Below are 57,671 nucleotides of genomic sequence, written 5' to 3' on the forward strand. Positions count from 1 at the left end.
GGTTTTCCGGGGCGCCCCGCGTGCACGGTGTCGACGATCAGGGGCGGGAGATTCTCGACTTTGTGGCGGGGGCAGTGGCCACCGATCCGGTGCCCGCGTATGCGCGCCGGGATGCGGCCCTGGCCGCCTCCGGGGGGGGGGCGGGCTGGGCGGGGGGGTGGGGGCCGGTGCCGGGACGGGCGGCTGCGCGGGCGGTCCGCTGGCATGCCGCGGGGTGAGCAGCGCGAGCACGGTGACGGCGGCTAGGAAGGCCAAGGTGAGGAGGAAAGCCCTGCGCGCTGGGGCAGAGTGGGCGGGTGCCGCTGAATGCTCTCGCATGCCGACCGCCTTCGCCGAGAAGACCGGACTCCGCGATCGCGGACTCGTGCCCCCAACCTTGCCACAATCTGCCCGAATTCATCACCTTTGCTCCCCATAGTCGGGGGCGAGGAGGACCCAAGGCGAGGGCTGCTAGTCGAGCCCTCGGGCGCTCAACGCCAATCCGAGCGCTTCAGCAGAGCGGATCAGGTTCACGATGACCGGGACCACCATGCGGTGCGCCCCGCCGCGCAGCCCACGCGCCACATACGCTTCGCGGGAGGCCCGCCACGCCTCCGCCACCATGGGGATGCAGCGGATGGTCAGTGCGAGGACCAGTCCCACCCGTTCCGGCCGCACCCCCACGTGCTGCAGCGGACGGGCCAGCCTGGTGAACAGGTCGAGCATTGCGCTGACCGGGGTCGTGCGGGTGACCAGTCCGGCCAGCAGGATGACCGCGGTGAGCTGGGAGCACACCCGCACCGCGGTGTGCACGTCGGTGAAGACAGCGTGGAAGACCGCGATGGCGACCAGGAACAGCAGCACCGGCCGGAACGCGTGCCACAGGTGGGCGGCCAGTCCCCACAGGATGTAGAGCAGGACCACTGCGAGCACGGCGCCTAGCGACACCCACGGGTCGGCGAGGACCACCAGCACGGTGACCGTGCCCAGCAGGGCGAGGAGTTTCACGCCTGCCGGGATCCGGTAGGGCAGCGAGGTGCCCGGCACGTAGAGCCCGACAGTGTTCACGGCCGCTGCTCCATCAACGCGACGTAGTAGGCGACGGCGTCCTCGGGTGCCCCGTCGAACACGATCTTCCCGGCGTCCATGACCAGCACCCGGTCGAAGCCGCTGAGCGTGTCGAGGTGGTGGGTGAGCAGGATGACCTGCTGGGGCAGGGTGCGCAAGGTCTCCGTGATGATCCGCACGTTGCGCAGGTCCAGCAGGGTGGTGGGTTCGTCGCAGACGAGGATCTGCGGCTCGGTGACCAGGACCGAGGCCAGGGCCAGCATCTGCTTCTGCCCGCTGGACAGCAGGTGGGCGGGGTGGTCGCGATGTTCGAGCAGTCCGTGCCGGGCGAGGACCTCATCGACCCGGGCCTCGATCTCGTCGCGGCTGAGCCCGCTGTCCCGCAGTCCGATCCGCACGTCCTCGGCGACCGTCGGCATGATGATCTGGGTGTCTGCGTCGGGGAAGACGAAGCCGACCCGGCGCCGGATCTCCTTGACGTGGTCGCGCGTGTCCAGGCCGTCGACCAGGACCCGACCCGTATCGGGCACGATCAGGCCGTTGACCATGCGGGCCAGAGTTGATTTACCTGAGCCGTTGGCGCCGATCAGCCCGATACGGTGCTCCCGCAGGTCAAGGGAGACGTCGTCGACGACGACGCGGTCGCCGTAGGCGTGGGTCACATGCTCTATCCGGATCATGAGCGCGGTCCTGCAGCGGAGACCCGGTGCCCGGCGGGAGGAACCGGGTAGGCGCGGTGCACGCTGGCCGCGATCAGCGTGGCGACGACCGCTTTGATGACGTCGCCGGGAACGAAAGCGGCGAGCGCGATCAGCGCGGCCGTGGCGTCCAGCCCGGCGACGACAGCCATCCACGGGCCGCCGATCAGGTAGCACACGCCGATCCCGCCGACCAGGTTGATGAGCAGGCCCGGCCAGAACCGGTATGCGGGCAGCATGCGGTCGGTCAACAGCCCGATGACCAGGGCCACGAAGATCCAGCTGATGAGGAATCCGCCGGACGGTCCGGCGAAGGAGGCCAGTCCTCCCCCGCCTCCAGACAGGATGGGGAGTCCGGCGAGGGCCAGCGCGAGGAAGGTGGCGATCGCCAGCACCCCGCGTTTGGCGCCGAGAATGGCGGGGGCGAGCATGACGATCAAGGTCTGGAGAGTGATCGGCACACTGCCCACCGGGATTCCGGGTACCAGGCTCATCGCGGCGAGCAGTGCGGCGAACAACGCGATCAGTGCGAGGTCGCGCGCTGTCAGCCCGCGGTAACGGGGGGACGACGATGGGGAGACAGTCATAGTCCAAGTCCTTGGTCCGTATACGGTTTTGGAGGAAATCTCCAAGCCCATTGTGGCCACCCGATCTTGAGCAGCAGAGATGCGGCCTAGAACAGCTTTCTACAATCGGGCCTTATGGGGTTCCTCCAAAAAATTCCGCTTTTCCGTTCCTCGCCGTGTGGTGGGCCACACGGAGGTATGGCGCACCGCACGGCGCGAAGACGGACCGTGGACGGGTCATTCGACCGCGGCAGGCAGGACGCACACCGGCGTCGGCAGGTCCAGGGTGGAACACGCCGGTCCAGGAATCCCGCTCTCCGCGTCGATGGGGAGGACGGTCAACGTCTCAGAGTTCTGGTTGGCGACGACAAGGTAGCCGTCGACCAGGGCGAAGTGGCGGGGCCACGCGCCCCCGGTGGGGGTGTCAGCTAGGCGGCGGATCCGCGTACCGTCCGCGGACACTTCGAAGGTGGCGATCGTGTCCGCTCCCCGGTTGGCGACGTAGAGGCGACGCTCGTCCGCAGAAAGCGCGATCTCAGCTGGATAGTTGTCGTCGGCGGCCCCGGTGGCGGGCACCGCGTCGAGGATCTCGGCCTGGGCCGTGGCAGGGTCGAACCGCAGCACGTAGACCCGCGAATCCAGTTCTCCGGCCACATACAGGTGCCCGGAGGAGTGGATCGCTAGATGGCGCGGTCCGCTGCCCGGTTCCAGGCGGGCCGCGATGTGCTGAGGGCCGGCAGGCTGGTCCGCCTCCGGGGCGAAGGGGAAGCACCGCAGTTCGTCGGTGCCGAGGTCGACGACCAGCAGGTGGGTGCCACCCGGGGCCACGTAGACGCTGTGGGCGTGCGGACCTTCCTGCCGGTCGGTGCGGGGGCCCGCCCCGGTGTGGGTCAACCGCTGCACTGGTGCAGTGGGGACGCCGGCCGGGTCGAGGGCATGCACGCTCACGCTGCCGTCCCCGTAGTTGGCGACGATCAGGTGTCGCCCCGCGGGGTGGTACAGCAGGTGGCAGGGGTAGGAGCCGCCGGTGATGGCGCTGCCTGCCTCGGTGAGCTGCTGGGTGTCGTGGACTGCGAAGGCGGTGACCCGTCCCGCGGCGAGCTCGTTGACGGCGTAGACCATCGTCTGGTCCGTGGCGGGGACGACAAAGGAAGGCCCGCTGGCGGGCGCCGCCAGTTCCGCTTTGCTCAAGGCTGCGGTGTCCGTGTCGAACCAGACACGCTGCACCCCCGCCGCGTGACCCGCGATACCGGAGTCAGGGGTGTAGGAGCCGATCCACAGCAGTCGGCGTCGTGTCATCGAGGGGATCCTCCTGAGTGTCGTCAACCCCGGCTCTCGGGGCCAGCGCCACTCTAGTTCCCCGGTTCTTTGACTGACAGTGGCCGCCCGTAACCGTAGGAAACCTCCGGAGGGGGTTCACGGCAACAGCGCGTGGAGACGGCGGCGCTCCTCAGCGGTGAAGAAGTGCCCGCCGGGCAGCCGCTCCAACCGGAACGGGCCGGTGGTGTGCTGCTGCCAGGCACGCAGTCCAGCGTCGGTGACGACCGGGTCGTCGAGGCCGCCAACCACCGTGAGCCGCACGTCGAGCGGCGGACCGGGCTGCCAGACATAGGCGTCGGCCGCGGCGAACCCGGCCCGCATCTCGGTGCCGAACACGTAGGCCAGCTCGTCGTCGTGGAGGAGCTCTTCGGGAATCCCGCCGAAGCAGGCGGCGGCCGCGTGCACGAGGGCCACCGGGTCGTCCGGGAAGGTGATCTCCGGTTTCAGGTGTGGGGCGTCCCTCCCGCTGACCACCAGGTGGGTGATTTCGCGCCCTCTCCGCCGCAGCTCCCGTGCGGTCTCGTAGGCGGAGAGGGCGCCCAGGCTGTGCCCGTAGAGGGTCAGGGGTCCCCGCAGGCTGGCCACGGCGTCAGCCTGCCGCTGGGCGTAGACGTCCCACATCGGCGCGGTGCCGGCTGCACAGTCGCGGTGGTCCACGGTGGCGACCCACACGGTGAACCGGTCGCCGACTTCCGCGGCCCACGGCTGGTAGGCGGTGGGCAGGCCGCCCGCGTGCAGGAAGCAGACGAGGTGGGCGCCGGGGGAGGACCTCGAGAAACGGTGGAGGCCGGGGCGTCCCGTCGCAGCGGTCCGTGCGTGGTTCACCGGGCTTGCTGCCCTCTGGGACGGGGTTGCCCCGCCATCTCCGGTCCCTGGGGTAGAGGGGCTACCGGGCCCCGGGTGTGCCCTCACGACCGTGCCCCTTCGCGCATGCGGGCTTCGACCTCGCTGATCGCTTTGAGGACGCGTTTCTCGGAGACGCTGTAGGCGGTGCCGACCTCCTGGGCGAAATAGCTGATCCGCAGTTCTTCCAGCATCCAGCGGATGTTCTCGTGTGCTGGGCCGGGCGGCACTCCCGGGGGGAGCCGGTCGAGCAGTTGCTGGTAGGCCTGGCGCAGCTGCTCGATCTTGGCCATGTTCACCTGGTCGCGGCGGGGGTTGCGGGGCAGCCGCTCCAGGCGCACCTCGATCGCTTTGAGGTAGCGGGTCAGATCCCGGAGCCGCTGGTAGCCGGCGGCGGTGACGAACCCGGGGCCGATGAGCGCGCCGAGCTGGTTCTGGATGTCGGTGATGGACGGCAGGACTGCCAGGCTCGTGACGCTCTTGAGCTGTTTCTCCACCCGCTGTGCCGTGGCGAGGATCTTCTCCACGACCGGGAGGAGCTCCATGACCCGCTCCACCAGGTTCACCCGCACGTGCTCGCGGAGCTTCGCGAACGACTCCGGGTCCCACACCGGTCCGCCCGCCTCGGCGACCAGCGAGTCCACTGCGCAGCCGATGCAGTCGTCGAAGAGGGCGGCGACTGAGCCGTGCGGGCTGCGACTGAACACCAGTGTGGTCTGGTTGCTCAGATGCCCTCGGAGGAACTTGGCCGGGGAGGGCACGGTGAGCATGAGCAGCCGCCGGGTTCCTGCGACCATGGCCTGCTGCTGGGCTGCCGCATTGTCGAAGATGCGCACCCCAACGGTGGTCCCCTCGTCCACGAGGGCCGGATAGCCGCGGACTATGTGCCCGGCAGTGCGGCGTTCGAACGTCCGGGGCAGCGGACCGAAGTCCCAGGAGGTCAGCCCGGTGCGTTCGATGCTCGCGGCCTCCGCCGAGATCGCTTTGCGAAGCCGGGGCTGCAGCCGGCGTCGCAGCTCCTCCAAGTCTTTCGCTTCGGCGAGCGTGCGGCCTTTGTCGTCGACCGCGCGGAACGTCATCCGCAGATAGTCGGGGACCCGGTCGAGCTGCCAGTCGTCCACGGTGACCCGGGGGCCGCCCATCGCGGTGAGCTCCCGCGACAGCGCTTCCAGCAGCGGCTCAGAGTAGGGTTTCAGCCGTTTCAGCACGTCGGCGGCGTAGTTGGGCACGGGAACGAAGCTGCGCCGGATCGCTTTGGGCAGTGACCGCATCAAGGCCACCACCAGTTCTTCCCGCAGGCCGGGGATCTGCCAGTCGAACCCTTCCGGGCTGACCTGGTTGAGGACGTTCAACGGGATGTGGACGGTCACCCCGTCGGCCGCGTCCCCCGGTTCGAACTGGTAGGTGAGCCGGAAGCGGTGCTCGCCTTGCTGCCAGAAGTCCGGGTAGGCCTCTTCGATGCCTTCGCCGGCGTCCTCAGCGACGAGCATCGACTTGTCGAAGTCGAGCAGGCGCGGCTGCTGTTGGCGCACCCGCTTCCACCAGCTGTCGAAGTGCCGGACGGAGACCACTTCAGCGCCGACCCGCTGGTCGTAGAAGTCGAAGAGGACGTCGTCGTCGACGAGGATGTCACGGCGGCGCACCCGGTGCTCGAGTTCTTCGACCTCCTGCAGCAGCTTCTGGTTGCGGCGGAAGAACGCGTGGCGGGTATCCCATTCCCCTTGGACGAGGGCGTGCCGGATGAACAGCTCCCGCGCGGTCTTCGGGTCGATGCGGCCGTAGTCGACTTTGCGCTGAGTGACGATCGGCACGCCGTAGAGGGTCACCCGCTCGTACGCCATGACCGCGCCCCGCTTCTTCTCCCAGTGCGGTTCGCTGTATGTGCGTTTCACGAGGTGGCCGGCGAGCTCTTCCACCCATTCGGGTTCGATGCGGGCATTGACGCGCGCCCACAGCCGCGACGTCTCTACCAGCTCGGCTGACATCACCCAGCGCGGCTGTTTCTTGAACAGCGCCGAGCCGGGAAAGATCGCAAACCGGGCGCCCCGCGCCCCCAGGTACTCGTGTTTCTCCGGGTCTTTGAGCCCGATGTGGGAGAGGAGCCCGGCAAGCAGGGACAGGTGGATGCGCTTGGCGTCGGCAGGGGCGGTGTTGACCTTCATCCCCAAGGACTGCACGATCTGGCGGAGCTGCGCATAGATGTCCTGCCACTCCCGCACCCGCAGGTAGTTGAGGAACTCTTCGCGGCACATTTTGCGGAACTGGTTGCCGGACAGTTCCTGCTGCCGCTCGTTCAGGTAGTTCCACAGGTTCAGGTAGGCCAGGAAGTCCGAGTCGGGGACGGCGAAACGGGCGTGCTTCTGGGCTGCGGCCTGCTGCTGTTCCACCGGGCGTTCGCGGGGGTCTTGGATGGACAGCGCAGCAGCGATCACCATGACCTCGTGGAGGCAGCCGTTGCGGTCGGCTTCCACCACCATGCGGCCCAGGCGCGGGTCGATGGGCAACTGGGCCAGGGTGCGCCCCAGCGCGGTGAGGCGGTGCCGTCCGTCCTTCGCGGGCTGGAGGGCGCCGAGCTCGGTGAGGAGTGCGACACCGTCTTTGACCTGGCGCCGGTCGGGGCCGTCGACGAACGGGAATTCTTCGACATCCCCGAGGCCGAGCGCGGCCATTTGCAGGATGACGGAGGCCAGGTTGGTGCGCAGGATCTCCGGTTCGGTGAACTCCGGCCGGGAGAGGAAGTCTTCTTCCGAGTACAGCCGGATGCAGATGCCTTCGGCGACCCGGCCGCAGCGTCCCTTGCGCTGGTTGGCGGAGGCCTGCGAGATCCGTTCGATCGGCAGGCGCTGCACTTTGGTGCGGTGGCTGTACCGGGAGATTCGCGCGGTGCCCGGGTCGACCACGTACCGGATTCCGGGCACGGTCAGCGAGGTTTCTGCGACGTTGGTGGCCAGGACGATCCGCCGTTTGCCGCGCGGTTGGAACACGCGTTGCTGTTCGGCTGCGGACAGCCGCGCATACAGCGGCAGGATCTCCACGGCCTGCGGGCTGCCTTCGGGGTAGCGGCGGGCCAGGTGTTTCCCCAAGGCCTCCGCGGTGTCGCGGATCTCGCGTTCCCCGCTCAGGAAGACGAGGATGTCGCCGGGGCCTTCAGCGCAGAGTTCGTCCACGGCATCGCAGATGCCTTGGATCTGGTCGCGGTCGTCGGTGGCTGCGACGGTGTCCTCGTCGTCTACCACCTGTTCGGCGGTGAGCGGCCGGTACCGCACTTCGACCGGGTAGGTGCGACCGGACACTTCGACGATGGGCGCGTTGTCGAAGTGTCGGGAGAACCGTTCCGGGTCGATGGTGGCTGAGGTGATGATTACCTTCAGGTCGGGGCGGCGGGGCAGCAGCCGTTTGAGGTAGCCGAGGATGAAGTCGATGTTGAGGCTGCGCTCGTGCGCCTCGTCGATGATGAGCGTGTCGTAGGCGCGCAGCATCCGGTCCTGCTGGATCTCGGCCAGCAGGATGCCGTCAGTCATCAACTTGACCAGGGTGTCGTCGCTGGAGACGTCGGTGAACCGGACTTTGTAGCCGACCCACTCCCCCAGAGTCGTGCCTAGTTCCTCAGCGATGCGGGCAGCGACGGTGCGGGCGGCCAGCCGACGCGGCTGGGTGTGGCCGATCTGTCCGAGCACTCCCCGGCCCAGTTCCAGGCAGATCTTCGGCAACTGGGTGGTCTTCCCGGAACCGGTCTCACCAGCCACGATCACGACTTGGTGGTCGCGGATCGCGGCGAGAATCTCGTCTTTTTTCTGACTGACCGGCAGCTCTGCTGGGTAGTCGATCGCCGGAAAAGCCGAGCGGCGCCGTTCGACTCTGGCTTCGCAGGTGTCGATGTCGGCGCTGATCTCCGCGGCGACAGCGCGGCGCCGGTCGGGGTCGCGGATTTTTTCCGCGCCGTCGATCCGGCGGCGCAGGCGGTGGCGGTCGCGCGGCATGAGTCCGGGCAGGCGGCGCCGCAGGTCAGCGAACGGGGATTTCACGGACGGCGTTTTCATCGCACAGTCAGCATAGGCATCGTGGCCACCGGTTGGTCCTCCGGTGGTTGGAAGGGGGACAACGATGACGAAGACGGCGGTAGTTCCCGAGGACCGGGAGGACATCCTCACGAAGCGCTCGTTTGCTCATGTGGCGACGATCGGCCCGCATGGGGAGCCCCAGTCCAACCCGGTGTGGTTCGAATGGGACGGCGAGTACATCAAGTTCAGCCAGACCACGACCCGGCAGAAGTACCGCAACCTGAAGCGGGACAGCCGGATCGCCCTGTCCGTGCACGACCCGGACGAGCCGCACCGCTACATCGAGATCCGCGGGCGGGCCGAGAAGATCGAGCCGGACCCTAACCGCTCGTTCATCAACAAGATGTCGAAGAAGTATCTGGGCCAGGAGACGTACCCGCCGGAGTCCCCGGGCGAGGAGCGGGTGGTCGTCTACGTCCGGCCGGAGCACACCACTAAGCAGTAAGCTACGGAGTGCAGGGTGGGTCCCGCCCGTTACCGGGCGGGGCCTTCTGCGTTTCCGGCGGGGGGTTCAGCTGCCTGCTGGGCGGGCTGCTTGTCGGTTTTCCGGTGCAGCATGATGCCCACTCCGCTGGCGGCCAGCAGGACGAGTCCGACGATGAGCATGAGGAGTGCGCCGCTGACCGCTCCGTCGGTCCAGTCCCAGATCGCTTCCGGTGCCGCGATCGTGATGCCGAGCACGCCGGTGACGAGGAACACCCATCTCCGCTGCCACTGGTAGAGCACGAGGCTCAGCACGGCGATCGCCGCCGTCAGCGTGTAGGCGAGAACGGGGTGGTCGCCGAGGTGGATCTGTGCCCCGCCCAAGGCGAAGATCGCGGCCATGACGAGTCCGGTCCGCGGGTTGGGCAGTCGCAGGGACACCACGCCCCACACGAGGCCCACCGCGACCACGGACAGGGCGTAGGGCCGGATATCGGTGTCGAGCAGGTCGAACTTCGCCAGGATCGTCCACAGGGCCCACAGGCTGGTGCCTCCGGCGACGAGCAGGCCCACCGCGGTGGGTGCTGCCGTGTAGGCGAGCACGGCGAGTGCCAGGTAGAGGAGGCCGAGAGCGGCGGCGGTCGTGGGGTTGACGGGCTCGAGCGCCACGGTCAAGGCTGTGGGTACGGCGAGCGCGGCGATGACGAATAGGGTGCCGCCCACTCGGCGGCGGGTGGGGGGAAGCGCAGCCCGGTTGCGGAATCGTCCGCCTGTCGCGAAGAGGCCGCCGCCGGCCGCGAGGGCTGCCACGGTAAGCAGCAGGACGGCCTGGCCTAGCTTTTCCAGGTCGACCCAGGTGTACAGCAGGCTGACCATGCCGACGAAGACCAGGCCTCCGCCGATGAAGCCGATGATTTCGGCCCAGCGGACTGGCGTGTCGGGTTCTTCCGCTTCCTGTAGCGCCTGCGCCACTGCTTCGGCCTGCTCCGCGGAGAGGGTTCCCTGTGCTACCAGAGCGTGCAGCGCTTTGCTACGTGACTCCGCCGTGTTCCGACCGTTGCCCACCGCGGCCCCTCTCTGTGCCACTCCCCGCGGCCTTCGTGATGAGGATCACTGATAGATGCGACAAATACCGCTCTATATTCGCACCAGTGGTGGCGGTTTGCTACTTATTTCACGAATTGTGCACTGGGTAGGCGGAGGGCGACGGAGCGCTGCGGATTCTGCCCAGCCAGGTCAGCGCCGGCATGCCTCGCAGGCCATCGTGGCCAGGAGGCGCCCGGTGCGGCTGGCATACCCGTATGCGAGTGGTCTACGGGAGACGACAGTGTTTCACCGACAAAGCACAACCCCGGCGGACCACCACTGAAGGCGTGTCCCACCGGGGTTTCCATGGTGCGCCATCAGGGACTCGAACCCCGAACCCGCTGATTAAGAGTCAGCTGCTCTGCCAGTTGAGCTAATGGCGCCCGCCCAGGTTTCCTGGGCTCTGAGAAAACTCTACCTGATCTGAGGAGTGGTCGGTGCCGCCGCATCATGCTCCCCCACCGGATCGGGCGCGGCGGTCTGCCGCGGACGCAGTAGACCGATGGGGATGAGGGCCAGGGCAGCCAGGACCGCGGCCGCGCCGTAGTTGGCTGTGAACGCCCACCACTGCGGGTACGGGGAGCTTGCGGGGATGCTGGAGACCACGAGGGCCGCCGCCAGTTGGGCGGAGACCGCCATGGACACGTGGCGCACGATGGTGTTGACTCCGTTGGCGCTCCCCAGGTCGGTGAGGGGCACGGAGTCGGCGATGAGCATGGGAAGCGTCGCGTAGGTGACGCCGCCCGCCAAGCCGAGGACCGCTCCGCCGGTGAGCAGCGCCACGGGCTGGCTGCTCCCTGCGGCCAGGATGACCAGCCCAGCGCACCCAAGCGCCACCCCGAGAGCCAGCGGCAGCCGCGTGCCGAACCGGGCGACCAGCCGCCCGGTGAGCGGCCCCGCGAAGATGAGCAGCACCGCGCCGGGGAGCAGGAAGAGCCCGGAGTGGTCCACGTCCACCCCCAGTCCCACTCCGCTGCTCTTCGGCAACTGCACGATCTGCGGGACGAGGAAGAACATGACTCCGTGGCCAGTGGTCGCCAGCAGGGTGACCAGGTTGGCTGCCCAGACGTTGCGGCGGCGCATCACGTCGAGGTCCACAAGCGGGTGGGAGACCTTGCGTTCCACGACGAGGAACACCGCGAACGCCACGGCGCCCAGGGCGAGCAGGCCCAGGGTCCACGGCGCAGCCCACCCAGCCCCATTCTTCGGCCCGGCTGACAGCGGTGAGCGGCCCGCCCAGCGCAAGGGTGAGCAGGATCGCTCCCAGCCAGTCGACGGTACCGGTCCGTTCTCCGCGGTCTGAGGGGATGGCGCCCGCCACGGTAGCCAGGGCGAGCAGGGCGACCGCGGCAGTAGCCCAGAACAGGCCTTTGTGGCCGAAGTGTCCCGCGACGAGCCCGCCTAGCGGCAGGCCGAGCGCGCCACCCACCCCGAACATGGAGCTGATGAGTCCCATGCCGAACGCGGCACGATCCCGGGGCAGGTGTGCGCTGAGGATCGCATAGGCGAGCGGGAACACGCCGCCGCCCACGCCCATGACGACTCTGCCCGCGATGATGGGGGCGAGCGAGTTACCGAGTGCCGCGATCGCGGCCCCGCCGCCGAAGATAGCGAGGATCGCGCAGAGCACCCGTTTGCGGCCGAAGAGGTCGCCAAGGCGTCCCGTCAGCACGGTGAGTCCGGCCGAGGAGACGAAGAACCCGGTGATCATCCAGGCCACCTGGCTGGCGCTGCTGCCCGTGGCTTCCTGCACCTGCGGGATCACCGGAACGATGGTGTTCTGTGCGGTGGCGTAGGCGAAGGAGGACACCACGAGCGGCGCGGTGATCCGCCACGGGGAAGCGGGGGTAGTCCTGGACGATCGCGCCATGCAGAGCTCCCGGGGGAAATGTTGTCTAGAACACACATCCGATGACAGGACGATAGAGGATGCGGGTGTGCGCGCATGGCCCGGCCTCGGGCTTCCCGGGAGGGCTGTGCCCGCGGATCGATACGGAATCGCGACCGTGCCGGGCCGTGAGCAGCCCAGCGGACAGGGAGCGGGCCATAGCAAGGGCGAGCGTTGTCGGCATTGGTTGCCCGCACAACGAGAAGCACGAGCAGCAGGGGCGCCTGCCCTGGGGGTCCTGGGAGATCCGGTGCAGGGTGCATACCGCGCAGAAAAGCCAGCACCCCGGTACCGCGGTGCTCGCGATACCGGGGTTTCGTGGTGCGCCATCAGGGACTCGAACCCCGAACCCGCTGATTAAGAGTCAGCTGCTCTGCCAGTTGAGCTAATGGCGCGTGTCGGATGCGCCGGTCTGTGCGTTCCGACGTCGGTAACTTTAGCAGGCCCTGCGGATCGCCGCGAACGGATTCGTCCCGTTCGTCGCCCGGCGTCCACCAGGGACGGCGGACGCCGGGCGACATGTGGTCATGACCATGTCAAAACCACGGTGAGGATGATGCCGATTGCCAGAATGACGCTGAGACCGACGAAGACGTACGGCAGGATCGGCCGTCGGGGTTCGGTCTCCTCCTCTCTGTTCTCGGCGACGAAACGCTGGAACTTCTGGGTCGAACCAGCCGGGTCGAGCTGCTCCTCGTTGTTGTACGACATGCATCTGACCCTAGCGATTTCCCGGGGGTGCGCATCCCCCTCCGACGGGTTTTTTCTCGCGGGGTTTCCGTAGGAAGACCGCTCCGGGAGCACCAGTCACCGTCCCCCAGCAGGAGGGGACGGGGCATAGCGCGCCTGGGCAAGCAACTGGGCGTGGAGCTGGGCGGAACGTCCGGTCCGCCGCAGGGCCAGCGCCGCGGCACCGTACTCGCCCGGGGCCGCAGTCACCGGCCGCACCCCGTAGCGTTCGCGGAGCGCGGTGCGCACCCGTTCGGCCACGGGGCCTTCGCGCAGCACTGAACCGGCCAGCACTACCGGGGTCTGCACCGGCGGGGCGAGGACCGCGGCCAGGCTTTCCAGCAGCCGGGAAGCCGCGGTGGAGACGATCTCCACGGCAGCGGCGTCTCCTTCTTCAGCCGCGGCGCACACTCGGGGGGCTAACGAGCCGAGTTCTGCAGGGAGCATGGAGTAGGCGGCTCCGATGAGCGCCTGCCGGCTCCCGGCGGGGACGTGGAGCGCGGCGGCCAGGCGCTCAGTGAGGACCGTGGCGCGGCCGCGCCCGTCCAAGGCGGCGAGTGCCGCGCGCAGGCCGGCGATGCCCAGCCACACGGCTGATCCTTCATCGCCCAGCAGCCAGCCGTATCCGTCGCAGCGGCGTTCGATCCGGCCGTCCCGGATGGTGGCGGCGACCGCTCCAGTCCCGGCGATGAGGACTGCGCCGCTGGGCTCCGCGGTACCGGCGGCGAACGCCACGACGATGTCGTCGCCGACCTCGGGGCGTCCGGGGAGTCCGAGCGTCCGCCAGGCCCGCAGCACGGTCTGCTCCGTGGTGGCCAGGCCCGCTGCCCCGGCACCGGCTACCCCGAATACCGCTGCTGCCACGCTGACCGGCCCGGCCTCGCGGAGTGACGCGGACACCGCGTTGATGAAGGACACCGCGGGGTCCGCGCTGGAGCGCTGATTGGCCCCTCCGGCACGGCCGCGGCCGCGGATGGTGCCGTCGAGGCCGACCAGGAGGCAGCGAGTGTGGGTGCCACCCGCGTCCACCCCGAGGACGACTTCTTCGTTCATGTTCCGCACCTTATAGACACCCGCCCCACCTCCAGCGACGCCCAGTGACACACCACACACTTTCAGTGCCGGTCGAATGTGGTCACTTCTTGGAGCAGCAACGAGGGATCTGTCACAGCGCCCGCCGCGGGGACGTACGCTTCTTTCTCCCGGTCACTGCCACCCGATTTCTTCGCACTGAGACGGACGACCTCGGGTAGAGGCGACTCCGATGGTCCGTCGCCTGGGATACCACCGGGGCGAACTCCGGATCACACTTATGTAGCAACCAAAATTGGCCTTTGCTCCCTTCCGCCCGTTGACGGGAGCTTTCGAAAGAAAGAAACTTTCCAACATGAATCAGATGGCGAAGAGAAGCGACAACGACGGTGTTCTCCCGCCCAAGGAGGGCGGCGCCACACCCAGCACGGTGCTGAAGATCCGCTCGTTGTTGCCCTCCCTGGCGCCCGCCGAACAACGCGTTGCCCAGCGGATCATCGACGATCCCGAAGGGGTGGCCAACTCTTCCATCACCCAGCTCGCTCGGGACTGCGACACCTCGGAAGCCACCGTCATCCGGTTCTGCCGCACCATCGACTTCGCCGGCTACCGGGAACTGCGGCTCCGCCTGGCATCCGAGGCAGGCCAGGCCCGGGGGGCGCGCGGCAGCGTCCAAGAGCTCACCGGCGACATCAACCCGGACGACACGCTCGTCACCGTGGTCCAGAAAATCGCCTACGCTGATGCGCGCGCCGTAGAAGACACCGGCTCCCAGCTCGACATAGAAACCCTGCAGCGCGTTATCGAGCTCCTCGACGGAGCCCGCCGTATCGACATCTACGGTGTCGGCGCCAGCGCCTTCGTCGCTTCTGACTTCCAGCAGAAGCTGCACCGGATCGGCATGATCTCCCACGCCTGGACCGACGCCCACGCCATGCTGACCAGTGCCGCGGTGCTGCGCCCCGGGGATGTGGCCGTCGGCATCTCCCACAGCGGCTCCACCAGCGACACCGTCGGGGCACTCGCAGAAGCCCGCCGCAAAGGCGCCTCCACCATCGCCATCACGAACTTCCCGCGCTCACCCATCAGCGAGGTCAGCGACCACATCCTCACCACCGCAGCCCGCGAGACCACGTTCCGCTCCGGAGCGACTGCCAGCCGTCTCGCCCAGTTGACGGTGATCGACTGCGTGTTCGTCGGCCTTGCCCAACTGCGCTACGCCGACACCCGGGAAGCGCTGGAAGCCACCTACGAGGCGGTGCGTGGCCTCCGCATCTCCAGAGAGGAGCGGCGCCGGTCCTAAGCGCGCGTACTCCACCGCGGAGGGCCCCACCAGCACGGACATGAGACAGCGGTAGGCGGCGACCGAAGCACGGTCGCCACTGGCGAAGGAGATTGACATGCACACCGCACCGGTAGAGATCGTGCGCGCCCCCACAGAGGCGCGCAACAGCAGCACCAAAGACATCGACCTGCTGCCGACCGCGGACATCCTGCGGTTGATCAATGCCGAGGATGCGACCGTGCCCCGTGCCGTAGCGGAGGTTCTCCCCGAACTCGCCAAGGCTGTCGACCTCGGGGTGTCAGTGCTCCGCCACGGCGGACGGATCCACTACTTCGGGGCCGGCACCTCGGGCCGCCTTGCCACCATGGACGCTGCCGAACTTCCCCCCACCTTCGGCATCGCCCGGGACCGGGTGGTCGCCCACCATGCTGGCGGCCCCTCCGCGCTGATCCACGCCTGCGAAGGCATCGAAGACGACTTCTCCAGCGGGCGCGCCGACGCCGCCACGGTGACCTCTGCTGACCTCGCCATAGGCCTGACAGCGAGCGGCCGCACCCCCTACGTGGCCGGGGCTCTGGACCGTGCCCGCGAAGCAGGGGCCCGCACCGTCCTGGTCACCGCGGACCCCCACTCCGCGCTCGCCGCTGACGTGGACGTGCACATCGGCGTAGCGACCGGCGCCGAAGTCATCGCCGGCTCCACCCGGATGAAAGCGGGAACCGCGCAGAAGCTCATCCTCAACGCTTTCTCCACCGCGGTCATGGTCCGCCTCGGCTACACCTATTCCAACCTGATGGTCGGAGTGGTAGCCACCAACGCCAAACTGCGGGGACGGATGGTCACCATCCTCACCGAGGCCACCGGCCTGTCCGAAGAGGACTGCGCTGAAGCGCTCCACCGCGCCGACGGAGACACGCGGATCGCCCTGGTCTGCCTGCTCACCGGCGTGGACGTTCCCACTGCGGCCCACGCCCTGCACGCCGCGCACGGCTCAGTGCGCGCCGCGCTCCGGGAGCTCGCCCGCACCTAGCCCGGAGCGACGGCAGTGGTGCCGGCCCAGGCGTGGCTGGACTATCCCGCCTCGTCGGACCGTTCTGCGGCCAGCGCCTCCTCCACCGCGGTCTCCTGGGGCCCGAGGAACGTTGGCTCCGGCTGCACCGCCATGTCGAACAGCGCTTTGACGGAAGCAGGAACCTCCCGCGCGTACCCGTACAGCATGGCCGGGGCACGATCCTCCCACGCTGGATCGCCGACACCGACCACTTCGAGCCCTGCTGCCCGGCACAGCGCCACCGCACGAGGCAGATGGAAGGTCTGTGTGACGACAGTGACCGACTCCACGCCGAACACTGCGCGCGCCCGCACACACGACTCCCAGGTGCTGAACCCGGCGTAGTCGCGCGCGATCTTCACCGCGGGCACTCCGGCAGCGACCAGGTAGTCGTACATCACCTCGGTCTCGTTGTAGTGCTCCTGGCTGTTGTCCCCGCTCACCAGCAGAGCTTCGACCCGGCCTGAGCGGTAGAGTTCCGCGGCTGCCTCCAGCCGGCGCTCCAACAGCCGGGTGGGCTCCCCTTCCGGGGTCACCCCAGCTCCCAGCACCAAGGCCACTGGACGCTCCGGGGCCTCCCCGAGGGTGTAGCGGTCAGCCGCGGTGGTCAGGTGCAGCCACCCGATCGGTGCGGCTAGTGCTGCGCACAGGAGCAGCATGGCCCCCGCCACCACCCAGCCGCGTCGCACCGCGATTCCTCCGTTGTCGGTCGTGCGTTGCTGTTCCACCGTAGTCACGACCGGTGTGATGCGCAGAAAAGCCCCGATGTTCCGCTCCTCTGGCGGTGTGCCCCGTCCCCGCCCTGCAGCGCCCCGAGTTCCCTTCGTCCTCACCGAGACGATTGCCAGTTTCTGTCACTCTCTGCTGCTAATGATCAGAAAAGTACTCGGGTGGGAACGATCACCGTGGTGTCCCCACCGCACTGACGCACACGGGTGTAAGGAGGGAGGCTCATGCCGCGGCTCGCCATCGACGCGACGTGCCTTCCACAGTACGACCGCTTAGACCGCCCCACCCGAGAACGGCTGGCCGCGATCACCCGCAAGTTCCGGGAACTGCCTCTGCCCGCGCTGTTGTCCCACCCGGATCTGCGGATCCGGGAACTTCCGGAAGGACAGGATCCCCGTATCCGCACCTTCCGGATCAGCGACTCGTGGACCGGGGTCCTCCTCGCTCCCGAATCCGGAGAGACCTTCCTGCTGGTCCACCTGCTGCCCCGGGAGAACGCCGAGCAGTGGGCGGCCGACCAGCGCCACGACGTCAACAGGGTGATGGGCACGCTGGAGCGGCGCAACGCCACCGCGCTCGCCCAGCACACCGCAGCTCCGGCTACTCCCCCGGCGCCGACGCGGCCCGCCCTGTTCTCCGACATCAGTGACGAGGCCCTGCGCCAGCTCGGCGTGGACTCCGAAACCATCGCGTTCTGCCGCACCCTCACCTCGCGTGAGGAACTCGTCGACTGGAGCCCGGCGATCCCGCAGGACCAGTACGAGGTGCTGCTCCACCTGCTGGACGGCATGCCCGTCGACCAGGTGATGCGCGAAGTGGTGCAGCCGCGCCGTGCGCTCTCGGGCGGCTCCGTTGCCTCGGACGACTACGACACCGCTATCCGCAACACCCGGCACCGGGTGATGCTGGTCGACGACGATGCCGACATTGAAGAGGTGCTGGGCCGCGAATTCGACGCGTGGCGGGTCTTCCTCCACCCCACCCAGCGCACCCTGGCCTACCGGCCGGTGTTCAACGGCCCGGTCCTGGTCCACGGCGGCCCTGGCACCGGGAAGACGGTGGTGGCCTTGCACCGCGTCAAATACCTGGCGGAACACCTGCCGCTGGGCGGCCGGATCCTCCTGACCAGCTTCACCAACGCCCTGGTGGAAGCGGTGCGGCGGGATCTGGCCCTGCTCCTCGACGAGGAGCTGCGCGCCGACGTGGACGTCATCACCGCGGACAAGCTCGCGCTGGATATCGTCCGCGAAGAGTGGCCCGAAGTCAGCCTGCGCCCGGAGTCGGATACGCGCGGCCTGTTCGCCAACGTGGTCAGCAAGCACTCCCTGCCCTGGTCGGCTGATTTCGTGTTCCAGGAGTACCGGCATGTCGTGATGGCCCAGGACATCACCACCGTCGACGGCTACCTGGACCCGGATGCCCGGCGCGGCCGGTCCCGGCCGCTGACCGTGGACGAGCGGCGGGAAGTGTGGCACGCCATCGCGACAGCACGTGCGTTGATGCGGCGGACCAAGCAGCTGTCGGCCCTGGAACTGCACGCGGAGGCGACCCGGATCCTCAACGCACGCACGGAGAAGCCGTACACCAACGTGGTCGTCGACGAGGGCCAGGACCTGCACCCAGCGCAGTGGCGGACGTTGCGGGCCGCGGTCGCGCCCGGCCCCAACGACATGTTCATCGCCGGGGACAACCGACAGCGCATCTACGACAACACCGTGTCTTTCCGCCAGTTGGGGATCAACGTGGTGGGCCGCTCGTACCCGTTGCGGATGAACTACCGCACCACCACTGAGATCCTGACCTGGGCTGAGCAGATCATGCAGGGGGAGGATGCCGGGCTGGGCATGGATGCCGCGGAGCCGGCCGGGGTGACCCGGTCGCTGCTGCAGGGTGCCCCGCCTGTGCTCTACGGGGCGCCGGATGCCGCCGCTGAACTGGTGGCGCTCGCCCGCCAGGTCCGTTCGTGGCTGGCCAAGGGGATCGCTCCCGGGGATATCTGTGTGACGGCACGCACCCGCCGCGGGGTCACGGAGGTGGTGAGCGCGCTGCGCCGCCACGGCATCCCCGCCGCACGGTTCAACCCGCAGCAGCACACCGTGGACGACTCCGCGGACGCGGTCCGGGTCACCACCATGCACGGGGTGAAAGGTCTGGAGTTCCGCGCGGTCGCGGTGACCGGGGTGACCGCGACCGCGCTGCCGTTGATGGACCACGTCACCAGTCCGGACCTGGATGAAAACCAGCACCGCTCCGATCTGGCCGCGCAGCGCAGTCTGCTGTACGTGGCCTGCACTCGGGCGCGTGAGGCGCTGTATGTGAGCTGGCACGGCGATCCCAGCCCGTTCCTTCCCCTCCGGTGATCCGGGCCGGGGTGCCGCTGCCACGGCAGGCCCGGGCGCCGCGGAGAGCCGGGACGTGCTGCAAGGCGGGCGGTCTCGCCGCCGACCCCGGAGTTATCCACAGGTTCCTGGTGAGGGCTGTTGCCGCAGGGCTGGGCTTCCTAGGGTGACTTTCGCCGCGTCACCCACCGGGTGGTTCTCCTTGCCTACGCGGCACGCATCTCGACTGTCCGGGGAGGCTGAGATGGACGTTCGGGAACTGGTGTGGGCGGTCCGTGGGGCGCCTCTGGTGCTGCGGATCCAAGAATTCTTGGGGTGGTTGGGCGACCAGCGGCGCCTGTCGCGCATTCCGCTTCCCGCACCTCAAGGGCACCGCCGCTACACGTACGTGAGCCTGGGCTCGTGGGTGCGGGTCCGGGACGAATCCCGGCGGCGCAGCGTACCTTCGCTGGGCGAGGAAGCCGCGCTGCTGGACCTCTTAGTCACCGCTCGGATGCTGGAAGTGGTGGTGGACCAGCGGGAACGGATCCCTGGCGAGGTGGTGCGGGAGCATGCGTGGGTCCTGCCTGGACCGGCCTATCCGCTCCTGCCCGACGATGCCGCACGGGTGTGGCGGGCGGGGGTGGAGCTGCTTCCGCTGCTGTGGGAGCACTCTGTTTCCCACGCTCCGGCGGGCTGTCCGCTTCCCGCGCAGTGGCTGGACCGGCTGGACGCCGCCGAGGGAGGCATGCTCCCCCGCCGCATTCTCTGCGGTGAGAGGCGGCAGGGTGACGCTGCAGCCGCGACTCGGTTGCTGGAGTCGCTGAGCCTGGTGCGTTTCCGCTACGACCTGGACCTGGGCGAGTGCTGTGTGCTCACCCCGCTGGGACGGCATGCGGCGACGCTGCTGCGCCGTGTCGGGGTTGTGGCGGAATCACAGGACGCCCTGCCCGAGGTGGCGTCGAGCTGACCGTAAATGCTGCACCTCCTCCGGGTGCTCCCGTATCCGCGGGCACCCGGAGGAAAGCCCCTCGGTTCCCACGCTGGGAGGATGTCGAGCAAGCCAGCGGCAGCCGGGTCGGCGCGGATGCGTTCCACGAGCACTGGCGGGGAGGCCTGGCCATCACCGGTTTCGGGTGCAGTTCTCCGCACGGCGGGCCCGCTCGGGCCCGGGGTTCGCGGTGCGGTTCTGTGTCGGGTCGGGCTTTCTGGTGGGTGTTGAGCGGTATAAGTCTTTCCGGAGCACTGCGCTCACGGAACTTGCGCGGGTGAGAAATCCCCTCCCCTGTGGATAGGGGAAAGAGTCAATATGCTCCGTTCCGGTCAGCGGGCTGGTGAGGACCCGAGCAGAGTACGGGACCGTACGCGGCGGGTCTTGGGCCATGCTCTAATTCCGTCTATCGAGCCGCGTTGGGAGCCTTCTTTGGAATACCGCATCACCGCCGAGCTGACACTTCCTGTCGGTGCGACCGGGCTCGACGGCCTCCAGCAGCAGGGAGCCGCCGCGCTGCTCTCCGAGTGGCTTGACCGAGTGGCGACGGTGGAGGGTCCTGAAGGAGTGGAGATCACCCCCTACGACCACCGGTTGAAAGTCAGTTCCACCGGGGCGGTGGTCGAACTGCTGGTGGACGCTCCCGCGTTGAGTTTCGCGGAGAACGGCGCGGAAGCTCTGCTCCACGAGATCCTGGAACGCACCGAGCTGCTCGCCGACTGGCAAGTGGGCAAGTGCGAAGTCACGGTCAGCGACGCCGAACTCGCCGAAGCTTTGGAGGGGCGGCCCGAGGAGGAGCCGGTGGCTACCAGGGTCGGTCTGCCGATTGAGGATGTCACCGCGCAGCGCCGCCGCCTCCTGGCCCTCAGTTCCCGGTTGCGTGCGTTCGAGCTCGAATCCTTCGGTCCCCCCACCGAGGATCCGGACAGCCGGTTCCTCGCCGCGGGCGCTCTCATCGATCGGGCGTCCGTGCTGACTGAGGAGCTGCTCCTGGACATCATGACGTTGGACGAGGAGGCGGAGTCCCTCGACAAGGACGAGGCGCACTGGACGGCTGACGACTCCGAAGGCCTGTTCGTTCTCCACGACCTCCCGGTCCGCTATCGGCACCACTACGACCTCAGCTTCGCGAAGAAGTTCCTCATCACCGCGTCCGTGGTCTACTCCCGGTTGACCGCTTCGCCGTGGGTGCCCCCCGCGTCCACTGCTGAGTCGTTGGCGCTGTATTTGCTCGTGGAGAACGCTAAAGAACTGCTGGTGTCGTTTGCCGCGGTGGATCCGGACGAGGTCACCGCGATGTTCGCGGTGTTCGAAAGCCACGCCTACCGACACCACGACCATGAATGGCTCTACCTGGAGGACTTGGACACCGCGGACCCGGAGGACTCTGCTGCCGACCCTTTGGGGTTCCTCGCGCAGGACGCCCACTCCTGGTTCGTCCCGTATCCGGACGTGGAGAACCCTGCTCTGCACCCCTATGTGATCGAGGACGACGACTGATCCGGTCCGCGACATCGCGCGGGTGAGGCCCGGGTCTGGGCGCGACCGAAAATACGGGGCGGTTTCGGCCGCGGCGCGGGGTGGGGCTTGCAGCGGTGCGGCGGTCTGCTGCGGGAGACGGACGGCCGCCCACACCGGGTGGGCACCGGGTGTGAGCAGCGCTCCTTGTGGTGTGGGACGGCCGGTATCGGGAAGCGGACGTGCAGGGCAGTCTGCGGGTTTGCGCGGCGTTCGGCGGGCAGCACACCTCGGACTCCGCGGTTATGGACAGTCCATAACTGTGTTTGAGGTCACTAGAGCGCCGTGCAAACCCGCAGGTCGCACTCCGCCCGCGAAAAATCTTCGGACATACATTCGAAAATCCTGGAATTAACCGCTCTGACCTGGTGTTTTACCAAGGTAAGAGGCCGTGTTCCCGCTCCCGTTTTCTCATGCTTCGCGGTGGTTTGCCGAAATTCTCCGAAGCGCAGATTCCCAGAAGAAGCGGTGGCCGCCCGTCTTCTCCTCACGCGATGTCCCACGTCAAACACGGTGACCGGAGGGAAACAGCCCGTGCCGCAACTCGCGATCGCCCCGACGTTCCTCAACGACTTCTCCCGCTTGGACAGCGGGGTCCAGCACACGGTCCTGACCGCGGTGCGGTCCTACCTGGCCGGTGACAGCGGGCGCCTGCAGGCTGTCACGGACGCCTCCGACCCGCGAGTGCGGGTACTGCAGATCAGCCCGGACTGGTCCGGTATCGTCGCCCCCTCCCAGGAAGGCTCCTACTGCCTGGTGGGGGTCCGCCGCCACGACGAAGCAATCTCCTATGCCCGCACCTACCGGGCTCCTGGCGGTCTGGAACTGGACCTCGTGGAAATGCCTGCGCCGCCCGAGCCCGCCGAGGCCGCGGCTCCGGTGCGCGGCCCCGCAGACCTGGCCGACGCTCTCGCACTGCCTTTCGCGGAGTGGCGGCTGAGCCTCGACCCGGACCACCAGCGCCTGGCCACCGCACATTTCGCCGGTTCGGCCCAGGTCACCGGCGGCCCCGGCACGGGGAAGACCGTGCTCGCCCTGCACCGTGCCGCGTACCTGGCTGAGCGGGACGCGGTGGAGTATGGCCCGGCAGCCCGGCCGAGCGTGCTGCTCACCACGGGAAGCCGCACCCTCGCGCAGACGCTCAGCGCCCAGTTGGACCGGTTGGTGTCCGCTCCGGATGTACGCCGCCGGATCGAGGTCGTCACCGTGGACAGCCTGGCCCGCGGGGTGCTGAGCGAGAGCACGGGCATCCCGCCGGAGATCCTCAGCGATGAGGAGCTCGCGGAGCGGTGGCGCACCGCAGCGCGGATCGACGGCCTGCCGTTCTCCGGCCGTTTCCTCGTCGACGAATGGCAGCAGGTGATCCTGGCCCAGGACCTCACCTCGCTGGCCGACTACATCCGCTGCGAGCGCAACGGACGGATGCTGCACCTGGCACCTGAGTTCCGGCCCCACGTCTGGGAGGCGATCCAGCGGTACACCGGGGCCATGCGCGCCGCAGGGGAATGGTCCTATCCCCAGGTGGCGCACGAAGCAGCACGGGCGCTGCGCACCCAAGGGCCGCGTTACCGGCACATCGTCGTCACCGAATCCCAAGACCTGCACCCGGCGCACTGGCGGCTGCTGCGCGCCGCGGTCCCCGAGGGGCCCGACGACCTGTTCCTCCTCGGTGATCCGGCGCAGCGGCTCGTCGACACCCGGGTCTCGCTGGCGTCGCTGGGCATCAATGTCCGAGGCCGCGGCCACCGGCTGCGGACCAGCTACCGGGTCAGCCAGGAGATCCTCGACTGGGCACTGCCGATTTTGGGCCGCAGCACAGGCCCGGCCGCCGAAGGGTACGCCTCCGTGCTGCACGGACCCGAACCGGTGGTGCAGGGCTGCGCGAGCCGCGCGGAGGAGTGGACCGCGCTGCGCGAGTGGCTCCAGGCGCAGTTGGCGGCGGGCGCCCAGCCCGAGTCGATCGCGGTCGCCGGACGCAACCAGTGGGTGGTGCGCATCATCACGAAAGAACTCCATGCGAACGGGATCGCGACCGCCCCGCTGAACTCTTCCGCCGACGTGGATGCGGTGCGGGTGGGCACGCTGCACGGGCTGAAGGGGCAGGAGTTCCGTTACGTGGCCCTGGTGGGGCTGAGCGAACCGCTGCTGCCGCCCAAGGCCGCCATCAGCGCCGCCGAAGGGGACCCGGTGGCCATGGAGCAGGTCTACCAGGAGGAACGCCACCTGCTCTTCACGGCGTGCACGCGCGCCCGGGACGCCCTGTACGTCTCCTACGTGGGAGCGCCCAGCCAGTTGCTCCCGGAGTCGGTGCACCTGGCCCGTTGAGGGCGCGGGCGGCCTGCCTGGCGGTTCCCGCTGGGCAGGCCCGCCTGCCCGCCGGCCGCAGCCTGGTGAGGCGGGCTCCGAATGCCGCGCTGGGCATCACGACCCGGCGCGGACTTCGATGTTGTCCACGGTGAGCACGTTGCTGTGCGCGACTGGGCGGGACACGTCGACGTCGGTGACGATCATGAAGGGCAAGAGCAGCGGGGGCGGAAAGTCAGGGGTGAAGACCAGGGGGATGCCGAGGATCCGCACTTTCATGCGGGTGACGTACATGACGACATCGCCCTGCATGGTCATGTCGGGCAGGTCGATAGAGACCTTCTCCTCCCCGTCCATCCACCACAGCACGGCGTTGTCGAAGTCGGCGCGGCTCATCCCGAGTTTGAGGTAGCGGTCCGTGCCGGCGGACGTGGGGTATTCCACGACTCCGGCAAAGTAGGAGCCGCTCATGATGATGCGGTCCGCGGTGAGGCCGCTGGTGGTTGGGGAGGCGGGGAAGCGGTCGTCGGCTTGCAGCGTCTGGACCTCGGGGAGGTCTCCGGTCTCTGCGGCGTGCTGGCAGGCTTCGACCGCGTCAAGGAATTCTTCTTCGGTGACCTCCTCGTCGACGGGGCCAGTCCGGATCTCGCATTCGGTGTCGGGTTCGGACTCTTCGTCGTCCGTCTCCTCGTCGTCCTCGCCGTCGGCCGCTTCGTCGCCGGGCTCGGGGTTCTCCGGGTCTTCCTCGGCGGGCTCTGTGCCCGGTTCCGGCGGGTCTGCTGGCTGCGCCGAGGGGGCGGGGGTTGGCGTTCCGGGGGTGTCTTGCGGCTCGCTTTGTTCGTTTCCTCCGCGGTTGAACCATTGGTCCCACGGCCACCACCAGTCGGCGGGGGCGGAGGCGAGGACGAGGGTGAGGGCGAGCGGGGCGGCGACGAGCGCGTGTGTGGTGCTGCCGCGCTGCCCGCCGCGGTCGGGCGTGGTGGTGTCGGGTTCGCGGTCTTCGTCGTGGTCTTCGTCGTCGGCTGGTTCTGTCTCTGCGGTAGGAGAGGACTCCGCGGGGGCTGTCTCGGTGTCGGTCCGGTCGCGCTGGCGGCGTTTGGGGGGACGGTGGGGCTCCCACGCGAAGATGAGTGCACCGCCGATGATGCCGAGCAGCATGCCGATGACGAAGCCGCCGAAATTGGAGGTGAGGAAGGAGGCCAGGGAGAGGAGGACCGCCACGATGCCGTAGAAGGCGCGTTGCGCGGGGTGCAGCCAAGCCAGGACACCGAGTGCGACCAGCGCGGCTCCGATGAGGTAGCCGGAGATTCCCGCGATTCCCTGGTAGACGAGGAACGGCAGGGGGGCGAGGGGCGCCGCTACGATCTCGGCCCCGGCGAGGATCGTCAGGAGTCCTCCCCACAGCGGTCGGGAGCGGCGCCACCTTGCGAACGGCCCCACCGCGCGGTGGGAGGTCCGTGCATGCTGAGTCATCGGATCAGAAGCATTCGTGGGTGCCGGGCTTCACGTTGAGTTTGAGTCCAGACAGCCGCAGGGTTCCGGAGCTGACCGCCCAGGAGACCATGGTGAGGTCGTTGATGGTCACGGTGTCGGATTGCAGGGCGAAGGCTCCGGAGTCGCCTTGGGGACCGGACACCTTGTTCAGGGTGCTGGCGTCGCGGCCGATCTCGATAGCGGAGAAGTGGGCGTTGCCGTTGAGCTGTTCGACGTCGACGACCATGTTGGTCGCGGTGACGGGGGTTTTCTCCCCGGCGCGGATGAGGAGTGTCGCTTTTCCGATGGGCAGGTCGAGCAGTGCCGACATGCACATGTCGGAGAGTTCGGCTTCTTCGATGATGGAGAGTCCTACTGGGCGGGAGGTCTTGTCGACCGAGGTTGCGACGTCCCCGTACTGGGCGAACCCGGTGCCTTCCAGGTGGGATGCGGAGATCTTGAAGTTGTCTCCGGACACCGCGAAGGAGGCGGCGAGCAGTCCTTGGGTGGTGGCCGCGCCAAGGACCCCCGCTGCGACTAGTCCGGGCAGGGCGACGTAGGCGAATTTGCGCCACGCAGTGCCGCCGTTGGGGGATTCGGTGAGAGTCTCGTCGGCCATGGGCTTCCTCCTGGTCCCGTGCTCGACGTGGGGGGTGGCGTGGGGTGGGAGGTTGGGGGCTTGTGCCCACCTCCGCTTGGTGTGTTACATAGACCACATCTACTGGTCAGTAGGGTCGAACATTACAATAGCCAATGTCACATTGCCAAGTGTCTTAGTTCACATTACAGACACGTGAGCGTGTGACAACCACCCCTCCACCCGACCGCCAGGGGGCACTTGATGACCCACGAGCAGCACTCCACCCTTCCCACCGGGGACGACGACCGGTTCGACTACGACGTCATCGTCGTCGGTTCAGGATTCGGCGGCTCAGTCAGCGCGCTGCGCCTTACCGAGAAGGGCTACCGGGTCGGAGTCCTCGAGGCCGGACGCCGCTTCACCCCCGAGACCCTGCCGAAGAACTCCTGGGACCTGCGCAACTTCCTCTGGGCGCCTCGGCTGGGGTTCTTCGGCATCCAGCGCATCCACCTGCTGCGCGACGTCATGATCCTGGCTGGGGCCGGGGTCGGCGGCGGCTCCCTCAACTACGCCAACACCCTCTACGAACCACTGGACGACTTCTACAACGACCCGCAGTGGCGGGACATCACCGACTGGCGAGAAGAACTCGCCCCCTTCTACGACCAAGCCAAACGCATGCTCGGGGTGCGGACCAACCCCACCGTCACCCCTGCGGACGTCCACCTGCGCCACGCCGCCGAGGCCATGGGGGTCGGCTCCACCTTCCACCTCGCCCCGGTCGGCGTCTTCTTTGGCGACGGCAAGGACGGGGCGGCCACCCAACCGGTCTCCCCCGGCGAAGCCTGCCGCGACCCCTACTTCGGGGGTGCCGGCCCGACCCGGCGCGCCTGCCTGGAGTGCGGGGAGTGCATGACCGGTTGTCGGCACGGCGCAAAAAACATGCTCACCGAGAACTACCTGTACTTCGCGGAGCGCCATGGCGCCGTCATCCACCCCATGACCACCGTGGTAGCGATCCGCGAACGCCCTGCCTCCCTCGGCGGCGGCTATGCGGTCGACACCGTAGCCACCGGTGCTTTCCGCACCCGGCGCGCCACCCGCACGTTCACCGCCCGCTACATCGTGCTCGCTGCTGGCACCTACGGCACGCAGCGCCTCCTGCACGCCATGCGCGACTCCGGGCTCCTGCCCCGCATCTCCCCCAAGCTCGGCACGCTCACCCGCACCAATTCCGAAGCCCTCGTCGGCGCGATGACCAAGGCGATACGCCCGCCCCAGGACTTCACGCAGGGCGTGGCGATCACCTCCTCCATGCACCCTGACGCGCACACGCACATCGAGCCGGTCCGCTACGGCAAAGGCTCCAACGCGATGGGGCTGCTCACCACCATGCAAGTCCCCGGCGGGGGACGCATCCCCCGCTGGCTGCGCTTCCTCGGCGTAATCGCCGCCCACCCCTACCTCTTCATGCGCAGCCTGTCCGTGCGCCGCTGGTCGCAGCGGACCATCATCGGCCTGGTCATGCAGTCCCTGGACAACTCGCTGACCACCTACACCCGGCGGGGACTGTTCGGCCGGCGGGTGCTGACCTCTCGGCAGGGCCACGGCGCTCCCAACCCCACGTGGATCCCGGTGGCCCAGCAGTTCGCCGCCCAGATCGCCAAACAGATCGACGGCTACCCGGGCAGTTGCGTCAGCGAAATCTTCGACATCCCGTTGACCGCGCACTTCCTGGGCGGCTGCCCGATCGGCGCCTCCCCCGAGGAAGGTGTAATCGACCCCTACCACCGGCTCTACGGCCATCCCGGCATCCACGTGGTGGACGGGTCAGCCGTCACCGCCAATCTGGGCGTCAACCCGTCGTTGACGATCACCGCCCAAGCGGAACGCGCCATGGCGATGTGGCCCAACAAGGGGGAGCCTGACCCGCGGCCCGCTCCGGGCTCCCCCTACCAGCGGGTGGAGCCGGTCTACCCGGTCCGTCCAGCAGTGCCGGCAGGCGCCTACGCGGAGCTGCGGTTCACCCGCCGCATTGCGCTCCCCTTGGACGTGAGCCGACCGCAGCGCACCCCGGGAGGCACCGGCACGGACACGGTCAGGCGGACCGATGCTCCGCCCGCTCCTTGAGGTGGTCGATGATCTGCGCGAAGTGATCACCCAGCGTCTCGTGCATGTGCCGGGACATGGCCTGGGCGAGGATCGCGTCGACCGCGATCTGCGCGAGAGGGCGGACACGGCGGATCACGTCGGCGACCTTGCCCAGGTCCTCGCTGTGGATGATCCCTTCCGGGGCGTAGGTAGCGATGATGTGCTCCGAAACCTGCCGGTTGAGTGCTTCCGCGGCAGCGTCGATCCGGTCGCGGAGTTCTTGGGCGAGGTCCAGGACCGCGTCGAGGGACATGCCGATTTCGACGAGCTCCGCACCAGCGTGGAGCAGGCGCGGGCTGGGCACGCGGTACCGTTTCCCTTCCGGTTCGAGCAGGCCGAGTTCAACCGCCCGGGCCACCCGCTCAGGGGTGACCTGGTCGCCGAAGAGGTCGGTGAGCTCCTCCAGGGTCATGTAGCCGGGGATTTCGTCGGACCAGGGGTCGCCCACCGCGGATTCGAACCCGAGCACTTCGGACAGGTTGCCGCCCCGCTCCCATACGCTGACTAGTTCGGCGATGTTGGCGAAGGTATAGCCGCGTTTGAGGAGTTGACCGATGAGTCGCAGCCGGGCGAGGTGGACCTCGGTATAAATCCCTACCCGTCCTTCCCGGCGCGGCGGGGAGAGCAGTCCGCGGTCCTGGTAGACGCGGACGTTGCGGACGGTGGTGTTCGCCAGCCGGGCCAGCTCGTCGATGCGGTATTCGGCCATGCCCCCACTCTAGGGAGTCCGCGCGTTCGGCTCCGATGCGCAGGGCGTTTCGGCACTGACGCCGGGTGGCGCTTCCCGGGTTGACCAGCCGCCTTTTTACCCCATTGAATTGTGACAATAGTCATTGTAACGTTCATCGTAGGAAACATGGGGTGTCCGCGCTCCACCCTGTGCGACCCCTGGGGACGGTTCCGTCCCCAGGAACCCACCGGCTCCACCACTTCCGGAGGAGAACCGCGATGACCGCACCCGCCAAGGCCATCACTGACCGCGAGGACATCGCCCAACGGCTCCTGCGTTCCTCGGCTAAAGCCTCCTTCGACCCGCTCGTCGAAATCGACTGGGACGCCCCCATCGACCCCGACCGCTACGCCATCCGCCCCGAACGGGTCTCGCTGTACGGCACCGAACTGTGGGAGCAGCTCAGCGAAGCCCAGCGCAAAGAACTGAGCAGGCACGAGACCGCCAGCATCGCCAGCATCGGCATCTGGTTCGAAACGATCCTGATGCAGATGCTCGTCCGCCACGCCTACGACCGCGACCCCACCAGCAACCACATCCAGTACGCCTACACCGAGATCGGCGACGAATGCCGCCACTCGGTGATGTTCGCCAAGATGGTGGGCAAGCTCGGTGCCCGCTACTACCGTGTGGACGGCCTCACCCAGTTCCTCGGCCGGGTCTTCAAAACCATCTCCAACACGCCTCTGACCTTCAGCGCCGCACTGTACGTCGAAGAGATTCTCGACCAGCTCCAGCGCGAGACCATGGTGGACGAAGAACTCGAACCGCTGGTCCGCGCTGTCTCCCGGATCCACGTGGTGGAAGAAGCCCGGCACATGCGCTACGCGCGCGAAGAGTTCCTGCGCTCCTGGCAGCACCGCAGCTGGCTGTCCAAGGCCTACAGCCGCCTGGTCCTCGGCCTGGTGGTCTACTTCGCCACCACGCGGCTCATCCACCCGGACTGCTACGCAGCAGTAGGACTCGACCCGAAGGCCGCCCGCCGCGCCGCGCGCCGCAACCCCCACTGGCGCAAGAGCCTGACCTGGATGGCCAGCAAGGCCGTGGCGACTTTCGCTGAGGCAGGAATGATCCAAGGGCCCGCGAAGAAGCTGTGGCGCCGGGCCGGAGTACTGGAGGAGACCGCATGAGCGGAATGGGCGACGACGAAGAGGAATACCACGGCACCGTCACCGCTGTCTTCGACGAGACCGAAGTCACCGTCACCGCGCACCTCGCCGGGCACTTCGACCCGCTCAGCGGAGAGTACCGGTGGACCGGACGGCTCGTCGCCGATCCGGAGCTGGACCGGCTCTTCCGCCAGGGCCAGCGCGCAGTCCTGCTGCGCACCCCGGAAGGCTATGCGGGCAAAGGAGAGCTCGTTGAAGTCAACGTCTGGGGCGGCTACCGGGTGCGGGGACGCGGCCGACCCCCCTTCGCGGTCCCTGAACTCAGCGCTGAAGAGATCTGACCCTCTGGTCCCACCCGCCAGCGGTGGGGCGCCGGGACCACCGCCGACGCCCCACCGCCCCTGTCGTCCCCAGGCAGGAGCGGCGCACCGGCGCTGCACACCGCAGCCGTCCTCCTCGTCGTTCTCCACGCCCGGATGCCCTGCGCCGCTGTCCCGCTGACAGCCGCCGTGCACGGCCGGACGGCTCCGGTTCGACTTGCCCGATGCAGGCTAGGCGCCCGCCGTGAACGGGAAATGCTCCACCACTTCCGCGCGGACCGTCCGCAGCCGGGTCTGCACAGCCCGGCGGAGCCGCCCCAGGCAGTCGGCGATCGCGGAACTGTCGCCCACCAACCCGCTCTTCGCGATCAGCGGGACACCGTCCAGCACTCCCCCGCCAAGCACACCGTGCACGGTCAGCGGGAGCATCTCCCCACCGATGTCGAAAGTCTGAACCCCCAGCACATCCAGCACGGCCGAAGTGAGATCGCCGCCGGCGATCAACATCCCGCTCGGACGTCCCAGCGCCCCGTCCTGCTCGTGCGCATCGGTCACCGCCGTGGCGATCACTTCCGCCAGCCGCTCCGGAATCAGGCGGCGCTGTGGCAGCGGCAACGCTGCGATCTCCGCCGCGGTCGCCCGCAACCGGAACACCACCACGTCGGGGAAGGCGTGGCTGGCCAGCGCATCAGCCAGGGTGTGGGCAAGCTTCTCCCGGCTGTCCTCGCGCTCCACGTCCTCGGGGGCGGCATCGACCCAGCGCACCGGTCCGGAGCGCACGACCGCGTCGAGCTGCCGCGCGGTCAGCTCGGTGACGCTGCCTACCGCGGCCAACAGCGGCCCGGCGGTGATGCCTTCGCCGTGCAAGTGCAGGGCCTCGGCCAACAGCACGCCGAACGGTCCCGGGTCAGCGGCCAGCCACACGATGCCGTGCTCCCGGTGCGCCCGGGCAGCCGCCTCGGCTAGTTCCGCCAGGTAGGTGGTGGTGTCGGCGTCGCACAGCACCACCGGTTCATCTCCGGCGGCGAGCTCTGCTGTCAACAGCTCCGGGGTGACCTGGCGCACCGGGATGCGGCGGACCCGCAGCGAGCTCTGCTGCGCCACCACTTCGGCGACATCGGCAGCAGCGGTGGGGCTGAGCGGGTCGAGTGCCGCCTCGGTGCGGTCCACCGGGGTGCCGTCCAGCAACTGTACTCCGTCGACGGTCGTCCGGCCCGCGGCGGGGAAAGCGGGAACCACGATGACGCGCAGCCGGGTCTGCGGCGGACAGCGCTCCCGGACTTCCGTCCACGCGGCTTCGACTTCCGCGCCGAGGTTGCCGCGCAAGGTGGTGTCGATCCGCTTGATCACCAAGCCCACCGGCCATACCGCTTCGACGACGTCGGCGACGAGGTCGGTGGCCTGGTGGGGCGGCATGTGCCGGCTGTCGAGGTTGGCAACGATCACGTCGTGGTCTTCGGCCACCCGGGCGACCTGCTCGGGGGCGACCATGGTCACGCGCTGTCCGGCACGCGCAAAACGCGCAGCGGTCGCAGCCGCGCCGATGAGATCGTCTGCGATGACGAGTACCTGTGCCACTTCACCATTTTCTCGTGCACCACCGCTGGATCACGCGTCTGATCCGGCGGTGCTCCTGTTCTCTGCTGCGCCTGCTGCCTGCAGGCCTGCGCCTCTCAAGTCCACGATGGCCCTCTGGTCCGCTTCCGCGGTCCGGTGGTGGCGGGGTGCGATGGCCGCTACCGCGGTCCGCGGCCACCGGTGCTGTCAGGGCAGGCAGGCGGGGACGGCTCCGGCGGCCTGTCCCGGCTCAGTCGCACGCACCCCAATGATCAGCAATGCTCCCCTCATCGCCTCTTCTGCCTGATACGACGGGCTCAGCGCAGCCGCAGGACGCACAGACGAGGGACAGCCGCACCCCACTCACGGCATATCGCCTGATATCTCCGCTACCTCCCGTTTTATCCTTCTGCCTAAGCCCACAAGGCTCAAGAAAGGGAAGCCTCCGGTGTTTGCCAAGTTTTGTTCACTTATAGCGATCACACCGCTAATCTCCGGCGACCGCGGCAATCCGTTCCTAACTGGAACGCTTTCCACGTGACAAAACCGTTACGGCAGGCATCGGCCAAATGTGTGGACTTTCACGGACAGAACTACTTGCATCGGATGTCTATGGAGCAGGTCACACGATGACCGGGCGGTACTGGAGGTACATGAATGCCCAAGTTCCCTGATCCGCGCGTCACAATCGCCGCGACACTCTCCCTCGTGCTGCTGACCGGAGGCTGCGCCTACCTGTCCGGTGGCGGAGGGTCGGCGGGAGCCGACCCGGACTCGCCGGAATGCGAACCCTACAAGCAGTGGCAGGACATCGGCGGCACCGTCTCGATCTACGCTTCCATCCGGGACGTCGAGGCCGAACGGCTGGAACGTGCCTGGCAGAAGTTCGTCGACTGCACCGGAATCAAGATCCAGTACGAGGGCAGTGGTGAGTTCGAAGCCCAAGTCCAGGTGAAAGTGGACGGCGGCAACGCGCCCGACATTGCTTTCTTCCCCCAGCCCGGTCTGCTTGAGCGCTTCGCCAAGTCCGGTGACCTGGTCGCGGCCCCCGAGAGCGTCCAGAAGCTGGCCGAAGAAGGCTGGAGTGAGGACTGGCTGGACTACGCCACGTTCGACGGCGAGTTGTACGGCACCCCGCTGGGCGCCAACTTCAAGTCCTTCGTCTGGTACTCGCCCACGTTCTTCTCCGAGAACGGGTACGAAGTCCCACAGACCTGGGACGAGCTGATCGAACTTAGCGACACCATCGCTGACAACGGAGTGAAGCCCTGGTGCGTCGGCTTCGAATCCGGTGACGCCACGGGCTGGCCCGGCACCGACTGGATCGAAAACGTCGTCCTGCGGGAAAACGGCCCCGACGTCTACGACCAGTGGGTCAACCACGACATCCCGTTCAACGACTCCAAGATCGCGGACGCGTTCGACCGGGCCGACACCATTCTGCGGAACCCTGACTACGTCAACGGCGGCTTCGGCAACGTGCAGAGCATCGCCATCACCTCGTTCCAGGAAGGCGGCCTGCCCATCCTGGACGGCCAGTGCGCCATGTACCTCATGGGCTCCTTCTACTCCGCCCAGTGGCCGGAAGGCACCGAGGTCGCCGAGGACGGCGATGTGTACGCGTTCAACCTGCCGCCGATCAACCCGGATCAGGGCACCCCGGTCATGGGCGGTGGCGAATTCGTCGGCGCGTTCAGCGACCGTCCCGAGGTGGTCGCGGTCCGCGAGTACCTGGCTACCGCGGAGTTCGCGAACAGCCGGGCCGCGGAAGGCGCCTGGTTCTCCGCACACAAGGGCCTTGACCTCGACCTTCTGGAAGTTCCGACCGACCGTCTGGGCGCGGAGATCCTGCGCGACCCCGAAACCGTGTTCCGCTTCGACGGAAGCGACCTGATGCCGGCTGAAGTGGGAGCCGGAACGTTCTGGCGGGGAATGGTCAACTGGATCAACGGCGAGGACACCGACGCCACGCTCGACTACATCGAGAACTCCTGGTCTTCCTGACACAGTCCGCTGCTTCGGGACCGGCATCTGCCGGTCCCGAACCACCCCGATCGGAAGAGGACGGGAATGGGTTTCTCCCTTGTCGACGAGCTTCCCAAGCTCCTGTGGTTGGTGATCGGTGTCGCGGGCTTCCTGGCTGTCATCGGCGCCCTGCTGCTCCTCGTGGATGCCGGACCCAGAAAGACCAGGACCGAATGGTGGCAGGCCACGCTCTTCCTGGCGCCCGCACTGATCCTGCTGATCCTGGGCCTGGTCTACCCGGTCATCCGTACCACGCTGCTGTCGTTCATGGACAGCAAAGGTGCGGCCTGGGTCGGCCTGGACAACTACATTGCGATGTTCACGCAGCCTGAAATCCTGGTGGTCCTCCGCAACACGTTCCTGTGGGTACTGTTCGGGCCGGTGCTGGCCACCGCGATCGGGCTGTTCTACGCGCTGCTGGTCGACCGCAAACGGTTCGAATCAGTGGCCAAGTCGCTGATCTTCATGCCGATGGCGATCTCGTTCGTCGGCGCGAGCATCATCTGGAAATTCATCTACGCCTACCGTCCCGCGGAAGCCGAGCAGATCGGTCTGCTCAACCAGATCATCGTGTGGTTCGGCGGTGAACCGCGGCTGTGGCTCCTGGACGCCCCGATCAACACGCTGCTGCTGATCGTGGTGCTGATCTGGGTCCAAGCCGGCTTCGCGATGGTCGTGCTCTCCGCCGCAATCAAAGCCATCCCTGACGAGATCATCGAAGCGGCCCGCATCGACGGCACCGGGGTGTGGACCCACTTCTGGAACATCACCCTGCCCTCGGTGTGGCCGACGCTCATGGTCGTGCTGATCACTATCTCGGTGCAGACACTGAAAGTGTTCGACATCGTGCGCACCATGACCGGTGGCCAGTACGAGACGAGCGTCATCGCCAACGAGATGTACGCGCAGGCGTTCCGCTACGACAACCTGGGTATGGGATCGGCGCTTGCGGTGTTCCTGTTCATTCTGGTCATCCCGCTGATCATCCTGCAGATGCGCACCAATCGACGGCTGAGGGAGGAGCAGCGATGAGCACGTCCCCACAGTCCCCGCCCGCCGAGGAAGAAGGGGGCGGCGGCGTGCGCAAGCCCTCCTCGCCTCGCGCGGCGCGTGACGACTACGCCACGCATGTCCCACCGCTGCGGGCAAAGGAGAACCCGGCCCACAGCCGCGAGTCGGCCGCGGCCCGCGTGCGGAAACGCCTGACCAGCACCGCCGCGAGTGCCATCGCGATCATCATCGCTGTCCTGTGGACACTGCCCACCGCCAGCCTGTTCCTCTCCTCCTTCCGTCCCGAGTTGGAGATCAAGACCACTGGCTGGTGGACGATGTTCTCCGACCCGCAGCTCACCTTGAACAACTACCGCGAGGTGTTGTTCTCCCCCGGCCAGGGGCAGCTTGCCAGCTACTTCGTGAACTCTTTCGTCATCACGGTGCCGTCCACGGTATTCGTGGTGGTCCTCGCCGCACTGGCCGCCTACGCCCTGGCCTGGGTCAACTTCCCCGGCCGGGACTGGGTGTTCCTGGGGGTCTTCGCCCTGCAGATCGTGCCCCTGCAAATGGCCCTGGTGCCGTTGCTGCGGTTCTTCTCCCAGGGGGTGACGATCGGCGGATACCAGATCCTGCCCGCCTGGGATCTGCCGGGCGCGTTCGCGTTCACCAACGTGTGGGTGGCCCACACCATCTTCGGCCTGCCGCTGGGGATCTTCCTGCTGCACAACTTCATCTCCCAGCTGCCGACCACCCTCTTTGAGGCGGCCCGGGTGGACGGCGCCGGACACGGCGTGCTGTTCCGCAAGGTGGTGCTCCCGCTCACCGTCCCCGCCCTGGTGTCGCTGGCGATCTTCCAGTTCCTGTGGGTGTGGAACGACCTGCTGGTGGCGCTGATCTTCGCGGGCGGCGACGTGTCCACGGCACCGCTCACGGTCCGGCTCGCGGAACTGGCAGGCACCCGGGGCAACGAGTGGCAGCGGCTCACCGCAGGCGCTTTCGTCTCCATGGTGATTCCGCTGCTCGTGTTCTTCACTTTGCAGCGCTACTTCGTCCGCGGCCTGCTCGCGGGCAGCGTGAAAGGCTGAGCCGTACGGACGTGAGTCCACGGTGCGGCCCCGGCAGGGCTCTTCCCTGGCCGGGGCCGCAGCCGTCAGCGTCTCATTCCCCGCGGTCCACGGCAGGGTTGGTCAGGCGCGGAGCGCGGCGCGGGCCGTGTCCACCAATGTGGTGCGGTAGGCCGCCCCGAACAGGCACACGTGCACCAGCAGCGGATGCAACTGGTGCAGCGGAATCCGGGCCCGCCAGCCCTCGGCGAGCGGCGCGACCTCGTTGTAGGCGTCGCGAACCCGGTCCAGGTAGGGCAGGCCGAACAGCGCCAGCATGGCGAGGTCTGCTTCCCGGTGGCCACCGTGGGCCGCGGGGTCGATGACGACCGCGCCGTCGTCCTGCCACAGCACGTTGCCGTTCCACAGGTCGCCGTGGATCCGCGCCGGGGGTTCCGGGTCGCCCGCCAGGTGGTCAAGCGCGTCGAGCACTTTCTCCACGAGGCGGACGTCGCCCGGGGTGAGCGCGCCCCGGTCGGCGGCGCGGCGCAAGTAGGGCAGGATCCGCTGCTCGGCGTAGAACTCCGGCCACGTCGAACGCGGGGTGTTGTCCATGGGCAGCGGGCCGATGTAGCCGTCCCAGGTGGCACCGAAGGATTCGGCGCCCGCCAAGTGCATCGCGGCGAGCTGGTGGCCGAACCGTTCCGCTGCTTCGGGAGTGGGCGGCCGCTCGTCCACCCACTCCATGGCGAGGGTGCGGTCGTCCCACCCCGCTACCTGGGGCACCGGGGAGCCGAACGACCGCCCCAACCAGTCCAGGCCTAGCGCCTCGGCACGGAAAAGTCCGTCCAGTGCCGGGGCGTCGTCGGGAAGCGCTTTGACGAAGAGCGGGGTCCCGTCAGCCAGTTCCACGCGGTAGAGATGCCACCGGTGGCTGTGTCCTCGCTCGGCAACGGCGGCAACCTCGCGACCGGTCAGTTCGGTCACTCTGGCAGCGACGGAATTCACCCGTTCCCCTTTCAGCGCGCGCTGAACAGCGCGGTGAGTTCTCCGACGAGCCCTTTCGATGCGGCCTCGATCATGGTGAGCACGGTGATGAAGCCGTCTTCACCTCCGTAGTACGGGTCAGGCACCTCCGGGTTGGGTCCTACACCGGGAGCAAAAGAGCGGAACAGGCGGATCCGGTCCTTGGTCTCCTCGTCCGGGGCGAGCCGGACCAGGTCCGCGAGGTTGTCGGTGTCCATCGCCAGGATCAGGTCCCGCTCCGGGAACCAGGAGGGGGAGAACTGGCGGGCGACATGCCCCGTCGGGTAGCCGTACTTCCGCAGCGTGGAGGCGGCACGCCGGTCCATGTCCGCCCCGACATGCCAATTGCCGGTACCTGCGCTATCTACCTGGACCCGGTCGGCGAGCCCAGCGCGGGCCAGGTCGGTGAGCAGGATCTTCTCCGCCATCGGAGAACGGCAGATGTTGCCGAGGCACACCACGCAGATGCGGTACGGACCAGAGGGGTTACGGGGTTCGGGCAGGCTCATGGCACCAACCGTAGTCGAGAACCCGGCACTGCGCTCGGCCGTCCCGCATTCCGGGCGCAGCACGGTCCGCCCGCAGCGGCAGCCTCACCGGCTCGGCAGCCGCACCACCGTGACGAAGAAGTCGTCGATCTGCTGGACCACCTTGATGAACTGGTCGAAGTCGACCGGCTTGGTCACATAGGCGTTGGCGTGCAACTGGTAGCTGCGGATGACGTCCTCTTCAGCTTCCGAAGTGGTGAGGACGACGACGGGGATGCGGGCCAGGTCCTCGTCCTGCTTGATCTCTTGCAGGACCTCGCGCCCGTCTTTGCGGGGCAGGTTGAGGTCGAGCAGGACCAGGTGCGGCCGGGGCGCCTGAGCGTACTCGCCCTCACGGCGGAGGAAACGCAAGGCTTCCACCCCGTCAGAGACCACGTGCAGACGGTTGCCGACTTTGTGCTCCGCGAATGCCTCCCGCGTCATGAGGGCATCGCCAGGGTCGTCCTCGACCAGCAGCACCTCGATAGGTTGCACCATGCGGACCTCGTTCAATCCCCCAACCTTCTCATCTGTCGGCGCCAGCGGAGTCCGGTTCGGACCACGCGGTCAGCGGTGATGGCTCTTCGTCGGACTGGTCGTCGTCCTTGTCCGTGTCTACCGGCAGCGACCAGCAGATCCGGGTTCCAGGCTCGTCGGAGTCCACGTCCAGCCAGATGCGTCCGCCGTGGAACTCCACGATCTTCTTGCACATGGCCAGACCGATCCCTGTGCCGCCGTACTTCTCGCGGGTGTGCAGCCGTTGGAAGATCACGAAGATCCGCTCGGCGTACTGCGGCTCGATGCCGATTCCATTATCGGCGCAACAGAACACCCACTCGTTCCCTTCGCGGCGGACACTGATGTGCACCCGGGCCGGATTGTCCCCGCGGAACTTCACGGCATTGCTGATCAGGTTGAAAAAGACCTGGGTGAGCAGGGTCTGATCGCCCTGCACTTCCGGGAGCGGATCCCCGGTGACCACGGCCTCGGCTTCCTCGAGCGCCGGTTCGAGGCTGGCGAGCGCGTCGTTGAGCGCGCTGTTGAGGTCCACGGTGGTGAAGTTCTTGGTCCGCCCCACCCGGGAGAACGCCAGCAGGTCGTTGATGAGGACCTGCATGCGTTTGGCTCCTTCGACCGCGAAGTCGATGTAGGCGTCGGCGCGTTCGTCCAGCTTCCCGTGGTAGCGGCGCTGGAGCAACTGGCAGAAGCTGGCGACCTTGCGCAGCGGCTCCTGGAGGTCGTGGGAGGCGACGTAAGCGAACTGCTCCAGCTCCAGGTTGGAGCGGCGCAGTTCTTCGGTTTGGCGTTCCAGCAGCTCCGACTGTTCTTGGAGGGCGCGCCGCGCGGTGCCGACTTCGTCGAGTTCGTGCACGATGCGCTCCCGCATGGCGTCCACGTTGCAGGCGACCCGTTCGATCTCGGGGGGTGCCTCCACTTCGATGCGGTGCGCGTAGTAGCCGTCCGAGACCTGCTGCAGGTGGCGGCCGAGCTCGTCGAGCGGGCGGAGCACCCAGTGCTGCAGCATCACCCACAGGAAGCCGCACAGCACGATGATGACCACGACCACGAGGGTCAGCAGAGCGGCGAGCTGCTGGGTGGCGGAGTCCAGGTCTTTTTGGGCTTCGTCCAGTTCGACGCTGATGCGCCCCTGGGCGCTGCTGGACGCTTCCCGCAGATAGTTGAAGCGTTCTTCACCGCGTTGGACGTCGGCGTGGGTGAGTTCCTCACCGTTGCGCACCTTGTCCAGGACTGGCTCGGCGAACTCGCTGCTCCAGGACTCCCCGGCAGCGAGCAGGGCTTCGATGTCGGAGTCGATGGCGGGGTTGTCTTGGGCGGCCTTCTCCAACTGGGGGAGGCTCGCCTCCAAGGTACGGCGGCCCTGCTCGTAGGGCTCCAGCGAGTCGAGTGTTCCGGTGGCCGCGTAGCTGCGGATGCCGTTGTCCTGGTTGTAGTAGGCGGCCATGGTCTGGTGCAGAGCGCTCTGTGCGGGAGTGAGCTGCTCTACCTGGCGGACCACCGCCTCGCGTGCTTCCAGCGCGGTGATGATGATGGTGGCGACCGAGGCGATGAGGACAATGCCTACGGAGCACAGCAGTACGATGACGCGCCGACGCAGGGACCAGGGGCGGGTGAGGATGCCGCCCGTGGCCGACGTCTCTCCGCTCCCCGGTGCGGTGTCGGAGTTCACGTGAGTCATTTCCCGTAAGTGATGAGCAGCATGGCAACGTCGTCCTGGAGCGGACCGCCGTTGTGCTGTTCGGCCTCGTCTACGAGACGTTCCGGCAGCTCCCCGATGGGGGTGCCCGAGGCGAGGATGTCTTCGACGATGCGGGCGAGCCCGGTGACGCCGAGCCGGTCGGAGCTGTTGCCGTCGTAGGCGTCTACCAGGCCGTCGGTGTAGAGCATGAGGGTGGAGCCGCGGCAGAAGGAGAACCGCTCCACTTCTGCGGTGACGTCAAACAGCATGCCCAGCGGCGGCCCGGGCTCGGCTCGCACTTCAGTGACGCGCTGGTCGGGGCCAAGGACCAGCGGCGGGGGGTGGCCGAACAGCCGGAGCCGCGCTTCTTCGGTGTCCCGGTCGATGCTGACCTGGCAGAGGGTGGCGTACATCTCGTCTTGGGCGCGTTCGGTGACGAGGATCTTCTCCAGCGCGGTCAGCAACTGGTCTTCCGCGACCCCGCCCATCACCAAGGCGCGCCAGGCGATCCGGAGGTTGACGCCCAGCGCGGCTTCGTCCGGTCCGTGGCCGCTGACGTCGCCCACGATGAGGTGGGTGGTGCCGTCGCGGTCGACTGCGTCGAAGAAGTCGCCGCCGACCAGGGCGCGTTTGCGGCCTGGCCGGTAGAAGGACCGGGGCACCATCCGGGACTCGTCGAGTAACAGTTGCGGGAGGAGGCCTCGTTCCAGGCGCATGTTCTCCCGGGCGTGCAGTTCGGCCTCCCGTAACTGCCGCGCGTTTTCGTCGGCGCGCTGGCGTTCCACCGAATAGCGCAGGCTGCGAGCGAGCAGCGAGCCGTCGACTTGCCCTTTGACCAGGTAGTCCTGGGCTCCGGCAGCGACCGCGGCGATGCCTTCGTGCTCGTCGTCCAGTCCGGTCAGGACGACCACTGCGGCTGATTTCGCGGCGTCAAGGACCTCGCGCAGCAGGTCCATCCCGCGCGCATCAGGCAGGTTGAGGTCCAGAAGCACGCAACCGCGGAAAGAGGCCAGGTGCGGTCGGGCCTCGGCCAATGTGGTGAACCAGGTGATCTTGGCGTTGAGTGCGGTGTCCGCGAGGAACTCCTCGACGAGGAGCTTATCTGCGGGATCGTCCTCGATCAGGAGGATGTCTACTGATTCCACGGCGCCTCGGAGGGGTGCGCTTCGTGTACCTGGGGGTGGGGGCACGTTCGGCGGCCCGTGCCCTGCTTGTCCAATGTCCACATACCGCCTCTACGTCGACTGTCTCTTCAGCACCCGGGAGCAGATCGTGCGGGGTTCGGTGTCATGGCTCCCCTCCACTTCCGACACCGGAGTGCCGAGCGCCTGGCGGGGCGAGCGCACCGGGCGCAGTCGTCCAGCCCGGCTCCGTCCTCCCTCCAGGCTGGCTCGCGAAAGGTTCATGCCAGTCAAACGATAATGGCCCGGCTCTGCACGCCGCCAGCAGTGCAGGCCGGAAACGTCCCCCACCCCGCCTAAGAGCGGTGCGTGGTGAGGTCTGGACCGTTAGTAGGTCGTTCTTCGTGACCAGGATAGCTCCCGGCTCCCCAGCGTACCCGCGCCGCGGGAGTGCGGGTAGCGATGTGGACAATTTCATGACGACATGTCGTCATGAAATATTGTGCTCGTGGACTTTAAACGACATGATGTCATCAAGATTGTCACCTTCCCACCCTCTTTCCTAAAACGGACACAAAGGAAGTAATCCCCATGAGCACGGCACAGGCAACCCAGGAGCGGTCCGACTCCCTCACCTTCTCTGAACGGCTCAAAGCGGGCACCCGGTCCTCCCACGACGCGGCTGAAGCCCACGACTTCTCCCAAGCGCTCGTCTCCGGCACCCTGCCCCGCCACGGCTACGTCGCCCTCGCCGCCCAGCACTACTTCATCTACTCCGCCCTGGAAGAGGTCGCCGAAACCCTCGCCGACCATCCTGTCGGCGGTGCCGTGTACTTCCCGGAACTCCACCGCGTCCCCGCCCTGGAGCGCGACCTCGCCTTCCTGTGCGGCCCGGACTGGCGGGACACGATCACCCCGCTGCCGACCACCCGGGCCTACACCGACCGCATCCGGTGGACCGTCCACTGGCCCGCCGGCTTCATCGCCCACCACTACACCCGCTACCTCGGCGACCTGTCGGGCGGGCAGGTCATCAAGCGCGTCGTCCAACGCGCCTACGGGTTCACCGACGGCGCAGGCTTCGAGTTCTACATCTTCGACCGTCTGGACAGCCTGCCCCGGTTCAAGAAGAACTACCGGGCGGTCCTCGACGCCCTCGACCTGGACGAAGCAGAGCAGACACGGGTCGTCGACGAGGTCCGGCAGGCCTACCAGTTCAACAGCGAACTGATGGCCGAGCTGAACCGCTCCCTGGCGCTGGCCTCATCCAGCGACCTTGGATGACGGCGAACCCCGGCCGGTCAGTGGTGAGGCATGCCACGATAGGGGTATGCCTAAGATCTCGGCCCCCACCATCGCCGCGCACCGCGCCCAAGTGCTCGACCGCATCCTGGACGCGGTGGCCGTGCTCACCCGTGACCAGGGGATCGACGAGATCTCCATGACCGATGTGGCCGCGGTGTCCGGGATCACCCGCACCGCGCTGTACAACTACTTTCCCGACAAGCCCGCGCTGCTCTTGGCGTTCACCGAACGGGTGACCGCCAACTTCGTACAGCGCTGTGCAGAGGAGCTCCCCCAGGACGCTCCCGCGATCCAGCGGCTGGCCGGATTCATCAGCTTCCAACTGGAAGCCATCGTCGAACACCAGCACCCGGCCGCCGCTGAACTCAGCGCCAGTCTGGGACCGCAGGCCTACCAGCAGCTCGCCGACCATGTCGCGCCGATGCAGCATCTGCTCGTGGAGATCTTGCGCCAAGGCACGGAGAACGGGGAATTCGAACCGGTTCCCCTGGAGCACACCGCCAAACTCCTGCTCGCACTCATCGGCTCCCAGCGCCTCCCCCTAGTCCGCGGGGAGATCGCCCTGGACGGGGCGCGCATCCTCGTCACCGAGTTCGCGCTGCGCGCTCTCGGTGTCGACCGGGACCACGCCGCAGCCGCGGCCCGCACCCGCCCGACCGAGCAGGCAAACGACCAGTAGCCTCCGCGTCCCAGCCCTTACGGCAGCACCCGGACAGCAGGCAGCCGCCCTGCGGCACCCCACTGCTCCAGACCGGGCTCCACCCCATCTTCCCCCCGGGCAGAGCCGGCTGGCTGAACGGGACGACCCGCTCCGCGCTGCCGCGTCCCTGGGCGCCTGCCGACTAGCTGCTCGACCGGGCAGCCTTCGGCTGGCAGAGCGCCGCCGCCAGCAACGCGGCCGCGGTCATCCCCGCGGCCGCGGCCCCGATCCGCAGCGCGGTGCGGACCCGCGCCCGGGTTCGCGCCCGCGCCACCGCATACGCCCGCTCCGCTTCGTCGAACCGGCCGGTGCACAGCCCCGGATCCAACTCCAGCTCCCGCCACACCCGCGGCCATGCCCGCAGCTCCCGGACCGGCACCGCACGGGGACGCGGCCCTGCCAGCCGCACTGACCCCGCAGCAGAACGCCGCGGCTTGAGCTGCGCCTGCTGCGGACGCTCTTCCAGCACCACCGGTTCCGGCCCCACGTAGAACAGCGGCCCCGGAGCGTTGTGCAGCAGCTCCGCGAGCAACTGCGCGCAGGCCCGCGCATCCCCCAAAGCGGTGTGCTGCCCGGTCGGCCAGTCTCCCCCGAGCGCGTGGCTGGCCCGGGCCAGCGAATACCGCTCCAAATGCACCTGCGACCGCAGCGTGCGCAGCGTGCACAGGCCGGGCAGCCCATCCGGCAGCCCTGCCGGGACGAACTCGCTGGTCAGAAACGCGTTTTCGAAGTCGAGGTTGTGTCCCACCACGACCGCACCAGAGAACAGCGCGCAAAGCTCCGCCACGAGCTCCGCCGCACGGGGAGCTCCCACCACATCGCCCTGGGCAATACCGTGGAACTCCTGTCCGGTGACCTTGATCCGCGGGTCGACGAGCGTGGTGAACTCCCGGAGCACAGTGCCGTCCCCGCGCATCCGCACCACGGCGATCTCACAGACCCGGGCTCCCCCCTCAGGCCGGAGCCCGGTGGTCTCGACATCGACCACCGCGTACTCCAAGTCCCGCGCGCGGTACCTGCCCCGGCGCCGGCTCAGCGCCCCTATCCGCACAGCCTCGTGGCCCGCGCGCTTCTCGTGCGGCACATCCGTCTCCTCGTCTCGTCTCGCAGCCCGTTTCGCACTCGCTGCGGCGGGCCAGCCCTGACCTTACCTGCGGCCAGAGACGGTCCTGGCCGCTACCTCCCAGCTTCTCCCCCTCCCATCTGCGAGGATGCTGGGTACATCCGGGAAGTGGCACCGGCCGCGCACGGTTCCCGCCGGGTCCCGCCGCACCGGCCGAGCAGCCGTTGTACGTTCAGCACCGCGTCCAACCCATCGATCCGCGGAGCAACAGGTGCAGACCATCGTTATAGCCGGTGCCGGCATGGCCGGCCTCACCACCGCCGAAGCGCTGCGAGAGGCAGGCTTCGACGGAACCATCACGCTCGTCGGTGACGAACCCCACCGCCCCTACGAGCGGCCACCGCTGTCCAAAGAAGTCTTGACCAGCCAGAATTCCGGCAAAGGCGTGTGGCTGCGCACCGACGACGAGCTCGCCGCGCTCTCCCTGGACCTTCGCCTGGGAGTGCGGGCCATGGCGCTGCGCCCCAGTGACCGGGCAGTGGAGCTGTCCGACGGGACCTCCCTTGTCGCCGACGCCGTGGTGGTCGCCACCGGGGCCCGGGCCCGCCGCCCCCGCACCGACCTGCCCGGCGTCCACGTCCTCAGAACCCTGGACGACGCCGAAGCGCTCCGCGCCGACCTGCTGCGCTACGGCCGGGTCGCAGTCGTGGGAGCGGGATTCCTCGGCGCTGAAGTCGCTGCCAGCGCCCGCGCCCTCGGAGCAGAGGCCACCCTGCTGGAAGCCGCGGACACGCTGCTGCCGCGGGTCGTCGCCCCCCGGATCAGCGCGGTCTTCGCGGAACTCCACCGCGACCACGGGGTGGACCTGCGTCTCGGAGTGCCCGTGACCTCCTTTGCGGGCACCCACCGGGTCGAGCGGATCGAACTGGCCGACGGAACCTCCGTAGCGGCCCCCGTCGTCGTCGCCGGGATAGGGGTCCACCCCAACACCGAGTGGCTGTCCGGATCGGGGGTGCTGCTCGACCCCGAGGTGGGCGGAGTCTCCTGCGACCCGTACTTGGCGACCTCGATCCCCCACGTGTACGCCGTCGGCGACCTCGCCGCCTGGCCCCACCCCCGCTACGGCGGCCGGATACGGCTCGAGCACTGGGCCAACGCTGAAGAGCAGGCGCGCCTGGCCGCCCACAACCTGCTCGCCGGGGAAGGAGCCCGGCGCCCCTACACCCCGGTGCCGTATTTCTGGTCCGACCAGTACGGCCGGAAAATCCAACTGCTGGGCCAGGCCTCCCCCGCCGACACCGTGGAGATCGTGCACGGCTCGGTGGCGGACCGCAAGTTCGTCGCCTTCGTCGGCCGCCAGGACCGGCTCGTCGGAGTGCTGGGCATGCGGTCCACACCCCGGGTGATGCGCTACCGCCCCCTCCTGGAAGAACCCACATCCTGGGCCGACGCCCTGGCTGCCGCGCAGCAGTAGCGGGAGGGCTGCCGCGCGGCAGCCCTCACACGCTCACACTTCAGCGAACCGGTCGAGCGCTTCGATCAACTGGTGCAGGATGCCGGGCTCGGTGAACGCGTGCCCGGCATCGTCGATCAGGTGGAATTCCGCCTGCGGCCAGGCCCGGTGCAGTTCGAAAGCGGTCTTCGCCGGGGTGCAGACGTCGTAGCGGCCCTGCACGATCACCCCGGGGACACCAGCGAGCTTGCTCGCATTCTCGATGAGCTGCCCAGGGGTGAAGAATCCGCCGTGGACGAAGTAGTGGTTCTCGATCCGGGCGAACGCCAGGGCGTACTCGGGGTCGGCGTAGGCGGCGCGCAACTGCTCGTTCGGGTACAGGGTGGACGTGCTGGCTTCCCACACGCTCCACGCGCGGGCTGCTTCGAGGCGCACCTGCGGGTCAGGCGAGTTGAGCCGCCGCGCGTAGGCGCCGATCAAGTCGTCCCGCTCCTCTTCGGGGATGGGTGCGAGGTACTGCTCCCAGGCGTCCGGGAAAAGATAGGAGGCGCCGCTCTGATAGAACCAGAGCAGCTCCTCGCTGCGGAGCGTGAAAATGCCGCGGAGGACGAGTTCGCTGACCCGTTCGGGATACTGCTCGGCATACGCCAAAGCGAGCGCACTCCCCCACGACCCGCCGCAGACCAGCCACCGCTCCACCCCCAGCATGCGGCGCAGCCGTTCCATGTCTGCCACCAGCGTCCACGTGGTGTTGGTGTGCAGTTCGGTGCTCATCAGACTGGCGTGCGGCGTACTCCGCCCGCAGTTGCGCTGGTCGAACAGCAGCACCCGGTACCGCTCCGGGTTGAACAGCCGACGGTGGTCGGGAGTGCAGCCTGCCCCGGGGCCCCCGTGCAGGAACACCGCGGGTTTCCCCTCCGGGTTGCCTACAAGCTCCCAGTAGATCCGGTGGCCGTCGCCGACATCGAGCATTCCGCTGTCGTACGGTTCGATCGGCGGATACAGCGTGCGCATCACCACGTGTCCTTACATGCTCTAGGTCTGCGGTAGAAGACCGGAATCGCGTAGGCGGCAACGGTAACAGCCCAGGGGCGGGGCTGCGGCGCCACGGAACCGCGGTTCTCCTGCCCGGCGCCGGGGTATCACCCGCACCCCTCGACCGGTCCCGGCAGCCCTTGGATAGCGGTCCGACCACCGTATCCCCGGCCCGCCGCTTCCCACTCGTCGTCGGCCTGCACCGGGCGCGAAGAGGGGTTCTTCACACCACGGCACCTGCCCCCAACGGGGAGTCGCCGCAATAGGCTGCGATACGAGCGCGTTAGGGTTTTTGCGTACCCGCCAACCACGTTTTCCGTTCCAGCCGCACCAGGCCTGGACTGGAATGAGCGGATGACTAGCCGGATCCCGGGAGCCGACACACCAATCCGCGATGCGCCTGCTGCAAGCTCCACAAGGGCTCGCAACCGCGGCATTGAGGCCCGCCACCGCGCCTTTGGATAGCCACTGAGCCCGCCAGTCAGGGGAACAAGGATAAAGGAACCGCCCATGTCGAGGACTAACGACACACGTGTCGTCAGCTACCAGCCACTCGTCGCTCCCCACGACCTCCTGGCCGAACTGCCGATGGGCCCCGAGCGCACGGCACTAGTCGAGGAAGCCAGAGCCGAGGTGAAAAAAGTACTCGATGGGGAGGACGACCGGCTGCTGGTTGTCGTGGGACCGTGCTCCGTGCACGACCCCGAGTCCGCCCTGGACTATGCACGCCGTCTCAAGGCGCTGATCCCGTCCGTCTCCTCTGAATTGTGCGTGGTCATGCGGGTGTACTTCGAAAAGCCGCGCACCACCCTGGGATGGAAGGGCCTGATCAACGACCCCGGGCTCGACGGGAGCTTCGACGTCCACCGGGGCCTGCGGACCGCACGCAAACTGCTGCTCGACATCGGCTCCCTGGGCGTGCCCGCCGGCACCGAATTCCTCGACCCGATCACCCCGCAGTACATCGCGGACGCGGTGACCTGGGGAGCGATCGGTGCGCGCACCACGGAAAGCCAGGTGCACCGCCAGCTCAGCAGCGGCCTCAGCATGCCCGTGGGCTTCAAGAACGGCACCGACGGCAACGTCCAGGTCGCCGTGGACGCCTGCCGGGCCGCAGCCAGCTCGCACACCTTCTTCGGCGTGGACCCGAGCGGCAGCGGCGCGGTCGTGTCCACCTCCGGCAACCCGGACTGCCACGTCATCCTGCGGGGCGGCCGCTCCGGCCCCAACTACGACGCGGACAGTGTCGCCGCCGCGCTCGACACCATCGAGGCCGCGGGCCTGCCGCGCCGCCTCATGATCGACGCCAGCCACGCCAACAGCGGCAAGGACCACCTGCGCCAGCCGGGCGTGGCCCAGGCCATCGCCGCCCAAGTCGCGGAAGGCCAGACCGGAATCATCGGGGTCATGCTGGAGAGCTTCCTGGTGCCCGGCGCCCAGAAGCTCGGCGACCCGGCCAAGCTCACCTACGGCCAGAGCATTACGGACAAGTGCATGGGTTGGGAGACCACCGAGGAGGTCCTGGCCCATCTGGCCGACGCCGTGCGCAGCCGCCGCAAGGCCACGTCCTAAGCACTACCCAGCGCCAGTGCGCGGCCTCCTCCCCCATCTGCCCGCCGCGCACCGGCGCTCCTTGCTCGGCGACCACGCACTGCTAGGCTGAGAACACCGAATGCCCGCACGTCCCAGCCCAGGGACCGCTGCGCTGCCCGGTTTACCGGTGACCTTCCCGGTGCGCACCGGGGCGCCAGCCCTATGATTGGCACCGCCCCGGCAGACGGGACAGCGCTGTGCCACAGTCTTTCGCCGAAGGTGCAGACGAGCGCAGTTGAGGCCCTCTGGCGGACGCCATAGCGGGGGCGGCGCTCACCAGCCTCCGTTCACACCACCCTGTTCTTCGGGAGCGTCCATGACCCAGCCTCCGACCAGCGATGCCCGCACGACACCGCTGTATGACACCCATGTGGCTTCCGGCGCCACCATGGTGGAGTTTGCTGGCTGGCTGATGCCGCTGCGCTACCGCAGCGAAAGCGCCGAGCACCGGGCCGTGCGCGACGCCGCTGGACTGTTCGACCTGTCGCACATGGGGGAGATCCGGGTCCACGGCCCGCAAGCCGCCGACTGCCTCGACTATGCGCTGGTGGGACAACTGTCCACGCTCGCCGTGGGACGCGCCCGCTACACCATGATCGTCACCGAGCAGGGCGGCGTCCTCGACGACCTCATCGTCTACCGGTTGGCGGACGACGACTACCTCGTCGTCGCCAACGCCGCTAACACTGGCACGGTGGCCGCCGCGCTGACCGAGCGGGCCGCCGGCTTCACCGCGACCATCACCGACGAAACCGCGGACTACGCTCTCCTCGCGCTCCAAGGCCCCCAGTCCGCAGCCATCCTGGGACCGCTGACCGACGTCGACCTGTCGGCTCTCCGCCCCTACGCTGCCCAGCACGGCACTGTCGCCGGCACTGCCATACTGCTGTCCCGGACCGGCTACACCGGTGAAGACGGGTTCGAAATCTACCTCCGGCCAGGAACAGCGGCCCCGGCGCTCTGGGACACGCTCGTGGAGGCCGGACAGCCGCACGGACTCCTGCCCGCCGGCCTCGCAGCCCGCGACACCCTGCGGCTGGAAGCGGGAATGCCGCTGTACGGCAACGAACTCACCGCCGAGCTCACCCCCTACGATGCTGGGCTGGGCCGGGTCGTCAAACTCGACAAACCGGGAGACTTCGTGGGGCGTGCCGCGCTCGCTGCCCGCGCGTCCTCCGGCCCCACGCAGGTCCTGGTCGGCCTTGTCGGCCGCGGCCGCCGCGTCCCCCGCAAGGGGTACCCGGTGCTCCGCGATGGGGTTCCTGTGGGAACCGTCACCAGCGGCGCCCCCTCCCCCACGCTGGGCAAGCCCATCGCGATCGCGGCTGTCAAAGCGGGTACGGACCTTTCCAGTGGTGCGTTCGCCGTGGACGTGCGAGGCCGCGCTGAAGCGGTGGATGTGGTGGATCTGCCCTTCTACCGACGCACGTCGTGAAGGCGCTGCCTGCGGCGGGTACGCCCTCCCCGTCAGGGCAGGGCAGATCTGAAGGTGTCAGGGCGGCGCACGTCCGCGTGCGCCTCTGCTGAATAATGGACAACACTCCTGGAGAGTCGAATTGAGCGTTCCCGCGGAGCTGGGTTACACCAAGGAGCACGAGTGGGTGGCGATCAACGAAGGGATCGCTACCGTCGGCATCACAGCCTTCGCTGCCGAAGCGCTGGGAGACATTGTCTACGTCGAACCGCCGGAAGTCGGTTCGACCGTCACCGCCGGTGAAAGCTGCGGTGAGATCGAATCTCACAAGTCGGTCAGCGAGCTCTATTCTCCGGTTGACGGTGAGGTTGTCGATGTCAACCAGGCTGCGGTGGACGACCCCGAGTTGATCGGCTCCGACCCTTACGGCCGGGGCTGGTTGTTCAAGGTGGAGCTCGCTGAGGAGCCCGCCGATTTGCTCACCCCGGAGCAGTACACACAGCTCACCGAAGGTGAAGGTTAGGAAACTCATGACCGCCCAGAGCACTTCGCTCACCCAGTCGCTGGCTCAGCTCGACCCTGAGGTCGCGGCAGCCGTGGACGCCGAGCTCGCCCGCCAGCGCGACACCTTGGAGATGATCGCCTCCGAAAACTTTGCGCCCCGGGCGGTGCTGGAGGCGCAAGGCACGGTGCTGACCAACAAGTACGCGGAAGGCTACCCGGGCCGCCGCTACTACGGCGGGTGTGAGCACGTGGACGTCATCGAACAGCTGGCCATCGACCGTGCCAAGGCCCTGTTCGGTGCCGAGCACGCCAACGTGCAGCCGCACTCGGGCGCTCAGGCGAACACCGCCGTGTACTTTGCGCTGCTGCAGCCGGGCGACACCATCCTGGGCCTGGACCTCGCACACGGCGGGCACCTCACCCACGGCATGCGGATCAACTACTCCGGCAAGATCCTCAACGCCGTGGCCTACCACGTACGCGAGTCCGACGGCCTGATCGACTACGACGAGGTCGAAGCGCTAGCCAAGGAGCACCAGCCGAAACTGATCATCGCGGGCTGGTCGGCGTACCCGCGCCAGTTGGACTTTGCCCGGTTCCGGGAGATCGCCGACCAGACAGGCGCCCTCCTCATGGTGGATATGGCGCATTTCGCGGGTCTGGTCGCGGCTGGACTGCACCCCAACCCGGTCCCCTACGCCGACGTAGTGACCACCACCACCCACAAGACCCTGGGCGGGCCGCGAGGCGGGCTCATCCTGGCCAAGGAGGAGCTGGGCAAGAAGATCAACTCGGCGGTGTTCCCGGGGATGCAGGGCGGTCCGCTCCAGCACGTCATCGCTGCCAAGGCCGTAGCGTTGAAGGTCGCGGCCAGCGAAGAGTTCGCTGAGCGGCAGCGGCGCACCCTTTCCGGCGCGAAGATCCTCGCCGAGCGGCTCACCCAGCCTGACGCGGCCGAGGCCGGTATTCGGGTGCTGACCGGCGGCACCGACGTCCACCTGGTCCTGGTCGACCTGGTCAACTCGGAACTCAACGGCAAAGAGGCGGAGGACCGGCTGCACGAGATCGGTATCACGGTCAACCGCAACGCGGTCCCCAACGACCCGCGGCCGCCCATGGTCACGTCGGGACTGCGGATCGGCACCCCGGCTCTCGCCACCCGCGGTTTCGGCGACGCCGACTTCGCTGAGGTCGCCGACATCATCGCTGAGGCGCTCAAGCCGGGCTTCGACGCGGCGACCCTGCGCTCCCGCGTCCAGGCGCTGGCCGCCAAGCACCCGCTCTACCCTGGACTGTGATTGTGCTTGTGCCCGGTGCCTCGGGGGTGCCGGGCACCCGTAGGGCTTGTCGGCCCTCTACGCTTTTCTCTGCGGACGGCGCTCACGCCTCCAGCGCCCTGGGGTCCATCCACACCACTTCCCACAGGTGCCCGTCAAGGTCCTGGAAGCCCCAGGCGTACATTCCCTCGTTCTCTATCGGGTCGATAGACGGCCGTGCCCCCGCTTCGAACGCCCGGTTGACCAGCTCGTCCACTTCTTCTTTGCGGTCAGCGGAGACCGAGATGATGGACTCGGTGTTCTTGGCCGCGTCAACCAGCTCCTTCCGGGTGAACCGGCGGAAGAAATCGCGGGTGAGCAGCATGACGGCACAGTCGTCGTTGATGACCATGCAAGCCGCGTTAGTGTCGGTGAACCGGGGATCGAAACGGAAGCCGAGCGCGGTGAAGAACTCCTGGGACTTCTGCAGGTCCTGTACCGCCACGTTCACAAAGATTTTTCGAGTCACGAGCGCACCGTAACCGGCGGAGCTCCTGGTCAGCCGCAGCCCAGTTCGTGTTTCCCCTAGAGCAGACCGGAGTTTTACCGCCCTTCAGAAAGGCTGCGCCGAAAGATCACAGCTTGCCCCGGCTCTCGGCCGTGCCCCTGGCCCCGCGCCTCTCCGAAAGTATCCCGGTCACGTTTTGACACAGCGCACAGCGACCCGGATCTTCGGCTCTTTGAGCAGGGACAGTTCTCCGATCTTACGTTCCACCGCGTTGTGGACCTCCGCGGTAACCTCGGCGATCCGGTGGGCCTCTGCGGCGGCACGGACCTTGACCCGCTGGCCGAACACGCTGACTCGTGCCTCGCGGACCCCGTCGACTTCACACGCTGCCGTAGTCAAGATCCGCCGCAGCGCCCCTCGGGACACTCCTGCGGCGAAAGTCAGGTCGTGGGGGTGGCCCACGTCCCCGCGCCCCCACCCGGGGAGCAGAGCCAGGGCGATCATCAGCAGGCTGATCAACACCAGTACAGCGGAGGCGACGTGGACCGCGGGGTCGCTCCACCGGGCCGCGGGCGTATCGCCTGCCTGGCCTACAGGCAGCAGGCTCACCGGGCTTCCCGCAAGCGCGGAAATGACCTCTGCGGCAGCCAGCCCGGTCACTGTGACGAGGACACCGCCGACGACCACGACTGCCCACGAACGATACGGCCGAGGTGTGCGGACGGCAGCTTGATCTGCCGATCCGTTCGTCCCGGTCTCTGGACGGGTCAGCACCTCTTCCACCGCTGTCATGCCTGTCCCCCCATTCTCCGGGCGCCGCGTACGCGAGGGCGCCCGCTTCTTCTTCCACCCCGGTACTACTCTGTGAAGATCTGCGCCTACCCGCTTTTTTGCCTTCTGATTCGTGTCACGGAAAGTAATGTCCTGGTGTCCCCCTCCTCTGGGTAAAGTCCTCGTCTCGCGACCCCACTCCGGGACACATCCGGACCTAGACGAATAACTCTTGGACTCCCTTCACCAGCGGAAATGCCCCTTACTCCTCCCATTCCCCATACTTCAATGTGACTTTCATCACGGATTGCATCACACATCTCTCCGCCACACAGCACCGCCAAGCAAATACGGAGTGTGATCAACTTACCGCAAAACAGAGCGTGGCCTATAGCCACGCTCCGTATTCAGACCACCGTCACGGCGCCGCCGGGGCAGCGCTCTCCCCCACCCCGGCCCACCCCCGACGCCAGGAATCAGTGCACCGTCACCGGAACACCACCGTCTTGCTGCCGTTCAGCAGAATCCGGTGCTCCGCATGCCAGTTCACCGCGCGGGCCAGCGCCATCGACTCCAGGTCGCGGCCCACCTCCGTGAGCTGCTCCGGACTGAACGTGTGGTCCACCCGCGCCACTTCTTGCTCAATGATCGGCCCCTCGTCCAAGTCGGCCGTCACATAGTGCGCTGTCGCACCGATCAGCTTCACCCCGCGGGCGTGCGCCTGGTGGTAGGGGCGAGCGCCCTTGAAGCTCGGCAAGAACGAGTGGTGGATGTTGATGATCCGTCCCGCCAGCTTCTGGCACAAGTCCTCAGAAAGCACCTGCATATACCGGGCCAGCACCACCAAGTCGATCTGGTAGGACTGGATCAGCTCCAGGACCCGCGCCTCCTGCTCCGGCTTGGTCTGCGGCGTCACCGGCAAGTGGTGGAAGTCCACCCCGTAAGACTTAGCCAGGAACTCCAAGTCCGGATGATTGGACACCACCGCTGCAATGTCCGCCTTCAACGTGCCGCTGCGCTGGCGGTACAGCAGGTCGTTCAGGCAGTGCCCGTACTTGGAGACCATCACCAGCACCCGCATGCGTACATCACGGCGCCACAGGTCCCAGTCCATCGCGTACTCGGACGCCAACGCCGCCAAAGCTCCGCGCAGCGCATCCTCGTCCACCTGCGGACTTTCGGCGGTGAACTGGACCCGCATGAAAAACCGGCCCGTGTAATGGTCGCCGAACTGCTGGCTCTCCTCGATATTGCACTGGTGGGCGGCCAGAAGGTTCGCCACCGCCGCAACGATTCCACGGCTGTCGGGGCACGACAGCGTCAGCACAAACTCGCGATCACTCATAGTTCACAGGGGACTTTCGACAAGGGAACGGCCGCACCCATCCGCGGTCTCATTAACTCACCAGGGTAACCACGTCGGCCCCGTCCAGCCTTGATAAACCCGTCACGCGTCGCGCATGCCGTCACCCACAGCGACAAACCCGGACAATTCTCCTCAACTGTGGGATGCTCATCACATGAGCAGCCTCCGCAGACGGTACGCAACGGCCACCGCCCACCTGCAGGCCCCCTTCGCTATCGTCGACCTCACGGCCCTCCGCGACAACGCCGCCGACCTGGTACGCCGCGCGGGCGGCACCCCCATCCGCGTGGCCAGCAAATCCGTGCGCTGCCGTGCCCTGCTTCGCGAGGTGCTCGCCTTCCCCGGCTTCTCCGGGATCATGGCCTACACCCTCCCCGAAGCGCTCTGGCTCGCCACCGACCCCGAAAGCGCCGACATCGCCACCGACATCCTCGTGGCCTATCCCACCGTCGACGCCGACGCCATCGCCCGTCTCGCCGCCACCCCCGAAGCGGCAGCCAAAATCACCCTCATGGTCGACTCCGTGCACCACCTCGACCTCATCACCGCCGCCGCCCCCGACCCGGCCGCCCCCATCCGCGTCTGCCTCGACATCGACACCAGTTGGCAGCCACTCGGCCGCGCAGTCCGCATCGGCGCCTACCGCTCCCCGATCCGCACCCCACAGCAGGCCGTCGCCCTCGCCCGTGCCATCGTCCGCCGCCCCCAGCTCCACCTGGACGGCATCATGGCGTACGAAGCCCAGATCGCCGGAGTGGGAGACGCTCCCCCGGGCCGCCCGCTCTACGGAGCCGTGCTCCGTTGGGTACAGCAGCAGTCCCGCCGTGAACTCGCCCACCGCCGCGCCGCCATCGTCAACGCCGTCCAAGACATCACCGAGCTGCGCTTCGTCAACGGCGGCGGCACCGGCAGCCTGCACACCACGAGCCGGGACCCCGCCGTCACCGAAGTCGCCGCAGGCTCCGGCCTCTACCAGCCTCGCCTCTTCGACCACTACCGGTCAGTCAACCGCCGCCCCGCGGCGCTCTTCGCACTCCCCGTCGTCCGCCGACCCGCCCCCGGAGTAGCCACCGTGCTCGGCGGCGGCTACCTCGCCTCAGGCACCCCCGACCCGTCCCGTCTCCCCCAGCCCTACCTGCCCGCCGGGCTGCGGTTCAGCGCCACGGAAGGCGCCGGGGAAGTCCAGACTCCGCTACTCGGAGCGGCCGCCGACACGCTCGCCGCCGGAGACCTCGTCTGGATGCGCCACGCTAAAGCAGGAGAACTCTGCGAACACTTCACCCACCTCCACCTCGTGGAAGGAAACCGCGTGACCGCTACCGTCCCCACCTACCGAGGCGAAGGCAAAGCGTTCCTGTAAGCAGAAACGGGTGGGGCCCGCCAGGAACCGTTCTGGCGGGCCCCACCCGTCACCACTCAACGCTTGCTTCTCCGGCGCAGCAGGACCAGCACACCCACCGCGACCACCACACCGACACCGACCCCGACCAGGAGCGCGGGAGAAGGCGGCTGCCGCAACTCATACTCGGTCACCACCTCGTCCTCCCCGCTGACCAGGATGCTTCCCTCCGGCGGCTCCACGAAGCGGCTGCTCTTGCGACGCACCGGATTCCCGGACGCTATCGCGCGCGCCTCTTCCACCAGTTGACTGCCGGCATGGCGGACTTTCGCCAGTCCGCGCTTGGCCACATTCTTGGGGTGAGTCCGCTCCACAAGCTCGTCGATCGATGCTGCCAGTCGCTGCTGGACTTGCTCGATCTCCGCCTGCACGGCCGCCGGATCACGTTGCGGTCCCACGGGCTTGCGTCTTGGCATACAGCCGCCTCCTTCCGCTACCGCAGGGTGGCCTGCGACGGACTCTCATCCGGGATCTGATCGGTGGTTTTCTCACCAGGCGGACGCGTGTCCCGCAACGCGTTCTCAATTCCGTCGACTACCCGGAAGAAGTCCAGCGTGGACAACCACAGTTTATAGACGATCAAGATCTCGAATACGAGGAGCAGAACACCCGCCGCCACGGTGATCCAAACAACCGCTGTCGCAGAGAACACTGCCGCCAACGGCGCCACGACAAACACCGCGGCCTGGAATTCGATTCCGCTCACCAGGTGAGTGCGGATACGCCGCCTCCGCAGGAAATCCCAGAATTTCTGGTACCAGGGAAACCGGGTCCGAAACCCCTGGTGCAGGTCCACCCGGGGCAGCCGCACATCCGGCTGTTTCCCCGCCTCCCAGTCGGCGCTGTTCTCCTTCTCCGTCTGCGATCGCAGCAGGTCCTCCAGCACCGAAATGCCATGCCGCAGCACCGCCTGCTCCCCCAGGTCGCTCAACGGCTGGCCCGCTGCCCGCTTCTCATCCTTCTCGTCTGACTCCAGCATCGACAGCGTGGCCCGCGCCCATTCCAGCACCGCGGCCAGCCGGGACCGCATCTCCCGACGCACCTTGTACACCTGGAGCGCATTCAGGTAGCGCAGCATGTCGCAGAAGACCACCGCCAGCGCCAACCAGACGAACACGATCCGACCGGTGAGCACGTACTGGCCGCCCATCAGCGCGATCGCGCACACCAGCACCCGGAACCGGTCGAAGACGTAGTCCATCCAAGAGCCGAACAGCGACTCCCTGCTGGTCAACCGAGCGAGTTTGCCGTCCATGCAGTCCGCAAGGAAACACAGGTAGTACAGGACGGCCCCCGCGATGAGAAACGGCCACAAGCCGACCGCGAAACACGCCGCCGCCCCCAGGCCGAGGAGCAGGACCGCCACCGTCAACTGGTTCGGTGTGATCGACGTCCGGTTAGCCACCAGACGGACCAGGCGGATCGCTAACGGATCAACCGCCCACACCGTCCACCACGAATCACGTTCCCGGCACGCACGGACACGCACCTCGTCCAGGGTGTAACTGGGCATTGTGGGTCAACTCCTCGAACACGAAGCCTGGGGAACGCTTCGGCCCTCCCCACCGGCAGCCAGCCGCGCGGCCTGGGATACGGCCCCGCACCTGTGGCGTTCGATGAAACGCGAGGTGGGCTTGGTTAACCTTAAAGGCGGAGGGCCGGCCCGCAACACCCTCCGGTCCGCGCTTCCTCCCCTGCCCGCTCTGCCTGACCGACTCCGCTGATTTCACGACCCTGGCCAGACCAATCCATTTTTTCCGCTCTTCTGCGTCATTTGCGGACTAGGGTGTGGAAACACGCGTTTGACGCAGAGTCCCCTACTTCGAGGAGTCCACGTTGAGCGAGAACACTATTCGGCTCCACCCCGGCGACATCGCCCCTGACTTCACGTTGAACAGTGCTTCCGGGGCTTCCGTGACTCTCAGCGAAGTGCTCAAAGATCACGACCGGGTGGTGGTGTACTTCTACCCGGCAGCGATGACCCCGGGATGCACCACCCAAGCGTGCGACTTCCGCGACAACCTCCACGACTTCAACAAGGCAGGGCTGACCGTCTTGGGTATCTCCCCCGACTCGCTGACCCGGCTGGCCAAGTTCGCCGAGCAGGAAGGTCTGACCTTCCCGTTGCTCAGCGACCCCGACCGCTCGGTGATGACCTCCTACGGAGCTTTCGGCGAGAAGAAGAACTACGGCCGAATCGTGCAAGGCGTGATCCGCTCCACCTTCGTCATCTCCGCTGGACGCACCGTGGAGCGGGCCTACTATAATGTGCGGGCCACTGGACACGTCGAGCGGCTCAAGCGTGACCTGGGCCTTTAGGGAGTTCACCGCACCACACCCACGCACCTAGCCGGCACCCGCCTGCCCTGTCCCGCACCGGTGAGGGCACGACCGCTGTGGCACGTCCGCACGATTTGCATTTCCCCCCTCTGAACTGCCAATCTCAGACAGAAGGCTTTCCGGTCTCACCACAGCCACGGGAAGTAGACCGAGCCACGGGGCCGTAGCCCAACGGCAGAGGCGGCGGCTTTAGGTGCCGTGCAGTGCGGGTTCGAATCCCGCC

Annotated in this window: 49 protein-coding genes, 3 tRNA genes and 2 pseudogenes (1 of these 54 running past the window's edge); 24 read left to right on the forward strand and 30 right to left on the reverse strand. The window is 67.7% G+C overall.

Going from position 1 to position 57,671, the window contains the following annotated elements; translation table 11 throughout:
* Positions 1-218, forward strand: a pseudogene (locus CW348_RS14910) (hypothetical protein); the annotation flags it as partial.
* 232 nt (positions 219-450) lie between these two features.
* On the opposite strand, the gene CW348_RS14915 reads toward CW348_RS14910, so the two are convergent.
* The 6 genes from CW348_RS14915 to hrpA all read right to left on the reverse strand — a co-directional run bounded on the left by CW348_RS14915 (position 451) and on the right by hrpA (position 8,514).
* A complete protein-coding gene (locus CW348_RS14915) occupies positions 451-1,047 on the reverse strand; it encodes an energy-coupling factor transporter transmembrane protein EcfT (RefSeq protein ID WP_011292735.1) in 597 nt (198 codons plus the stop codon).
* Positions 1,044-1,727, reverse strand: a complete 684-nt coding sequence (locus CW348_RS14920) for an energy-coupling factor ABC transporter ATP-binding protein (RefSeq protein WP_104612969.1) — start codon at positions 1,725-1,727, stop codon at positions 1,044-1,046. Before CW348_RS14920 ends, CW348_RS14915 begins: the two co-directional genes overlap by 4 nt.
* Positions 1,724-2,332 (reverse strand): biotin transporter BioY, encoded by a 609-nt coding sequence (locus CW348_RS14925; RefSeq protein WP_016189080.1) that lies wholly within the window; start codon positions 2,330-2,332, stop codon positions 1,724-1,726. The genes CW348_RS14920 and CW348_RS14925 overlap by 4 nt, the downstream gene beginning before the upstream one ends.
* Before the next feature lie 216 nt (positions 2,333-2,548).
* Entirely contained in the window at positions 2,549-3,610 is a 1,062-nt protein-coding gene (locus CW348_RS14930; protein WP_011292738.1) for a lactonase family protein, read from the reverse strand.
* Positions 3,611-3,727: 117 nt separating this feature from the next.
* Entirely contained in the window at positions 3,728-4,456 is a 729-nt protein-coding gene (locus CW348_RS14935; RefSeq protein ID WP_011292739.1) for a thioesterase II family protein, read from the reverse strand.
* Positions 4,457-4,539: 83 nt separating this feature from the next.
* Positions 4,540-8,514, reverse strand: coding sequence for an ATP-dependent RNA helicase HrpA (gene hrpA / locus CW348_RS14940; protein ID WP_011292740.1), 3,975 nt, complete (start codon positions 8,512-8,514; stop codon positions 4,540-4,542).
* Between the two features lie 64 nt (positions 8,515-8,578).
* On the opposite strand from hrpA, the gene CW348_RS14945 reads away from it, so the two are divergent.
* Positions 8,579-8,980: a PPOX class F420-dependent oxidoreductase gene (locus tag CW348_RS14945; protein WP_011292741.1), complete on the forward strand. Its 402-nt coding sequence runs from the start codon at positions 8,579-8,581 to the stop codon at positions 8,978-8,980.
* Between the two features lie 29 nt (positions 8,981-9,009).
* Here the strand turns inward: CW348_RS14945 and CW348_RS14950 are convergent, their stop codons facing one another.
* The 7 genes and pseudogenes from CW348_RS14950 to CW348_RS14980 form a co-directional block, all read right to left on the reverse strand.
* Positions 9,010-10,023, reverse strand: coding sequence for a hypothetical protein (locus CW348_RS14950; protein WP_011292742.1), 1,014 nt, complete (start codon positions 10,021-10,023; stop codon positions 9,010-9,012).
* 328 nt (positions 10,024-10,351) lie between these two features.
* Positions 10,352-10,427: transfer RNA gene (locus tag CW348_RS14955), tRNA-Lys, on the reverse strand.
* A 31-nt stretch (positions 10,428-10,458) separates the two neighbouring features.
* Positions 10,459-11,289 carry an MFS transporter gene (locus tag CW348_RS14960; protein ID WP_287464106.1) on the reverse strand — a complete coding sequence of 277 codons (831 nt, stop codon included), beginning with the start codon at positions 11,287-11,289 and terminating at the stop codon, positions 10,459-10,461.
* Between the two features lie 94 nt (positions 11,290-11,383).
* Positions 11,384-12,262: pseudogene (locus CW348_RS15965) on the reverse strand (MFS transporter); the annotation flags it as partial.
* Positions 12,252-12,327 (reverse strand) — tRNA-Lys (locus CW348_RS14970). The pseudogene CW348_RS15965 and the gene CW348_RS14970, both read right to left, overlap by 11 nt.
* Positions 12,328-12,457: 130 nt before the next feature.
* Complete coding sequence (locus CW348_RS14975; protein ID WP_011292744.1) at positions 12,458-12,643, reverse strand: hypothetical protein; 186 nt, start codon at positions 12,641-12,643, stop codon at positions 12,458-12,460.
* A gap of 96 nt (positions 12,644-12,739) precedes the next feature.
* On the reverse strand, positions 12,740-13,714 hold the full coding sequence (locus CW348_RS14980) for an N-acetylglucosamine kinase (protein WP_011292745.1): 975 nt from the start codon (positions 13,712-13,714) through the stop codon (positions 12,740-12,742).
* Positions 13,715-14,057: 343 nt separating this feature from the next.
* On the opposite strand from CW348_RS14980, the gene CW348_RS14985 reads away from it, so the two are divergent.
* Both CW348_RS14985 and murQ read left to right on the forward strand, forming a co-directional pair.
* Positions 14,058-14,996, forward strand: a complete 939-nt coding sequence (locus CW348_RS14985) for a MurR/RpiR family transcriptional regulator (RefSeq protein WP_016189083.1) — start codon at positions 14,058-14,060, stop codon at positions 14,994-14,996.
* A gap of 97 nt (positions 14,997-15,093) precedes the next feature.
* On the forward strand, positions 15,094-16,008 hold the full coding sequence (gene murQ, locus CW348_RS14990) for an N-acetylmuramic acid 6-phosphate etherase (protein WP_011292747.1): 915 nt from the start codon (positions 15,094-15,096) through the stop codon (positions 16,006-16,008).
* 41 nt (positions 16,009-16,049) lie between these two features.
* On the opposite strand, the gene CW348_RS14995 is transcribed toward murQ, so the two are convergent.
* Positions 16,050-16,757, reverse strand: coding sequence for a vancomycin high temperature exclusion protein (locus CW348_RS14995; protein ID WP_016189084.1), 708 nt, complete (start codon positions 16,755-16,757; stop codon positions 16,050-16,052).
* A 225-nt stretch (positions 16,758-16,982) separates the two neighbouring features.
* Between CW348_RS14995 and CW348_RS15000 the strand changes: the two genes are divergently transcribed.
* From CW348_RS15000 to CW348_RS15015, 4 genes are all read left to right on the forward strand, one after another.
* A complete protein-coding gene (locus tag CW348_RS15000; RefSeq protein WP_011292749.1) occupies positions 16,983-19,118 on the forward strand; it encodes a 3'-5' exonuclease in 2,136 nt (711 codons plus the stop codon).
* 223 nt (positions 19,119-19,341) lie between these two features.
* Positions 19,342-20,046 (forward strand): hypothetical protein, encoded by a 705-nt coding sequence (locus CW348_RS15005; RefSeq protein ID WP_104612967.1) that lies wholly within the window; start codon positions 19,342-19,344, stop codon positions 20,044-20,046.
* A 453-nt stretch (positions 20,047-20,499) separates the two neighbouring features.
* The gene (locus tag CW348_RS15010; RefSeq protein ID WP_016189086.1) at positions 20,500-21,567 is read left to right on the forward strand and encodes a hypothetical protein; all 1,068 of its coding nucleotides are present in this window, start codon (positions 20,500-20,502) and stop codon (positions 21,565-21,567) included.
* 552 nt (positions 21,568-22,119) lie between these two features.
* On the forward strand, positions 22,120-23,910 hold the full coding sequence (locus CW348_RS15015; RefSeq protein WP_278459669.1) for a UvrD-helicase domain-containing protein: 1,791 nt from the start codon (positions 22,120-22,122) through the stop codon (positions 23,908-23,910).
* A 96-nt stretch (positions 23,911-24,006) separates the two neighbouring features.
* Here the strand turns inward: CW348_RS15015 and CW348_RS15020 are convergent, their stop codons facing one another.
* A complete protein-coding gene (locus CW348_RS15020; RefSeq protein ID WP_011292753.1) occupies positions 24,007-25,362 on the reverse strand; it encodes a DUF6114 domain-containing protein in 1,356 nt (451 codons plus the stop codon).
* Positions 25,363-25,366: 4 nt separating this feature from the next.
* Entirely contained in the window at positions 25,367-25,981 is a 615-nt protein-coding gene (locus CW348_RS15025; RefSeq protein WP_016189089.1) for a DUF6230 family protein, read from the reverse strand.
* A 222-nt stretch (positions 25,982-26,203) separates the two neighbouring features.
* On the opposite strand from CW348_RS15025, the gene CW348_RS15030 reads away from it, so the two are divergent.
* Positions 26,204-28,072: a GMC oxidoreductase gene (locus CW348_RS15030; protein ID WP_011292755.1), complete on the forward strand. Its 1,869-nt coding sequence runs from the start codon at positions 26,204-26,206 to the stop codon at positions 28,070-28,072.
* Here CW348_RS15030 and CW348_RS15035 read toward each other — a convergent pair.
* Entirely contained in the window at positions 28,041-28,802 is a 762-nt protein-coding gene (locus tag CW348_RS15035; protein ID WP_011292756.1) for a MerR family transcriptional regulator, read from the reverse strand. The two genes, CW348_RS15030 and CW348_RS15035, sit on opposite strands and share 32 nt — an antisense overlap.
* A gap of 239 nt (positions 28,803-29,041) precedes the next feature.
* Here CW348_RS15035 and CW348_RS15040 point away from each other — a divergent pair, with 239 nt between their 5' ends.
* Together CW348_RS15040 and CW348_RS15045 are read left to right on the forward strand one after the other, a co-directional pair.
* The gene (locus CW348_RS15040) at positions 29,042-29,953 is read left to right on the forward strand and encodes a diiron oxygenase (RefSeq protein WP_011292757.1); all 912 of its coding nucleotides are present in this window, start codon (positions 29,042-29,044) and stop codon (positions 29,951-29,953) included.
* Positions 29,950-30,273: a DUF4873 domain-containing protein gene (locus tag CW348_RS15045; RefSeq protein WP_011292758.1), complete on the forward strand. Its 324-nt coding sequence runs from the start codon at positions 29,950-29,952 to the stop codon at positions 30,271-30,273. Before CW348_RS15040 ends, CW348_RS15045 begins: the two co-directional genes overlap by 4 nt.
* A 210-nt stretch (positions 30,274-30,483) precedes the next feature.
* Here CW348_RS15045 and CW348_RS15050 read toward each other — a convergent pair whose 3' ends face one another.
* Positions 30,484-31,830, reverse strand: coding sequence for a four-carbon acid sugar kinase family protein (locus CW348_RS15050; RefSeq protein ID WP_011292759.1), 1,347 nt, complete (start codon positions 31,828-31,830; stop codon positions 30,484-30,486).
* Between the two features lie 636 nt (positions 31,831-32,466).
* On the opposite strand from CW348_RS15050, the gene CW348_RS15055 reads away from it, so the two are divergent.
* From CW348_RS15055 to CW348_RS15065, 3 genes are all read left to right on the forward strand, one after another.
* Entirely contained in the window at positions 32,467-33,813 is a 1,347-nt protein-coding gene (locus CW348_RS15055; RefSeq protein WP_104612966.1) for an ABC transporter substrate-binding protein, read from the forward strand.
* 66 nt (positions 33,814-33,879) lie between these two features.
* Positions 33,880-34,866: a carbohydrate ABC transporter permease gene (locus CW348_RS15060; RefSeq protein WP_011292761.1), complete on the forward strand. Its 987-nt coding sequence runs from the start codon at positions 33,880-33,882 to the stop codon at positions 34,864-34,866.
* A complete protein-coding gene (locus CW348_RS15065; RefSeq protein WP_011292762.1) occupies positions 34,863-35,912 on the forward strand; it encodes a carbohydrate ABC transporter permease in 1,050 nt (349 codons plus the stop codon). The genes CW348_RS15060 and CW348_RS15065 overlap by 4 nt, the downstream gene beginning before the upstream one ends.
* Positions 35,913-36,014: 102 nt before the next feature.
* On the opposite strand, the gene CW348_RS15070 is transcribed toward CW348_RS15065, so the two are convergent.
* The 5 genes from CW348_RS15070 to CW348_RS15090 form a co-directional block, all read right to left on the reverse strand.
* Positions 36,015-36,878, reverse strand: a complete 864-nt coding sequence (locus CW348_RS15070) for a fructosamine kinase family protein (protein WP_011292763.1) — start codon at positions 36,876-36,878, stop codon at positions 36,015-36,017.
* Positions 36,879-36,889: 11 nt separating this feature from the next.
* Positions 36,890-37,405 (reverse strand): low molecular weight protein-tyrosine-phosphatase, encoded by a 516-nt coding sequence (locus CW348_RS15075; protein ID WP_011292764.1) that lies wholly within the window; start codon positions 37,403-37,405, stop codon positions 36,890-36,892.
* Positions 37,406-37,489: 84 nt separating this feature from the next.
* Positions 37,490-37,921 (reverse strand): response regulator, encoded by a 432-nt coding sequence (locus CW348_RS15080; RefSeq protein ID WP_011292765.1) that lies wholly within the window; start codon positions 37,919-37,921, stop codon positions 37,490-37,492.
* Between the two features lie 28 nt (positions 37,922-37,949).
* Positions 37,950-39,611, reverse strand: a complete 1,662-nt coding sequence (locus CW348_RS15085) for an ATP-binding protein (protein ID WP_011292766.1) — start codon at positions 39,609-39,611, stop codon at positions 37,950-37,952.
* 5 nt (positions 39,612-39,616) lie between these two features.
* Positions 39,617-40,810, reverse strand: a complete 1,194-nt coding sequence (locus CW348_RS15090) for a PP2C family protein-serine/threonine phosphatase (protein ID WP_049754969.1) — start codon at positions 40,808-40,810, stop codon at positions 39,617-39,619.
* Positions 40,811-41,332: 522 nt separating this feature from the next.
* Between CW348_RS15090 and CW348_RS15095 the strand changes: the two genes are divergently transcribed.
* Positions 41,333-42,025, forward strand: coding sequence for a heme oxygenase (biliverdin-producing) (locus CW348_RS15095; RefSeq protein ID WP_011292768.1), 693 nt, complete (start codon positions 41,333-41,335; stop codon positions 42,023-42,025).
* Between the two features lie 46 nt (positions 42,026-42,071).
* Complete coding sequence (locus CW348_RS15100) at positions 42,072-42,725, forward strand: TetR/AcrR family transcriptional regulator (protein WP_104612965.1); 654 nt, start codon at positions 42,072-42,074, stop codon at positions 42,723-42,725.
* A 163-nt stretch (positions 42,726-42,888) separates the two neighbouring features.
* Here CW348_RS15100 and CW348_RS15105 read toward each other — a convergent pair whose 3' ends face one another.
* On the reverse strand, positions 42,889-43,830 hold the full coding sequence (locus CW348_RS15105; protein ID WP_011292770.1) for a PolC-type DNA polymerase III: 942 nt from the start codon (positions 43,828-43,830) through the stop codon (positions 42,889-42,891).
* A 250-nt stretch (positions 43,831-44,080) separates the two neighbouring features.
* Between CW348_RS15105 and CW348_RS15110 the strand changes: the two genes are divergently transcribed.
* Complete coding sequence (locus CW348_RS15110) at positions 44,081-45,283, forward strand: NAD(P)/FAD-dependent oxidoreductase (protein WP_104612964.1); 1,203 nt, start codon at positions 44,081-44,083, stop codon at positions 45,281-45,283.
* Between the two features lie 33 nt (positions 45,284-45,316).
* On the opposite strand, the gene pip is transcribed toward CW348_RS15110, so the two are convergent.
* Entirely contained in the window at positions 45,317-46,276 is a 960-nt protein-coding gene (pip, locus tag CW348_RS15115; RefSeq protein WP_038044051.1) for a prolyl aminopeptidase, read from the reverse strand.
* A gap of 531 nt (positions 46,277-46,807) precedes the next feature.
* Between pip and CW348_RS15120 the strand changes: the two genes are divergently transcribed.
* The 4 genes from CW348_RS15120 to glyA all read left to right on the forward strand — a co-directional run bounded on the left by CW348_RS15120 (position 46,808) and on the right by glyA (position 51,106).
* A complete protein-coding gene (locus CW348_RS15120) occupies positions 46,808-47,869 on the forward strand; it encodes a 3-deoxy-7-phosphoheptulonate synthase (protein ID WP_011292773.1) in 1,062 nt (353 codons plus the stop codon).
* Between the two features lie 337 nt (positions 47,870-48,206).
* Positions 48,207-49,325 carry a glycine cleavage system aminomethyltransferase GcvT gene (gene gcvT / locus CW348_RS15125; RefSeq protein WP_287464122.1) on the forward strand — a complete coding sequence of 373 codons (1,119 nt, stop codon included), beginning with the start codon at positions 48,207-48,209 and terminating at the stop codon, positions 49,323-49,325.
* 121 nt (positions 49,326-49,446) lie between these two features.
* Entirely contained in the window at positions 49,447-49,827 is a 381-nt protein-coding gene (gcvH, locus tag CW348_RS15130; RefSeq protein ID WP_011292775.1) for a glycine cleavage system protein GcvH, read from the forward strand.
* Positions 49,828-49,834: 7 nt separating this feature from the next.
* Entirely contained in the window at positions 49,835-51,106 is a 1,272-nt protein-coding gene (glyA, locus tag CW348_RS15135; protein ID WP_011292776.1) for a serine hydroxymethyltransferase, read from the forward strand.
* Positions 51,107-51,188: 82 nt separating this feature from the next.
* Here the strand turns inward: glyA and CW348_RS15140 are convergent, their stop codons facing one another.
* From CW348_RS15140 to purU, 3 genes are all read right to left on the reverse strand, one after another.
* A complete protein-coding gene (locus CW348_RS15140; protein WP_227480917.1) occupies positions 51,189-51,569 on the reverse strand; it encodes a VOC family protein in 381 nt (126 codons plus the stop codon).
* A 192-nt stretch (positions 51,570-51,761) separates the two neighbouring features.
* A complete protein-coding gene (locus CW348_RS15145; protein WP_011292778.1) occupies positions 51,762-52,364 on the reverse strand; it encodes a DUF6286 domain-containing protein in 603 nt (200 codons plus the stop codon).
* A gap of 466 nt (positions 52,365-52,830) precedes the next feature.
* Positions 52,831-53,688 (reverse strand): formyltetrahydrofolate deformylase, encoded by an 858-nt coding sequence (gene purU / locus CW348_RS15150; RefSeq protein WP_011292779.1) that lies wholly within the window; start codon positions 53,686-53,688, stop codon positions 52,831-52,833.
* 175 nt (positions 53,689-53,863) lie between these two features.
* Here purU and CW348_RS15155 point away from each other — a divergent pair, with 175 nt between their 5' ends.
* The gene (locus CW348_RS15155) at positions 53,864-55,069 is read left to right on the forward strand and encodes an amino acid deaminase/aldolase (protein ID WP_287464126.1); all 1,206 of its coding nucleotides are present in this window, start codon (positions 53,864-53,866) and stop codon (positions 55,067-55,069) included.
* A gap of 56 nt (positions 55,070-55,125) precedes the next feature.
* Here CW348_RS15155 and CW348_RS15160 read toward each other — a convergent pair whose 3' ends face one another.
* On the reverse strand, positions 55,126-55,524 hold the full coding sequence (locus CW348_RS15160; protein WP_011292781.1) for a DUF3618 domain-containing protein: 399 nt from the start codon (positions 55,522-55,524) through the stop codon (positions 55,126-55,128).
* A 17-nt stretch (positions 55,525-55,541) separates the two neighbouring features.
* On the reverse strand, positions 55,542-56,621 hold the full coding sequence (locus tag CW348_RS15165) for a CDP-alcohol phosphatidyltransferase family protein (RefSeq protein ID WP_011292782.1): 1,080 nt from the start codon (positions 56,619-56,621) through the stop codon (positions 55,542-55,544).
* Between the two features lie 323 nt (positions 56,622-56,944).
* Between CW348_RS15165 and bcp the strand changes: the two genes are divergently transcribed.
* On the forward strand, positions 56,945-57,427 hold the full coding sequence (gene bcp, locus CW348_RS15170) for a thioredoxin-dependent thiol peroxidase (protein WP_011292783.1): 483 nt from the start codon (positions 56,945-56,947) through the stop codon (positions 57,425-57,427).
* A gap of 178 nt (positions 57,428-57,605) precedes the next feature.
* Positions 57,606-57,671: transfer RNA gene (locus CW348_RS15175), tRNA-Leu, on the forward strand (it continues 10 nt past the right edge of the window).

Origin of the sequence: Thermobifida sp., from assembly GCF_017577275.1 — a bacterium.
GTDB classification, from domain to species: domain Bacteria; phylum Actinomycetota; class Actinomycetes; order Streptosporangiales; family Streptosporangiaceae; genus Thermobifida; species Thermobifida fusca.

What these genes read in the sequence shown, in the direction of transcription:
- hrpA (WP_011292740.1), bottom strand. Translation starts at nt 8,514, where the DNA reads ATGAAAACGCCGTCCGTGAAATCCCCGTTCGCTGACCTGCGGCGCCGC.
- CW348_RS15035 (WP_011292756.1), bottom strand. Translation starts at nt 28,802, where the DNA reads ATGGCCGAATACCGCATCGACGAGCTGGCCCGGCTGGCGAACACCACC.
- CW348_RS14980 (WP_011292745.1), bottom strand. Translation starts at nt 13,714, where the DNA reads ATGAACGAAGAAGTCGTCCTCGGGGTGGACGCGGGTGGCACCCACACT.
- CW348_RS15080 (WP_011292765.1), bottom strand. Translation starts at nt 37,921, where the DNA reads ATGGTGCAACCTATCGAGGTGCTGCTGGTCGAGGACGACCCTGGCGAT.
- CW348_RS15000 (WP_011292749.1), top strand. Translation starts at nt 16,983, where the DNA reads ATGCCGCGGCTCGCCATCGACGCGACGTGCCTTCCACAGTACGACCGC.
- CW348_RS14925 (WP_016189080.1), bottom strand. Translation starts at nt 2,332, where the DNA reads ATGACTGTCTCCCCATCGTCGTCCCCCCGTTACCGCGGGCTGACAGCG.
- CW348_RS15005 (WP_104612967.1), top strand. Translation starts at nt 19,342, where the DNA reads ATGGACGTTCGGGAACTGGTGTGGGCGGTCCGTGGGGCGCCTCTGGTG.
- murQ (WP_011292747.1), top strand. Translation starts at nt 15,094, where the DNA reads ATGCACACCGCACCGGTAGAGATCGTGCGCGCCCCCACAGAGGCGCGC.
- CW348_RS15040 (WP_011292757.1), top strand. Translation starts at nt 29,042, where the DNA reads ATGACCGCACCCGCCAAGGCCATCACTGACCGCGAGGACATCGCCCAA.
- CW348_RS15060 (WP_011292761.1), top strand. Translation starts at nt 33,880, where the DNA reads ATGGGTTTCTCCCTTGTCGACGAGCTTCCCAAGCTCCTGTGGTTGGTG.
- gcvT (WP_287464122.1), top strand. Translation starts at nt 48,207, where the DNA reads ATGACCCAGCCTCCGACCAGCGATGCCCGCACGACACCGCTGTATGAC.
- CW348_RS15155 (WP_287464126.1), top strand. Translation starts at nt 53,864, where the DNA reads ATGAGCAGCCTCCGCAGACGGTACGCAACGGCCACCGCCCACCTGCAG.
- CW348_RS15065 (WP_011292762.1), top strand. Translation starts at nt 34,863, where the DNA reads ATGAGCACGTCCCCACAGTCCCCGCCCGCCGAGGAAGAAGGGGGCGGC.
- CW348_RS15045 (WP_011292758.1), top strand. Translation starts at nt 29,950, where the DNA reads ATGAGCGGAATGGGCGACGACGAAGAGGAATACCACGGCACCGTCACC.
- CW348_RS15055 (WP_104612966.1), top strand. Translation starts at nt 32,467, where the DNA reads ATGCCCAAGTTCCCTGATCCGCGCGTCACAATCGCCGCGACACTCTCC.
- CW348_RS14930 (WP_011292738.1), bottom strand. Translation starts at nt 3,610, where the DNA reads ATGACACGACGCCGACTGCTGTGGATCGGCTCCTACACCCCTGACTCC.
- CW348_RS15100 (WP_104612965.1), top strand. Translation starts at nt 42,072, where the DNA reads ATGCCTAAGATCTCGGCCCCCACCATCGCCGCGCACCGCGCCCAAGTG.
- CW348_RS15095 (WP_011292768.1), top strand. Translation starts at nt 41,333, where the DNA reads ATGAGCACGGCACAGGCAACCCAGGAGCGGTCCGACTCCCTCACCTTC.
- CW348_RS15165 (WP_011292782.1), bottom strand. Translation starts at nt 56,621, where the DNA reads ATGCCCAGTTACACCCTGGACGAGGTGCGTGTCCGTGCGTGCCGGGAA.
- CW348_RS15120 (WP_011292773.1), top strand. Translation starts at nt 46,808, where the DNA reads ATGTCGAGGACTAACGACACACGTGTCGTCAGCTACCAGCCACTCGTC.
- pip (WP_038044051.1), bottom strand. Translation starts at nt 46,276, where the DNA reads ATGCGCACGCTGTATCCGCCGATCGAACCGTACGACAGCGGAATGCTC.
- CW348_RS14985 (WP_016189083.1), top strand. Translation starts at nt 14,058, where the DNA reads ATGGCGAAGAGAAGCGACAACGACGGTGTTCTCCCGCCCAAGGAGGGC.
- glyA (WP_011292776.1), top strand. Translation starts at nt 49,835, where the DNA reads ATGACCGCCCAGAGCACTTCGCTCACCCAGTCGCTGGCTCAGCTCGAC.
- CW348_RS14920 (WP_104612969.1), bottom strand. Translation starts at nt 1,727, where the DNA reads ATGATCCGGATAGAGCATGTGACCCACGCCTACGGCGACCGCGTCGTC.
- CW348_RS15030 (WP_011292755.1), top strand. Translation starts at nt 26,204, where the DNA reads ATGACCCACGAGCAGCACTCCACCCTTCCCACCGGGGACGACGACCGG.
- CW348_RS14945 (WP_011292741.1), top strand. Translation starts at nt 8,579, where the DNA reads ATGACGAAGACGGCGGTAGTTCCCGAGGACCGGGAGGACATCCTCACG.
- CW348_RS15160 (WP_011292781.1), bottom strand. Translation starts at nt 55,524, where the DNA reads ATGCCAAGACGCAAGCCCGTGGGACCGCAACGTGATCCGGCGGCCGTG.
- CW348_RS15145 (WP_011292778.1), bottom strand. Translation starts at nt 52,364, where the DNA reads ATGACAGCGGTGGAAGAGGTGCTGACCCGTCCAGAGACCGGGACGAAC.
- CW348_RS15020 (WP_011292753.1), bottom strand. Translation starts at nt 25,362, where the DNA reads ATGACTCAGCATGCACGGACCTCCCACCGCGCGGTGGGGCCGTTCGCA.
- CW348_RS15075 (WP_011292764.1), bottom strand. Translation starts at nt 37,405, where the DNA reads ATGAGCCTGCCCGAACCCCGTAACCCCTCTGGTCCGTACCGCATCTGC.
- CW348_RS14975 (WP_011292744.1), bottom strand. Translation starts at nt 12,643, where the DNA reads ATGTCGTACAACAACGAGGAGCAGCTCGACCCGGCTGGTTCGACCCAG.
- CW348_RS15025 (WP_016189089.1), bottom strand. Translation starts at nt 25,981, where the DNA reads ATGGCCGACGAGACTCTCACCGAATCCCCCAACGGCGGCACTGCGTGG.
- purU (WP_011292779.1), bottom strand. Translation starts at nt 53,688, where the DNA reads ATGAGTGATCGCGAGTTTGTGCTGACGCTGTCGTGCCCCGACAGCCGT.